Genomic DNA, 56,342 nt, shown 5'->3' with positions numbered 1-56,342 from the left:
CCTCGGTGATCTTGTCGCTCATGCGAACCTCGTCATCACGTGCTTGACGCGGGTGTACTCGGCGAAGGCGTATCCGGAGAGGTCCTTGCCGTGGCCGGAGTGGCCGAACCCGCCGTGCGGCATCTCGGCCACCAGCGGTCCGTGCGTGTTCACCCACACGCAGCCGAAGTCCAGCTCGGCCGACACCCGCGCGGCGACGCCGAGGTCGTTCGTCCAGACCGACGACGCCAGGCCGTACGGGACGCCGTTGGCCAGCTCGACGCCCGAAGCTTCGTCCGAAAAGGACTGGACGGTGATGACCGGGCCGAAGATCTCCTCCTGGACGATCTCGTCGTCCTGGTGGAGGCCGGAAACCACCGTGGGGGAGAAGTAGAAGCCCCGGGAACCGAACCGCGTCCCGCCGGTCTCGATCCGCGCGTGCGAAGGCAGCCGTGAGATCAAGCCCTCGACGCGCGAGAACTGCGCCGCGCTGTTAAGCGGCCCGTAGTCGACGCCCGGCGTCTGCGATGCGGCAGCCTTCGCCAGTGAAGCGACGAAGTCGTCGTGGATCGACTCGTGCACCAGCACCCGGCTGCCCGCCGTGCAGTCCTGCCCGGCGTTGTAGAACGCGGCGCCCACGATGCCTTCCACCGCCGACGCGACGTCGACGTCCGGGAACACCAGCAGCGGTGCGTTGCCGCCCAGCTCCAGGTGGGTGCGCTTGAGGTCGGCGGCCGCGACGGTCGCGACGTCGATGCCCGCCCGCGTCGACCCGGTGATCGACACCAGCTCGGTGATCGGGTGGCGCACCAGCGCCCGGCCGGTGTCGCGGTCGCCGGTCAGCACGGTGAACGCCCCCGCGGGCAGGAACTCCGCGGCCACGCGAGCCAGCAGCACGGCGGTCGACGGCGTCGTCTCGGCCGGCTTCAGCACCACGGTGTTGCCCGCGGCCAGCGCCGGCGCGATCTTCCAGACCGCCATCATCAGCGGGTAGTTCCACGGCGCGATCTGCGCGCAGACGCCCACCGGCTCGCGGCGGATCACCGACGTGTGGCCCGGCGTGTACTCCCCGGCGGCCGTGCCCTCCAGGTGCCGCGCGGCGCCGGCGAAGAACCGCAGCGCGCTCACGCACTCCGGGATCTCCTCCTCCAGCACGACCGACCGGATCTTGCCCGTCTCGCGCACCTCCAGGTCGGCGAATTCCGAAGCCCGCGCTTCGAGGGCGTCGGCGATCTTCAGCAGGGCCAGCTGCCGCTGCGCCGGAGTGCTGCGCCGCCAGACCGCAAACGCTTGCGCCGCGGCTTCGAGCGCCGTGTCCACATCGGACTGCGAGGCGATTGCGCTGGTGCCGAACACCTCACCCGTCGCCGGGTCGGTCAGGTCGAGCGTGCGGGCGTCGGTCATGCCTTCTCCAGGTGGGTCGGCGCGAACAGCTTCAGCAGGGCGGGGAGGACGACCACGGACGGCCCGGGCGTGCGCAGCGCTTCGGCGAGATCCGCGCCCACCGTGTCCAGAGTGGACAACGTCGCGGGCACGCCGAACGACGAAGCCAGGGCCACGAAGTCGGGCCGGGCCAGCTCGGTGGCCGTGGTGTGGCCGAACGCGTCGGTGAGGTACTCGCGCAGGACGCCGTAGCCGCCGTCGTCGACGACCAGCCACGTGACGTCGAGGCCGTGCTGGACCGCGGTGGCCAGCTCGGCGACGCCGTACATCGCGCCGCCGTCACCGGACACGGCGAGTGTGGGCCTCCCGGCGGCCGCGCCGCCGAGCGCGCCCGGCAGGCCGTAGCCCAGCCCGCCCGCGCCCTGCGCGGTGTGGATCGGCGCGCCCTCGGGGTTCCACGCCGACCAGGCCCAGTACGCGGCGATCGTCATGTCCCAGAACGTCTGCGTGCCCTCGGGCAGCGCCGCGCGGATGTCGTCGATCAGCTTGCGCTCGACGGCCAGGTCCTGATCGTCCAATCGCGACTCCACGGACGACACCAGCGAAGCGACGGCGGCTTCCGCCCGGCCGTCGGACGCCCGCATCGGCACCCACTCCAGCAGTGCCTGCAGCGTGAGCTTGACGTCGGCGTGGATGCCCAGGCCCGGGTAGTTCGACTCCAGCTTGCCGAGATCGGCCTCGACCTGGATCACCTGGCCGCGCGGGGCGAACTCGCGGTAGTTGCTGGACAGCTCGCCCAGCCCCGAGCCGAGCACCAGCAGGACGTCCGCGGACGCGAGGAACTCCGTCGTGTGCCAGTCCTCCATCCACGACCGCCCGGACAGCTCGTGGTCCCAGCCGAAGACGCCCTTGCCGCCGAAGGTCGAGATGACCGGGGCGCGCAGGGCCTCGGCCAGCGCCGTCAGCTCGGCGTGCGCGCCGGACCGCAGCGCGCCGCCGCCGGCGAGGATCACCGGGTTCGACGCCGCGGCCAGCAGATCGGCCGCCGCGGTGACCAGCTCGGGCAGCGGTTCCAGCGGCGGGGGAGCGGCCGCGACCGACGTGATCGGCGGGATCCCGGCCGGGCCGAGCAGCACGTCCTGCGGGATCTCGACCCACACCGGGCCGTACGGTGCCGTCGCGGCCGACGTCCACGCCTCCCGCAACGCCGACGGGATCTGGCTCGCGCGGCGCACGACGTGCACCGACTTCACGACGTCCCGGAAGCTCGCCTGCTGGTCGGGCAGCTCGTGCAGGTAACCGTGCCGCCCGCCGCCGAGCCCGGCGACCGGGACCTGGCTGGAGATGCCGAGCACCGGCACCGACGCCGCGCGGGACTCCTGCAGGGAGGCCAACGTCAGCAGCGCGCCCGGGCCGGTCGAGACGAGCAGGGGCGTCACCGGCACCGGGCCGTCGGGGTTCGCCGCGAGCCGGGCGCGGGCGTGCCCGTCGGCGGCGAAGGCGAGGTTGTTCTCGACGCGTCCGCTGATCACCCGCAGGTCGCCGGCTCGCCGCAGCGCCTCGAACAGGCCGAGCGCGTGCTGGCCCGGCAGGCCGAACACGGTGTCGGCGCCCAGCGCGCGGAGGGTTTCGACGACGACGTCGCCGCCGATGCGGTCGGTATCGGTCATGCGCTCTTTCCCAACGACAGCAGGCTCACCAGGTCGTAGGCGACGTGGGAGGCCGCGATGGCGGTGATCTCGGCGTGATCGTAGGCGGGGGCCAGCTCGACGACGTCGGCCCCGATCAGGTTGAGATCACGCAGCCCGCGCAGGATTTCGAGCAGCTCGCGGCTGGTCATGCCGCCCGCCTCGGGGGTGCCGGTGCCGGGGGCGTGGGCCGGGTCGAGCACGTCGATGTCGACCGAGATGTAGAGCGGCCGGTCGCCGATCCGCTGCCGCAGCGCGTCCACGGTTTCGGCGACGCCTCGGCGCAGGACGTCGCCGGAGGTGACGATGCCGAAGCCGAGCCGCCGGTCCTCTTCGAGGTCGCGCTTGCCGTACAGCGGCCCGCGCGTACCGACGTGCGACAGCGCGCTCGTGTCGAGGATGCCTTCCTCCGACGCCCGCCGGAACGGGGTGCCGTGGGTGTACGGCTCGCCGAAGTAGGTGTCCCAGGTGTCGAGGTGCGCGTCGAAGTGCAGCAGGGCGACGGGCCCGTGCTGCTTCGCCGCGGCCCGCAGCAGCGGCAGCGCGATGGTGTGGTCGCCGCCGACCGTCACCAGCCGCGTCCCGTTCGCCTGCAGCGCCTCGGCTTCCTGCTGCAGCGTCTCGATCGCCTCGCCGATGTTGAACGGGTTGACCGCGATGTCCCCGGCGTCGACGACCTGTTTCTCTTCGAACGGCGAGACGTCCAGCTCCGGGTGGTACGGCCGCAGCAGCCGGCTCGCCTCGCGCACCGCCGCCGGGCCGAACCGCGCGCCGGGCCGGTAGGAGACGCCGGAGTCGAAGGGCACCCCGACGACGGCGACGTCGGCGTGCTCGACCTGGTCGATCCGCGGCAGCCGCGCGAAGGTCGCGAAGCCGGCGAACCGGGGGACGCGCGACGAGTCGAGGGGTCCGATGTTAGGCACTGCTGGGCTCCTGTTCCCGGGTTTCGGTGGTGGTGTCTTCGCCGCTGAGGCGGCGGGTCCAGACGGCGAGGATCGAGTCGGCCGTGCGGGGCGTGGCGAAGCTGACGGCCAGGTAGACGACCAGGCTCGCGCCGAGGCCCCAGTAGATCGGGGTGTTGGCGTCGACGCCGTCGATGATCATGAAGGCGGCGACGGACACCGTGCCGGCGACCATCGACGCGTACGCGCCCTGCCGGGTGCCGCGCTTCCAGAACAACGCGCCGATGATCGCGACCAGCAGGCCGCCGACGAGGATGTCGTAGGCGATGGTGAGGGCGTTGACGACGTCGTCGACGATCATCGCGATGCCGATCGCGAGCAGCCCCAGCACGAGCGTGGCGATCCGGTTGCGGCTGACCTCGCCGCCCTTCTTGAGGCCGATCTTGGTGAGCAGGTCCGACGTCGTGGTGGTGGAGCAGGCGATCAGCGCGCCGCTCGCGGTCGACATCATCGCCGACAGCGCGGCGGCCAGCACTAGGCCGCGTACGCCGGTCGGCAGCAGGCGTTCGACGATCGTCGCGAAGGCGTCCTGCGCGCTGGCGAGGTCCGGGTAGAGCGTGTGCGCGGCGGTGCCGATCAGGGCGCCGGCGAGGCCGTAGACCAGGCAGTAGACGCCGGAGGTGATGCCGCCGGACGTCGCGATCGCCGGGGTGCGGGCGGTGAACACGCGCTGCCAGATGTCCTGGCCGATCAGCAGGCCGAAGGTGTAGATCACGAAGTACGTGATGATCGTGTCGGTGCCGATCGAGCTGAAGCTGAAGAAGCTCGCGTCGAGTTTTTCGCTCATGCCGGAGAAGCCGCCCGCGGAAGAGATCGCGACCGGCAGCAGGATCGCCAGGATGCCGATCGTCTTGATGACGAACTGGGCGATGTCGGTGAGCGTGATCGACCACATGCCGCCGAGCACCGAGTAGAGCACGACGATCGAGCCGCCGATCGCGATGCCGGCCCAGTTCGGCAGGTCGAAGAGGACCTTGAAGATGGTCGCGAAGGCCAGCGTCGAGGTGACCGTGAGCATCAGGGTGTAGCCCCACATGACGACGCCGGACACCGCGCTGGTGCGGCCGCCGTAGCGCAGGTCGAGCATCTCGCCGACGGTGTAGACCTTCAGCCGGACCAGCCGCCGCGCGAACAGCGCGTGCAGCACGAGGATGCCGACGCCGATGCTGACGACCAGCCACATGCCGGAGATGCCGTAGGTGTAGCCGAGCTTCACGCCGCCGACGGTGGACGCGCCGCCGAGCACGACGGCCGACATCGTGCCGGAGTACATGAACCAGCCGAGCCGGCGGCCGGCGACGAGGTAGTCGGACTTCGTCTTCGCGAGCCGGAGGCCGTACCAGCCGACCCCGAGCATGCCCGCGATGTACAGGGCGATGACCACGTAGTCCCCGGTCACGGCGTCCTCCTTGCCTCGGTGTTGTTCGGGTCACCGTAGGTACGGCCGGACCCTGTTCGGCATGGGATGATTCGTCCTCAAATCGACTTTCTGGAGACGGAATGACCCAGAACCTGGATCCGTTGTCTTCCGAAGTGAATGTCCCGTTACGGGCGGTGGTCGGCAACCGGGAGCTCGCGCTGCACGTCGTCCGCGAGACCCTGCGGCCGGGCGCGCTGGACGCGCCGGTGCGCTGGGCGCACGTCAGCGAGCTGCAGGACCCCGCGCCCTACCTGGTCGGCGGCGAGCTCATCCTCACCGCCGGGGTGAACCTGCCGGCGGAGGTCGACCGGTACGTGCGGGGCCTGCGCGACGCCGGCGTGACGGCGCTCGGCTTCGGACTCACCCCGAACGTGTTCGAGACGCTGCCCGAGCCGCTGCGCCGGGCCTGCGCGCGGTACGGGCTGCCGCTGCTGGTGGTGCCGACGCGGACGCCGTTCCTGGCGATCAACCAGGCGGTTTCGGTCGCGCTGACCGAGGCGGCGCAGCGGGAACAGCGGCGGATCACCGCCGCCCGCGAGACACTGACGCGCGCCGCGGGCGGCGGGCTCGGCGAGCTGACCTCGTCACTGGCGAAGCTGCTGGAGTCGTGGGTCGCGCTGGTCGGCGCCGGGGACGTCCTCGCCTCGGCGCACGACGCGCCCGCGCCGCTGCCGCCCGCGGTGCGGGAGCTGATGGCGACGGTGCGGGCGGGCAGCGGGATCCGCAGCGCGACCACCGAGCTGGACGGCGGGTTCGTCGTGGTCCAGCCGGTGTACCCGCAGGCCACCGCGTCGCACCTGGTCGTGCTCGGCCGCGCCGGGCGCTTCGACGGCGCCGACCGCGCGATCCTCGCCGTCGGCGCGGCCCTCCTCGGCCTGGTCGGGCGGGCCGGTTCGGACGCCGCCGAGCTGGGCGCGGCGGCGACCGGCCTGCTGCTCGGCCGGACGTCGGCCCGGGAGGTGGCGCGGGCGCTGGTGGGCTCCGAGGTCGTCCGGCTGATCGCCGGGGCGGCCTACCGGCGGGGCCCCGGCGAGGGGGCGCAGCGCCCGGACTGGCTGCGCGCGCGGCTGGACACACCGCTGGTTTCGGTACTGCCCGGCCCTGCTTTCGTGGCCATCGTGGGCACCGCGCCGTCGCTCGCGGTGCTGGAAGACCTCCGCTCCTTCGGCTGGCTGGCCGCGGCCGGGTCGCCGGCACCGGCCGACCGTCTCGAGGAGGCGGAGGTCGACCTGCTGCTGGCGCGGGCCCGCACGCTCGGCCGCCCGATCGTCGCCGGTTCGTCGGACTTCGACGCGCTGCTGGCCCCGGGCGCCGCGGCGGGCTTCGCCGCGAAGGCCCTCGAACCGCTCGTCGCACTGGACGCGGCGGGCGACCGCGAGCTGGTGCTGACGTTGCGGACGTGGCTGGCCCACCACGGCGGCTGGGAGCCGACGGCGGCCGAGCTGGGCGTGCACCGCAACAGCGTCCGGCACCGGATCGCGCAGGTGGAGAAGGCGCTGGGGGTGGATCTGGCGGACCCGGAGGTCCGGATGCGGCTGTGGTTCGCCCTGCGGTGGGCCTCACCGGACGCACATCGTCCTTAAAGGGCACTCTCAGGAAAATATGGAATTGTGGTCTCGTGCGAGTTTTGGTAGTCGAGGACGAAGAACCCCTGGCCGACGCGATCGCCCGCGGGCTGCGCCGTGAGGGAATGGCGGTGGACGTCGCGCTCACCGGGGACGACGGGCACGAAAAGGCCGCCGTCACGCGGTACGACGTCGTGTTGCTGGACCGGGACCTGCCCGGAATGTCCGGCGACGAGCTGTGCCGGGAGATCGTCGCGTCCGGGGAGCTGACCCGGGTGCTGATGCTGACCGCGAGCAGCTCGGTGTCGGATCGCGTCGACGGGCTGTCGCTCGGCGCCGACGACTACCTCGCGAAGCCGTTCGCCTTCCCCGAGCTGGTCGCCCGGGTGCGGGCGCTGGGCCGGCGCGCCACCCCGGCCGCGCCGCCGCTGCTCACCGCCGGCGACGTCGAGCTGGATCCGGCCAAGCGCACCGTGCGCCGCGCGAGCGGGCCGGTCGAGCTGACCCGCAAGGAGTTCGGCGTCCTCGAGGTGCTGCTGTCGGCCGCCGGGTCGGTGGTCAGCAGCGAGGAGCTGCTCGAGCGCGTGTGGGACGAGAACGCCGACCCGTTCACGACGACCGTCCGGGTCACCGTCATGACGCTGCGCAAGAAGCTCGGCGAGCCGGGGATCATCGAGACCGTCGTCGGCTCCGGGTACCGGGTGCCGGAGCCCGGCGCACCACGCGCGTGAACCTGCCGGGCACCCGCAGCCTCCGCGCCCGGATCACCCTGCTGGCGACCGTCCTGGTCGCCGCCGTCAGCCTGCTGCTGCTCTGGCTGGCCTGGACGCTGGTCCGGGACTCGCTCGACAACGTCCCGCAGATGCCACCGGGCAGCGTGGTCGTCGTCGACGGCGTCCAGGTCGACGCGTCGACGCTCGCCGAGCACCTGCGCGTGCACGCCCGCAACCGGATGCTGCTGTTCGGGTCGGTCGCGTTCCTGCTGGTGGTCGCGGCCGCGGCGATCCTCGCCTGGACGTTCACCTCGCGCGTGCTGCTGCCGCTGCGCGAGATCACCGGCACCGCGCGGCGGCTGTCGGTCGAGTCGCTGGGGGAGCGGATCGGCGAGGTGCGCTCGCGCGACGAGCTGGCCGAGCTGGCGGGCACGTTCGACGACATGCTCGACCGCCTCCAGTCCGCGTTCGACGCGCAGCGCCACTTCGTCGCGAACGCGAGCCACGAGCTGCGGACGCCGCTGGCGGTGATCCGCACGGAGCTCGACGTCACCCTTTCCGACGACGACGCGGACGAAGCCGAGCTGCGCCGGATGGGCGGGGTGGTCCGCGACGCGACCGAGCGAGCCGGGCAGCTGGTGAACTCGTTGCTGCTGCTGGCCCGCACGGACGGCGCCGGCCTCGGCGTCCGCGAGCCGGTCGACCTGGCGGCGGTCGTCGACCGGGCCTGGCGCGCGGCGCGCACGGAAGCCGACCAGCGCGGGATCCGGGCGACGTTCGCGGTGACGCCGGCACCGGCGTTCGGCGACCCGGCGCTGCTGGAGCGGATCGCGGGCAACCTGCTGGAGAACGCGGTCCGCCACAACGTCGAGGGCGGCTGGCTGGAGGTCGTGACGCAGCCGGGTCCGCAGTGGTCGATGCTGCGGGTGCGCTCATCGGGCGGGCTGCTCGACCCGGCGGCGGTACCGGAGCTGTTCGAGCCGTTCCGCCGGGCGGGGGTAGCCCGCACGGCCCGCCACGGAGCGGGCCTGGGCCTGTCGATCGTCCGCGCGGCGGTCGCGGCGCACGGCGGAAGCGTGACGGCAGAACCCATCGTGGGCGGCGGCCTGGGCGTGACGGTCCACCTCCCGGTCCGCTAGTCGTGCGTGAGAAACAGGGTTAGAACACTGTTTCTCACTCACGACCGCTCAGCGCGAGGCCGGCGCGGAGGACTCCCGCCGCGTGGACCATCGCCGCTCGGGCGTCCGGGTCGATGCCGACCCGGTTCGCGAAGCCGTGGAGCTGCCCCTCGTGCCGTCGGTGCACCAACGGGACCCCTGCCGACGCGAGGCGGAGCGCGTAGGCCTCGCCTTCGTCGCGGAGCAGGTCGAAGCCGCACGTTGCCACGTACGTCGGCGGGAGGCCGGCCAGCTGGTCGTCGTACAGCACCGATGCCCGCGGGTCCTTGTACAGCGCCGGGTCTCGCACGTATTGCGCGCGGTACCAGGCCCATTCGTCGCGGTCGAGACGGAAACCCGACCCGAACTGCCGGTGCGACTCCGACTCACCCAGCGCGTCCGTCGCCGGGGTCAGGAGCAGGCTGAACGCCGGCTTCGGCAGCTCGCCGCGGGCCGCCGCGTGGGCCACCACCGCCGCCAGGTTGCCGCCGCTGCTGTCGCCGCCCACCGCGAGCCGCGCCGGGTCGATGCCGAACTCCGGCGCGTGGGAAGAGACGTGGGCGAACGCTGCCACCGCGTCCGATGCCGCCGCCGGGAACGGGTGTTCCGGGGCCAGCCGGTAGCCGATCGACACTACCCGCACCCCGGCCTCCTCGGCCAGCAGGCGGCACGCGCCCTCGTGCGTGTCCAGGCTGCCGAGGACGAACCCGCCGCCGTGGAAGTACACCAGCGCCGGGCCGGGCGCCGGGACCCCGGACGGCTCGTACAGCCGCAGCGGCAGCGGGCCGCCCGGCCCGGGCCACGTCGAGTCGTGCGTCCGCACCCCGCGGCAGATCCCGGCGCCGGCCAGCGCACCCGCCAGGTTCAGCTCCGCCCGGGCCCGCGCGAGGCTGCCGTTCCGGTGCGGCGCGTCGAACGGCGCCAGCCGCGACACCCGCATCAGCACCCGGGCGCTCAGCACCGGCTGCCGCCCGTCGACCACCACGGGATGGCCGGCCAGCACGCGGAGCACTGGCGAAGGCAGCCGCAGCAGCCACCGCAGCCCGGTCATCACCGCTCGGACGAGCAGTGGTCTGGCGAGTCCGTTCAGCACACGTCCACGAAAATCGGGTTCGCGTACAACCACAAGTCCTCGAACGGGTTCGCCTGTCCGATAACGTCCGGTGTGGGCCCGGAATCCCCGTTCGTCCCGCGGACCCGCGCGTAGAACGGCGAACGCACGTTCCGGAAGGTGTGCCGGAACACGACCTGCCGCCCGGGCGCCCAGCGCGGCTCGAACGACTCGACGACCCGGGTACCCGGCGCGGCCATCGTGTCGGGGTCGGTGACCGGTCCGGTGACCGGTCCCGCGACGACGTCCAGGCGCGTCAGCCGCGGCACCGAGCCGCCGCCGTTCGGCCGCGACGCGAGCCGCGCCGACAGCACGAGCGTGACGTCCGAGCCTCGCCGCACCCGCAGCCGCCCGCCCAGCGTCGCCGAAGCGCCACCGCCGTACGCGCCGACCTGAAGGTCCTGGGCTAGCCCGCCGTGCGTCAGCCAGATCCGCCCGGCCCGCAGGCCCTCCAGGACGCCTTCGAGGCTTCGCCGCGTCACGCCGACGTACGTGCGGCTGAACTCTCCGGGGTAGAAGTCCGCGTACGGCGCGAGCAGCTGCGGGGAGCCGGTGTCGACCGGGTCCGGGAACTTCCCGTGCGTGTCGTACCAGTCGTCCGCGACCTGTGGCCGCACCAGCGTGTCGCCGCGGTTGTAGTGCGAGTCGGAGTTCGTGGTGATCCACCACGGCTTGCCCTCGGCGAGTAGCGAGTCCCAGAGCCCGCCGACCTTCGCCGTCGCCCAGTCCCAGCCGCCGAACGTCCGGTACGCCTCGGCCGGGAAGCCCGGCCACGAGTTCGGGCCGGGGCCGTTCGCGTAGCCGCCGCGGGCGCCGCCGTTGCCGAGCGGCTTCGGGAAGCCGTCGGCCTGCGCGCCGGGCGCGCCCTCCATGCCGATCACGATGCCGGGCGCCGCGTCGCGGTACGCGCGCAGCTCGTGCGGGGCGACGCGGCCGTTGCGCAGCGGGTGGTTGACCAGCACGACCGGTGCGTGGATCCGCTTCGCCTGTTCCTCCGAAGCGAGCCAGCGCAACGCCCGCAGCGCGAGGGCCTCGTTCGCCGGGCTCGACGCCTCCGAGCCCGTCAGCCGCCAGTCGAAGGTCCGCTCGAACTCGCGCAGCTTCGCCGCCTGCCGGTCCCCGGCCTGGAAGAACACCGTCGCGTGCTCGGCGCCCGGGACGTTCCACTCCATGCCGTGCCACAGCAGCAGGTCCGGGTACTTCCGCCGGGCGGCGAGGAAGTCCGCCTCGGTCGGCTCGACCGACGCCTTCTCGTGCTCGGCGTGGCCGTGGTCGGTGAAGACGATCCAGTCCGCGCCGTGCGCCCGCCCGCCGCGGGCGATCTGGTCGATCCGGTACATCGCGTCGTAGGAGTACTGGCTGTGCGTGTGGTGGTCGCCCACCAGCCACTGGTAGCGGCCGCACAGGCGGTCCAGCTCGGAGTTCCCGGAGGAGGGGAGGGGGATGCCCGCGGCGGCGGCCGCGAGCCCGGCGCCCTTGAGGAACCGGCGTCTGTCGGTGGTCACGCGCGGACGCTAAGCCGCCGGGGTGAACGGGCGGTGTCCCGGCGGCCAACGTGTGCTGTGATCTTGGGCGTGACGGAAAAGCCGCTGGTCCGCGTCGTGGTCCCGGTCTTCGCGCTGGCGCTGGCGGCCGGGGTGGGGCTGGCCTTCGGCGTCGCGGCCCTGAAGCGGCCGCCGGACCTGCCGGTGGACACGAACCCGGTCCCGCTCGCCGGGCACACCCTGTGCGCGGCGGTCGTCCTGGTCTTCCCGTCCGACGCCGAGATGCAGGGGGCCGCGCGGTCCTTCCACGACGACGCGAAGGCGCGGCGCGTGTTCGTCGACCCGCCTGCGGTCTCGCTGCTCGCCGTCCCGGGCACCGACCTGATGGCCTGGGCCCGGGAGCTGCACGCCCGCTTCCGGACCGCCGAGCGGGTGACGGTGATCGACTCCGACACGACGGCGGCGCAGCTGAAACTCACCGCGCCGCCGCCGAAGTGCCCTCGAGAGGGCGAGTACTAGTCAGCCGGGACCGACGCCACGCCCGGGGCGAGGAACGGCTTGCCGTTCACGCGCTCGGAGACGCCGGAGCGGTCCAGGTACGGCGTGATGCCGCCGTTCCAGAACGGCCAGCCGGCCCCGAGGATCAGGCACAGGTCGATGTCCTGCGCCTCCGCGACCACGCCCTCGTCGAGCATGATCCGGATCTCCTCGGCGATGGCCGACAGCGCCCGCTCGCGCACCTGCTCCGAAGTGGACGGAGAGTCTCCCTGCGTCCACAGCGCGACGACCTCGGGGTCGGGCGACTGGTTGCCCTTGTCGTCCCAGACCCAGACGCCCTTCTTGCCCGCCTTGACGAACTTGGCGAGGTTGTCGGACACGGTGAAGCGGTCCGGGAACGCCTCGTGCAGCGTCTCGCCGACGTGCAGCGCGATGGCCGGGCCGACGAGCTGCATCAGCGTCAGCGGCGACATCGGCAGGCCGAGCGGCTCGAGCGCGCCGTCGGCGACCTCGAACGGCGTGCCCTCGTCGACGGCCACCAGGACCTCGCCCAGGAAGCGCAGCAGAAGCCGGTTGACGACGAACGCCGACGCGTCCTTCACCAGCACGCTGGACTTCTTGAGCTGCTTGCCGACCGAGAACGCCGTCGCGAGCGACGCGTCGTCGGTCTGCTCGCCGCGAACGATCTCCAGCAGCGGCAGCACGGCGACCGGGTTGAAGAAGTGGAAGCCGACCACGCGCTCGGGGTGCTGCAGCTTCGACGCCATCGCGGTGATCGACAGCGACGACGTGTTCGTCGCCAGGATCGCCTCGGGCTTGACGTGCTGCTCCAGCTCGGCGAACACCTGCTGCTTGACGCCCAGCTCCTCGAACACCGCCTCGATGACGAAGTCGGCGTCGGAGAACGCGGCCTTGTCGAGCGAGCCGGAGACCAGCGCCTTGAGCCGGTTGGCGCCGTCCGGGGAGACGCGCTTCTTGGCCAGGAGCTTGTCGATCTCGTCGTGGACGTACCCGACGCCCTTGTCGACGCGCGCCTGGTCGACGTCGGTCAGCACGACCGGCACCTTGAGGCGGCGCACGAACAGCAGCGCGAGCTGGCTGGCCATCAGGCCGGCGCCGACGATGCCGACCTTGTTCACCTTGCGCGCCAGGTTCCGGTCCGGCGCGCCGGCCGGGCGCTTGGCGCGCTTGTTGACCAGGTTGAACGAGTACAGCCCGGCGCGCAGGACGTCGGACATGAGCAGCTCGGCGAGGCCGTCGGTTTCGGCCGCATAGCCGCGGTCCAGATCGTTTTCGCGAGCCAGGTCCAGCAGCTCGACGGCCTTGGTGGCACCCGGCGACGCACCGTGCGTGCGACCGTCCACAAGGGACTTGGCCCGGGCGATCGCGGCGTCCCACTCGGAGTCGCGGTTGATCTCGCGACGCTCCGGGGTGATCTCGCCGTTCACCACCTTCGCCAGCCACAGCAGCGACTGCTCGAGGTAGTCGGCGCTGCCGAAGACCGCGTCGACGATGCCGAGCTCGGCCGTCTTCTTGACGTTGAGCATCTTGTTCTGCGCCAGCGCGTTCTCGATGATCACCGTGACGGCGGCGTCCGGCCCGATGAGGTTCGGCAGCAGCTGCGTGCCGCCCCAGCCCGGGAACAGGCCGAGGAACACCTCGGGGAACGCGATCGCGGCGGTGTTCTCCGAGAGCGTCCGGTAGTGGCAGGACAGGGCGAGCTCGAGGCCGCCGCCCATGACCGCGCCGTTGATGAACCCGAAGGTCGGGATCTTCGTCTCGGTGAGGCGGCGGAAGACGTCGTGCCCGGTCTGGGCGATCTCGCGCGCCAGCTTCGGGTCGCTGACCGACTCGACGCCGGACAGGTCCGCGCCGACGGCGAAGATGAACGGCTTGCCGGTGACGGCGATCGCGGCCGGCTCGGCCTCGAACGCCTTGTCCAGCGCGGCGTTCAGGGAGACGAGCCCCTGCGGGCCGAAGGTGTTCGGCCGGGTGTGGTCGTGGCCGTTGTCGAGCGTGATCAGCGCGACGGGCTTCTCGAGCCCGGGCACCTTCACCAGCCGCGTGACGGCGTTGGTGACGACCTCGTCCGGGAACGCGGCCTTCGCCTCTTCTGCGGTGAAAGTCATTACTTCGCCCCCTGGAAGGCCGGGTTTTCCCAGATCACGGTGCCGCCCATGCCGATGCCGATGCACATCGTGGTCATGCCGTACTGGACGTCGGGCCGCTCGGCGAACTGGCGGGCCAGCTGCGTCATGAGCCGGACGCCGGACGACGCCAGCGGGTGGCCGCACGCGATCGCGCCGCCCCACTGGTTCACGCGCGGGTCTTCGTCGTCGATGCCGAAGTGGTCGAGGAAGGCCAGCACCTGCACGGCGAAGGCCTCGTTGATCTCGAACAGGCCGATGTCGTCGATGGAGAGACCGGTGCGCTTGAACAGCTTCTCGGTGGCCGGCACCGGGCCGATGCCCATGACCTCCGGCTCGACGCCGGCGAAGGAGTAGCCGACCAGCCGCATCGCGACCGGCAGGCCCAGCTCGCGGGCGGTTTCCTCGTCGGCGAGGATCGACGCGGTCGCGCCGTCGTTGAGGCCGGCCGCGTTGCCCGCGGTGATCCGGCCGTGCGGGCGGAACGGCGTCTTCAGGCCGGCGAGGGTCTCGAGCGTGGTGCCCGGGCGGGGCGGCTCGTCCTCGGTGGCGAGACCCCAGCCCAGCTCCTTCGAGCGCGTCGCGACGGGGACCAGCTCGGGGCCGATCTTGCCGGTCTTGACGGCCTCGGCGTAGCGCTCCTGGCTGCGCGCGGCGTAGGCGTCGGTGCGCTGCTTGGTGATCGCGGGGAAGCGGTCGTGCAGGTTCTCGGCGGTCTGGCCCATGACGAGCGCGGTCGGGTCGACGAGCTTGTCGGCGATGATCCGCGGGTTCGGGTCGACGCCCTCGCCCATCGGGTGGCGGCCCATGTGCTCGACGCCGCCGGCGATGGCGATGTCGTAGGCGCCGAAGCCGATGCCGGACGCGGCGGTCGTGACGGCGGTCATCGCGCCGGCGCACATGCGGTCGATGGCGAAGCCCGGCACGGACTTCGGCAGGCCGGCGAGCAGCGCGGCGGTGCGGCCGATGGTCAGGCCCTGGTCGCCGATCTGGGTGGTGGCGGCGATGGCCACCTCGTCGACGCGCTCGGGCGGCAGCTCCGGGTGCCGCCGCAGCAGCTCACGGATGGCGTTGACGACGAGGTCGTCGGCGCGGGTCCCGGCGTAGATGCCCTTGTCGCCGGCCTTGCCGAAGGGGGTCCGTACCCCCTCGACGAAGGCGACGGTGCGCACGCCCCGCGCGGTCGGCGCGAGCGGCGTTGCTGGTGCGGCCACTGATGCTCCATGGAGTAGAGGTCTTTGCCCGCACGATAGCCCTTGTTACCCGCCGGTAACCAGTGGTGTGGCCCGGTCGAGTGGGCTACGGCACACTCTTGGGCGTCAGCGTCTGCCCCTTCACGAGCCAGGCGACGCCGAACGCCCACACCGCGGCGCTCTCCAGCCACAACGCGGGGTGCCATTCCGGGACGAGACGCAGCCAGCTCGTCACCGCGATGAGCACGAGCGCGGCCAGGATCACCACCCCGCACACGCGGTAGACGACACCGGTCCCCGCCGGCTGCTCGCCGTCGTGCGGGAACAGGCGCAGGCAGAAGTACGCCAGCATCAGGAAGAACACGGCCGCGAACACCAGGTGCAGCACGCCGGACGTGCGGTCCCACGACGAGACGTCGCGGTCCGGGGTCGTCGGGAACAGCGCCAGCCCGATCGCGCCGAGACCGGCCACTGTGCTCGCCAGGTTGTCGATGAAGTCGTGGCCGTAGTAGGCGAGCAGGAACACGCCCACCGCGCACATCGCGCCGACGAAGACATTCCCGAGATCGCTGTAGTAGTAGCCGCTGAGCGACCCGATGAGATCGCCGCCCTGGACGACCTGCTTGCCTACGATCAGGACGATCGGCAGCGCCAGGCCGATGAGCCCGATCGCGCGCCGCAGGTACAGGTAGGAGTGGACGAGGGGGGTCTGGGTCGCGGTGGTCATGGGCCGCCTCCGGGGTCTCACCGAGGTCATCGGCGGTTTCCTGCCCCGGAACGAGCGTTGTTACCCGACGGCGGCCCAGATCCTCAGCTGATCGTTACGCAGTTCGGCGAACGCGCCGGTCGCGGGGTCGTGCGCGGCGGGGCGGAAGCCCTCGGCGAACCCGGTCCGGGCGCCTGTCGCCGGGTCCCAGATCTCGAAGCCGGCTTCGGCGGTGACGTACAGCAGGCCGCGGTGACCCCACATCGGTCCCTTCGGACCCGCGAACATCCCGGTCCGGCGGCCGGTTCCCGCGTCGTACAGCTCGACGCCGTCGAGCAGCTCCTGCCACGCGGCGCCCATGCGCTGGACGGCGACCGTGGTGTCGTCGAGCCACGCGATCGGCTGGTCCCAGTCGCTGCTGCGGCCGGGGGTGAGATGCCGGCCCGTTTCGGCCGCGTGGACGTCGCCGCTGAGCCACGCCGCGACGTCCACGACCAGCGGCGCGCCCACGGGCATCCAGACCCAGCCGTCCACGACCAATCGCCGTTCGGACGGGCTCACGTGGAGCGCGCCCTGGAAGTAGTCGAGGTAGTGCTCGGGTGGCTTTTCGCCGCGGTCCGGCGCCGCGGTTTCGCGGTCGGTCAGCAGCTCTCCGCCGGGCAGTGCGAACACGTCGAGCCGGTTCCAGTCCGTCCCCGCGACGACCCTGGCCGTCTCGCCTTCCCCGAGGAAGGCCAAGGGGAACCGGGTGAGCTCGTTGTCGTTCCAGTCCCGGTCGAGGTCGACGACGGTGAGCCACTCGCGCAGGTCGACGACGGTGGCGAACTGGCCGTAGTCCGAGACGACCGCCGCGTACCGGCCGTCCCGCGAGGTGTGCAGGCCGCGGCGGGGGCGGTCCGGGATGTCCCGGATGTCTTCGTAGGTCTCCGCGGGCAGCTCGACCGGCCCGAGGAGCCACTGGTCGTCTTCGTCGATCCGGACGAACCCCTCTTCGGTGAGCGCGAGCCAGCCGCCGGGCATCGGGGCCAGGCAGCCGTCGTTCACCGGCCGCACCGGGCAGGGGCGCGTCGACCAGCTTCCGCCGAGTTCCCCGTCCCGCAGCAGGATTTCGGGCTCGCCGTGCCAGCCCGCGGGAAAGCTCTCCTGGTCGGCCCGATCGGCGCAGCTCTCGCAGACGTCGACCAGCGCGGCCGGCGTGCAGAGCCCGCAGACCAGGTCGTAGCGCGTGCCCACGCCGGTCAGGTGACGCGTGGACGGGGGAGGTTCTTCGACAGCCAGGTGCGGGCAGAGGCGCAAGGTGCCGATGCGGCCCGGATGGCCGCAAGGCAGGGTGTTCACGTCCTCAGTGTGCGGGCCGCGTGATCGGTCCGCATCCGAATTACCCGAGGTGCGCCAGCCAGCCGCCCTTCGCCGAGATGTCTTCCGCACCCTCCGTCGCCGCCGGCTCGCACAGGAAGCCGGACACGCGCGAGCCGTCGGCCAGCTCCACCTTGCCGATCGCCAGCGGAGCGGGAATCCGCGAGACGAACTCGCCGAAGCCGCGTACCGGCAGGTCCCACACCTCCGCCTTGATCGCCACCCCGCCGGACGCGACGCGCACCAGCCCGGGCTTCGGCGGCACCGTGTCCAACGCGAACAGCCGGTACGACGCCGAAGTCGACACCTCGGAAACGAACCGCCCGCCGCGCGAAGTCAGCTCGTGGTTCAGCGGCTGCCCGCGCAGGTGCGCGCCGACCACGACGATCGGCACCCGCTCGCCGCGCAGCCCGGCGAGGGCGGCCAGTTTCAGGTCGTCGTGCGGGGCGCCGACCAGCATCACGCCGAACGGGCGCCCGGCCACCGTGCCCGCCGGGACCGCGAGCGCCGACAATCCGAACAGGTTGGTGGAGTTGGTGAACCGGCCCAGGCGGGCGTTGACCGCGACCGGATCCGCGGCCACCGCGGCGATCGTGGGGTGCTCGGTCGTCGTCGGCATGAGGAGCGCGTCGACGCCGGCCAGCACCGCGAGGGCTTCGGTGCGCAGCCCGGCCAGGGTTCGCTGGTCGGCGAACAGCCGGTGCGCCGGAATGTCCCTGGCGCCGGTGATGATGCCGTGCACCACCGGGTCCACGGCGTCCGGATGCGCGTCCAGGAACTCGCCGACCGCGGTGTAGCGCTCGGCGACGAACGCGCCGCCGTACAACAGGTCCGCCGCTTCCAGGAATGTCGATATGTCCACTGTGGTCACTTCGGCGCCCGCCGCCGCGTACTCCGCGACGGTGGCCTCGAACGCCTCCGCCCAGCCCGCTTCAAGCGGTCCCAGCCGGTCCGGCACGCCGAGCCGGAACCGTCCCGGGTGGACTCGCGCGGGTTCGGCCAGGCAGGTCAGGGCGAACGCCGCCTCCTCGACCGTCCGCGCGAACAGCGACACGCAGTCGATGCTCGCGCAGGCGGGGACGATGCCTTCGGTCGGCAGCAGCCCGGGCGTCGGCTTGAGCCCGACGATCCCGTTGAACGCTGCCGGCACCCGCCCGGAGCCCGCGGTGTCCGTGCCCAGGGCCAGGTCCGCGATGCCGAGCGCGACGGCCACCGCCGACCCCGAGCTGGACCCGCCCGACACGTACGCCGGGTCGACGGCGTTGCGGACCGCGCCGTACGGGCTGCGCGTGCCGACCAGCCCGGTCGCGAACTGGTCGAGGTTGGTCGCGCCGAGCACCAGCGCCCCGGCCGCCCGCAGCCGCGCGACGACCGGCGCGTCGGTCTCCGGCTTGTACGCGTAGGCCGGACAACCCGCCGTCGTCGGCAGCCCGGCGACGTCGATGTTCCCCTTGACCGCGACGAGCTTGCCGTACAGCGGCAGCCCGCGCTGGACCAACGCTTCGGCCTCGGCCAGTACCTCGGCCTCCGGCCGCAGGTCGATCCAGATCTCGGGCCGGTCGACCTGCTCGATCCGCCGGTACGCGGCGTGCACTCGTTCCCGGAGGCTCATCCGAGCACCACCAACGGCGTTCCGGGGGCGACCTGGTCACCGGGGGACACGAGCACCTCGACCACCTCACCGCGGGCCGGCGCGGGGATCCGCGCCTCCGTCTTCATCGCTTCCAGCGTCACCAGCGACTGCGCGTCCTCGACGCGCTCGCCCGCCGCGACGTCGACGCGCCACACCGTCGCGGCGAACGGCGCTTCGACGACGTGGCCGCCCGGCGGTGCCTCGACCCGCTTCGGCGGCAGCGTCACCGGTTCCGGCTTCGGGTCGAACTCGCCCGCCGCGGCCCAGGCCCGCCGTTCCGCCTCGAACGCCGCCGACTGCGTCGCCCGGAACGCGGCGATGCCGTCCGCGTTGTCGGCGAGGAACTGCTGGTACTCGGCCAGCTTGAAGGTGCCGTCGGTGGTGTCCAGCGCCAGCTGCCCGGACGAGCTCTGCGCGCGCAGCTCCAGGAGCTCGTCCGCGGACACGGGGTACCAGGAGATCCGGTCGAAGAACCGCAGGTTCCACGGCCGGTCCCCGCCGTGCCAGCTGTTCCACACCTGCACGGTCCGGCCGACGAACTGGTAGCCGCCCGGCCCCTCCATGCCGTAGATGCAGAGGTACGCGCCGCCGATGCCGACCGAGTTCTCCGCGGTCCACGTCCGCGCCGGGTTGTACTTCGTCGTCACCAGGCGGTGACGCGGGTCCAGCGGCGTCGCGACCGGCGCGCCGAGGTAGACGTCACCGAGGCCGAGCACCAGGTACTCCGCGTCGAACACCGTCCGGTAGACGTCGTCCACACTGGACAGTCCGTTCACCCGGCGGATGAACTCGATGTTCCACGGGCACCACGGCGCGTCGTCGCGCACGCCGGTCATGTACCGCTCGATCGCTTCGCGCGTCGCCGGATCGTCCCACGACAGCGGCAGCCGGACGCTGCGGCTCGGCACCTCGAGGTCGGCGGTCGGCGGCAGGTCGCGTTCCAGCTCGCGCACCAGCCCGAGCGCCTTTTCGACGGGCAGCGCGTCCGGGTCGACATGCACCTGCAGCGACCGGATGCCCGGCGTCAGGTCGACGATCCCCGGCACGCCCTCGGCCGCGAGCCGTTCGCCGAGCGCGTGCACCCGCATCCGCAGGGCGAGGTCGAGCTTCATCTCGCCGTACTCGACGAGCAGGTTGTCGTCCCCGCTGCGCCGGTAGGTGACGGACGGCTCGTCGCCCTCGGACGCTTGCCGTCCCAGGACCCCGCCGTCGTGGCGGGCCGTCCTGGTGGACGTCACCGCGGTGGCCGGCCGCTGCCGCAGCACCGCCGCGTGGTCGGCGTCGATCGGGACGAACCGCACGGTGTCGCCCGGGCGCAGCTGCCCGAGCTTCCACCGCTCGCCGGTGGCGACCGTCGCCGGGCAGACGAACCCGCCCAGGCTGGGCCCGTCCGGGCCGAGCAGGATCGGCAGGTCGCCGGTGTAGTCGACGGCGCCGATCGCGTACGGCGTGTCGTGGATGTTCGACGGGTGCAGGCCGGCCTCGCCGCCGTCCGCGCGAGTCCACTTCGGCCGCGGCCCGACGAGCCGGACGCCGGTGCGGGCGGAGTTGAAGTGCACCTGCCAGTCCGTGGCGTAGAACGTGTCGACGTCTTCGGGGGTGAAGAACTCCGGCGCCGCGTGGGGTCCTTCGAGCGCGCCGATCGTCCAGTGCGAGGCGAACTCCGGGCGGTCGGCGACCGGGCCCACGACGGGGTCCGCGGGCTCGGGCCCGGTCCGCAGGACGTCGCCCGCGGCCAGTGCGCGGCCACCGTGCCCGCCGAACTTGCCCAGGGTGAACGTCGCCGTGCTGCCGAGGAACGCCGGGACGTCGATGCCGCCGCGGACGAGCACGTAGCTACGCAGCCCCGCCGTGCACGCCCGGAGGTCGAGCGTGCCTCCGGCGGGTACTTCGATGGGTGTCCACAACGGAACTTCTGTGCCGTCGACGAGCACGGTGGTCGGGGCGCCGGTGACACAAACCTGGGTGGCGTGCGAGAACCGCAGCGTCACGCCGTCCACAGTGCACTCCAGGCCGGACGCGCCTTCGGGGTTGCCGAGGGCGAGGTTGCCGCGCCGCAGGGAGCGGTCGTCCATCGGCCCGCTCGGCGGGACCCCGACGTGCCAGAAGCCGGTGCGGCCGGGCCAGTCCTGCACGGTCGTCATGGTCCCGCCGCGCACGACGTCGACGCGAGGTTCGCCGTCTTCGATTCCGTCCAAAGTGGACGTGTCGTGGGCGGCCGCGCCGAACGCCGCGTCGGCGGCCGCCGCGCGCAGCTGCCCGAGGTTGGTGCGCACCCCGTCGACCTGGGTCACGGCGAGCGCTTCCCGCAGGTGCGCGATGGCGTCGGTGCGGGTGGTGCCGGTGCAGATCACCTTGGCCAGCAACGGGTCGTAGTGGGTGGTGACGGTCGTGCCCGGTTCGACCCAGGTGTCCACGCGGGCACCCGGGGGCAGCGCGACGCGCGTGACGAGCCCCGCGCTCGGCCGGTGCCCGGCACCCGGGTCCTCGGCGTACACGCGCGCCTCGACGGCGTGCCCGCGCGCGACCGGCGCCGCGCGGAACATCGCGCGGTCACCCTGCGCGAGCCGCAGCATCCAGGCGACCAGGTCGACGCCGTAGACCGCCTCGGTGACCGGGTGCTCGACCTGCAGCCGCGTGTTGACCTCGAGGAACGCGGCCTCTTCGCGGTCGGGGTCGTAGACGTACTCGACCGTGCCGGCCGAGCGGTACCGCACCGACGAGCACAGTGCGACGGCCGAGTCGACGAGCTGCTTCCGGACGGCGTCGGGAAGGTCCGGTGCCGGGCACTCCTCGACGACCTTCTGGTTGCGCCGCTGCAACGAGCAGTCACGGGTGCCCAGCGCCAGGACCTCGCCGAAGCCGTCGCCGAACACCTGGACCTCGACGTGCCGCGCGCGGCGCACCAGGCGTTCCAGGAACACCCCGGAGTTCGCGAAGCTCTTGGCCGCGACGCTCCGCACGGTCTCCCAGGCGTCGCGCAGCTCGTCGGGCGACGCGCACGCGCGCATGCCGATCCCGCCGCCGCCCCCGGTCGCCTTGAGCATCACCGGGTAGCCGATCTCCGCGGCGCGGGCCACCGCTTCGTCCACATCGGACAGCAAGCCGGTGCCGGCGAGCAGCGGCACACCCGCGGCGACGGCGGCCTCGCGGGCGGTGTGCTTGCTGCCGAACACTTCCAGGTGTGCGGGCGACGGCCCGGCGAACGCGAGCCCGGCCTCCTCGCAGGCCCGCGCGAACGCGGCGTCCTCGGACAGGAAACCGTAACCGGGATGGACGGCGTCGCAGCTGGTTTCGAGTGCGGCCTCGACGATCGCGCCCGCCCGCAGGTAGCTTTCCGCGGCGGGCGCCGGACCGAGCCGCACGGCCCGGTCGGCGAGCCGGACGTGCGGGGCGAGGCGGTCGGCGTCGGAGTACACCGCGACGGTCTCGAGGCCCAGCTCTCCGGCGGTGCGCAGGATCCGGACGGCGATTTCGCCGCGGTTGGCGACGAGCAGCCTCACTCGCCGCCTCCGGGGGACGTCACGACCAGGCGCACCGGCGTCGGGTCGAACCCGTTGCAGGGGTTGTTGATCTGCGGGCAGTTCGACACGAGCACGAGGACGTCGGTCTCGGCGCGCAGCCGGACTTCCAGGCCGGGCGCGGAGATCCCGTCGACGATGCCGAGCGTGCCGTCCTCTTCGACCGGCACGTTCATGTACCAGTTGACGTTGCTGACCAGGTCGCGCTTGCCCAGCCCCCACTTCGCGCCTTCACTGAGGAAGTTCTCGACGCAGGCGTGCTGGAAGCGGGTGTGCTGGCCGTAGCGGAGGCTGTTGGACTCCTTGCTGCACGCGCCGCCGAGCGTGTCGTGACGCCCGCAGGTGTCGGCGACGACGGTCAGCAGCGGTGCGCCTTCCTGGGTGCGCAGCACGCTGCCGGTGGTCAGGAAGATGTTGCGCTGGGCCGCGATCGTCGCCGCCGCGCTGTAGCGCTTGCTCGTGTCGTTCGCGTCGTAGCAGAGGAAGTCGACGGCCTGGTTGCCGCCGAGGTCGATGATCGCCAGCTCGCTGCCGCGCTTCAGCACGGTCGAGAACGGGGCGCGCGCGGCGACGTCGAACGTCAGCTCCAGCGTGGAACGGTAGGCCGTGCTCATGCGATCCCCCGGGCGGTCAGGTAGTCGGCGGTGTTCTCGAAGGCCCGCTGCGCCTCCGGTGAGTGCGTCCACTCCGGACTGTCCGGAGTGGACGGCCGGTCGCGCCAGGCGAGGACTTCGAGGTTGGTCACGGTGTAGTCCGGCCGCGGGTCGACCGGGTGCGCGACGTTGGCGATCAGCACGATCACCGGCATTTCGATCCGGAGCTCGACGGACCCGCCCGCGCCCGCGGACCCGGTGAAGTCCAGGCCGCCTTCCGGCTGGACCCGCACGCCCTGGAAGAACGACAGGCTCGGCGGCAGGTCGCGCGGCCCGAGGCCGTTCTTGGCCGCCGCCAACGTGAACAGGGGGAGCCCGGCGGGGGAGGGGCCCTGCGGGGCGCCGTCGCCGTAGCGCTCACGGTTTCCGTCCACAGTGGACGTCCCGCACAGCGCGTCGTGCCGCCCGCTCGAGTCCGAGACGATCGTCGCGAGCACCCGCGCCTGGTCGGACAGCAGTGCCACTTTCGGGCCCAGGTAGGCGTTCCACTGCACCTTCACCGTGTCCGCGACGTTCAGCCGCTCCCACGGCTGATCCGCGTTGAACAGCAGCAGGTGCGCGCAGGCGTCGCCGTCGACGTCGGTGAGCCGCAGCCGGGTGCCCCGCGCGAGCACCTTGTGCGTGTACCCGCCGCCGGCGACCGTCTCGGCCCAGGTCAGCGCCTCGGGCGCGACTTGGGGAACCTCGGCCGGCCACGTGCTCGCCGGGATCGACGGCATCGTTTCGACCACGGTGCCGGCCTGGGCGCGGGCGTGGTCGCGGGCGCCGTAGGGGGTGGCGGTGGTGCTCATGGACGTCCTCTCTCAGAGCGCGGGTTCGAGGGCGGGGGCGGGACGCAGCCGCAGCCAGCAGAGCCGGCCGATCACCAGTGCGCCGCCGACGAACTCTATCGGGAACAGGAGCATCCAGGGGGCGCCCGAACCGGTCACGTCGTAGATCTCCGGGCGTGGCCAGGCGATGTTCACGATCATGGCGATGCCGTAGAGAACGGCTGCTCCGTTCACCGGAACGCCCCAGCGGCCGAGGGAGAACAGCCCCGGCTCCGGCGGGAAGCGACCGCGCAGCCGGTTCACCAGCAGGGGCCCGGTGACCAGGAGGTACGCCAGGTAGACGACCACGACCGACGTCCCGGTGATCGTGCTGAACAGCGTGGGGTTGCCGACGTTGAGCAGCAGCAGCCCGATCGCGAGGCCGCCCGACACGAGAGCGGGCGCGATCGGCGTGCCCGTGCGCGAACTCACCGACGAAAGTCGGGTGGACGCGGGGAGCGCGCGGTCGCGGGCCATCGCGTAGATCAGGCGGATGGTGCCGGTCTGGATGGTGAGGGTGCAGACGACGACGGCGATCGCGACGTCGGCGAGGAAGACCCGGCCGAGGGTGTCGCCGAAGACGGCGGTGATCACGTACGGCAGGCCGTGCCCGGCGAGCTGCCCGTCGGTGAGGCTCGGCGCGGCCATCAGCGCGGTGATCACCACGGCCAGCCCGCCGATCCCGGACACGAGCACCGCCCGCAGCACCGCGCGCGGAGCCGCCCTTCGCGCGTTCTTCGTCTCTTCCGCGACCGACGCGGCGGTGTCGAAGCCGTAGAGGACGTACGCCGCCATGAGCGCCGAAGCGAGCACGCCGCCGATCCCGGCGCTCGTGCCGGGCGCGTCGTGCAGCACCACCTGCGGCCCGCGGACCGCGAACAGGGCGAGGCCGGCGATGAGGACGACGACGCCGAGCAGTTCGGCCGCGACGCCGAAGTCGTTGATCCGCGCGATGAGCCGTACGCCGCCGGCGTTGACCGCGGTGGTGAAGAGGAGCAGGAGCGTGCCGAGCAGGACGGCGTTGGCCGCGCCGCTCGGCGACGTGACCGCGGGGTCGCCGCCGACGAACTGGAAGCCGTCCCACACCGAGGGCAGCACGATCTGCAGCGCGATCGCCGCGGCGGCGAGCGCGACGACGCAGCCGAGCAGCATCATCCAGCCGGCGAGCCAGCCGAGGAAGCCCCGGGTGAGCTGTTTCGCCCACTGGTACACGGATCCGGCGAGCGGGAAGCGTGCGGCGAGCTCGGCGAAGGTCAGCGCCACGAGCAGCTGGCCGGCGAGCACCACCGGCCACGTCCAGAAGAAGAGCGGGCCGCCGAAGGAGTAGCCGAAGCCGAAGAGCTGGAAGACGGTCGTGAGGATCGAGACGAACGAGAAGCCGGCGGCGAAGGCGGAAAACCCGCCCAGCGACCGGCGAAGCTCTTGGCGGTAACCGAAGGCGGTGAGTTCGTCGGACATTGCAGACTCCTTGTTTCGATCGCTTGACAGAAATTAAGGTCCGGGCGCGACTTCCCGATCTCCGGCGCGTTAGGGGCTCGTTAACGGCGGAGCCGACCGCGCGTCAACGGCGACATGTGGGTGTAACCGGGCGTCCGTGCGGGTGTCCGGGCCGCGAACCTGGCAAGATCACCGCCGTGGTCAAAGGGGTAGGGGTCGGCAGGCCCCGGGCGAGCGGCGCGGCGGCGAACCGCCCGGACGCGCGCCAGGCCGTGCTCGACGCGGCGGGCGAGCTGTTCACCGGAGCCGGCTACGCGGCGACGACGACACGCGCGATCGCCGAGCGCGCGGGCTTGCGTCAGGCGTCGCTGTACTACCACTTCCCGGCGAAGGAAGACATCCTCGCGGCCCTGCTGGCCGAGACGGTCCGGCCATCACTCGATTTGGCGGCGCGGCTGGTAGCGGACACATCCCCGGCGGCGGTCCGGCTGTGGGCGCTGGCGTACGCGGACATCCGCTTGTTGGGGGGCGCCCGCCACAACCTGGGCGCGCTGTACCTGCTGCCGGAGGTGGGGTCGCCCAACCTGGCCCGCTTCCGCGCCGAGCGCGCCGACCTGAAGGCGGCGTATGGGCGGTTGGTGGCGGCGTCCGGGATCGCGTCCTCGGCGGTGGCCATCCGGACGGACCTGGTGTTCGGGTTGGTGGAGAGCATCGCGGTGATCCGCCGGGACGATCCTGAGTTGGATGTCGAGGCTCACGTCCGCGAGGGGGCGGACGGGGTGGTCCGCTTGGCGGGGCTGCCGGAGCCGACGGAGGAACTGCGCGCGGAGGGTCACACGCTGCTGGCTGCTTTGGCCGGCTGAGGAGGCGCGTCCGGCCGGCGATCCACATGCGGGCCGTGATGTGGACAAGCCGGCTTGAGCGGAGGCTTGGCCCGGCTTTTCGTCGGCTGGCCCCGATACGCTGGACAAGGGCACGCCCCCCAAGGGAGGGCGGGTCCCGTTCCCGGCGTCAGGAAGCGGTCGTCTGCAGGGCCTTGCTCAACGCCACCGCCGTCAAGTCCACCTGCCACGGCCGCGCCCCACCCGCGCGCAACACCGACGCCACCGACTCCTCGTCCGTCTCCGCCGGGGGACGCCAGCACGTCCGGCGCACCAGGTCCGGCAGCAGCAGGTTCTCCACCGGCAGCCGCCGATCTTCCGCGATCGCCGTCAATGCCGCTCGGGCCGCCGACAGCCGAGCTGCCGCGTCCGGGTCCTTGTCCGCCCAGCGGTTGACCGGGGGCGGGCCGTCCGTCGGCTGGGACGGTGACGGCAGCTCCGATGCCGGGAGCGCGCGGGCCGCCTGGAGGTGACGGAGCCAGTTCGCCGTGTACTTGCGCTGGACGCGGCCGCTGAACACCGGCAGTGCCTGGAGCTCCTCGACCGTCTTGGGGTCGGCCGTCACCGCGTTGATGATCGCGCTGTCCGGGAGGATCCGGCTCGGGGCTCGGTCGCGTTTGCGGGCCAGCTCGTCGCGGGCCTGCCACAGCTCGCGGACCGCCGCCAACCCGCGGGGGTTGCGGATCTTGTGTACGCCGGACGTCCGGCGCCACGGCTCGGCCCGCGGGGCCGGCGGCGGCGCCAGGCGCACGTTTTCGAACTCCTGCTGCGCCCACTCCAGCTTGCCCTGGGCGCCCAGCTCCGCCTCCAGCTTTTCGCGCAGCTGGATGAGCAGCTCGACGTCGAGGGCCGCGTAGTTGAGCCAGTCGACCGGCAACGGCCGCTTCGACCAGTCGGCCGCGCTGTGCCCCTTCTCGAGGGTGTAGCCCAGCAGCAGCTCGACGAGGGTCCCCAGCGCGACGCGCTCGTAGCCCGCCAGCCGGCCGGCCAGTTCGGTGTCGAAGAGCCCCGCCGGGTGCAGGTCCAGCTCGGCGAGGCAGGGGAGGTCCTGGGAGGCCGCGTGCAGCACCCACTCCAGGGAGTTGAGGACGTTCCGCAACGGCGTGAGGTCGTCCAGCTCGGTCGGGTCGATCAGGACCGTGCCGGACCCTTCGCGCCGCAGCTGGACGAGGTAGGCCTTGGGCCAGTACCGGTAGCCGGACGCGCGTTCGGTGTCGACGGCGACCGCGCCGGTGCCCGCGGCCAGCCGCGCGCAGGCTTCAGCCAGCGCGGACTGGTCCGTGACCACCGGAGGAGTGCCCTCGGTGGGCTCGCGTAGCAGCACAGGGCCGCCCGTGGACTCGATTTCCATCCCGGAGGCCTCTGCACTTCCCATAACCGACGACCCTACGGGACGGGCGTACCGCGCCTGGTCCGCCCGCCCCGCAGGGAGGTTCGTCTGCGTCAGCGGATGACGCCGGCTCGCATGGCCAGCGCAACCATCTGAGCCCGGTCGCCCGTGCCGAGCTTGCGCCCGATCCGGGACAGGTGGGACTTGACGGTGAGAGCGGAGAGCGAAAGCTCCTCGCCGATCTCCTTGTTGGACTGTCCGTCGGCGACCAGCTGGAGCACCTCCACCTCACGAGCGGACAGCTCGCGCGGGGTGTTGTCGGTGCCCGCGACGCGGGTCCCGGTGGCCAGCACCGGAGCCACGCTCGGGTCGGCGTAAACGCCGCCCTCGAGCACACGCCGCACGCCATCGGTCACTACGACCGGCGACGCGGACTTCAGCAGGTACGCCTGGGCCCCGGCCTGGAAGGCCGAGCGGACCGCGTACGGGTCGTCCGAGGATGCGAGTACCACCACGCGCGGCCAGCCGTGGCTACGGAGTTCCGTAACCAGCTCGATACCGCTGCCGTCCGGCAGTCCGAGATCAAGGATCGCCAGGTCACAAGGCCCAGTGGCCTGTGCTCGCGCCCTCGCTTCGGCCACCGTGGCGGCTTCGTGGACGGTCCCCGCACCCATCTGTGCGAGTCTTGCTGCGATTGCCTCCCTCAACAGCGGGTGGTCATCGACCACCAACACGGAAAAAAGCTCTTCCCGCGGGTGCGGAACCATGCTCGCCGGCAATGCACCGGCTGGCGTGGATCGGACGGCCTGAGAAATGCCGACGGTAGCCACGTCACTACCTCCCTGGAGTCGGTCGTGCCCCCCGACCGGCACCGGGACCTTCGGCCGTTCAGCCGCGCCAGCTTTAGACCGAAAGTGGTGTCGTCGAAGGCACTGTAGCCGCCCTGGGGCCGTCGCGGGGGGATCGAATGGGTATCTATCTCAAACGAACAGTCACTCAGTGGGTTCGGAGTAACACGATCGGGCTAGTACACGGCCGGTTGCTAACGGATAGCCCAGCGAACACGATGCAAAGAAGTTACCGGCGTCCAAATGGCCGTGCAGATGGGGTGTGCAGCTGCCGGTGCGCGTAGTGACGAGGGGCCGGATGGGGGTCCCGGAGGGCCGGAATGTGCCTCCGGCCGGGGCATGATCAACTTCGCGAACCGGCTTCCGAGGGCTCTCCGGACGGCCGGAACGGTGACTGTCCGTGGCCTTCGGGGGCGATCTTCGGCCGGTGTGGCGCAAGTTGATCTTGTTGCGGTGTGTGACTGCCGAGCGTCACGAACGGGGGCATCGGCGAAGACGTGAAACGGCCTCGGAAACGTCGAGCCGGCCGGCCGGGGGTGCGGCAGTTGCCAGGGCGGTTACACCCGTCGGTGACGGGCTGAGGGGGCCGACCGGGGGTTCCCGTTGGTTTGGACGGCGTTCAGCGGATGTGAAATTTGCTCACATCCGTACAAGGCTCCGGTGCGGGGACGGCCGGGGAAGATCAGCCGGCGCCGGACCGCGGCGATGATCGCCCGGATGGCCGAGTCCGGCTGGCGCGGCCCGGCGTAGCCGACGAGACCCCGGTCAGGAGCTCTGGCGCTGCCCGAAGAGCGTCACGCCGACCGGCGGCAAGCCCACGACACTGGCCATGACCTGGCAGAACGCCTGCCCGTGCGGCAGCAGCCCGGCGTCCGTCGGCGTCCACGACGCCCGCAGCTCCAGGTCGTCCGTGCGCGCCGGGCCGGAGATGTCGCCGAAGCGGGCCGAGGACGTCTCCGTCACCGTGCCGCCCAGCGCCGTCCAGCTCGCGCCCGACACCTCCAGCGCGTCCGTCAGCCACGACCAGCCGACCGCCGGCAGGAACGGGTCCGTCGCCAGCTCCCGGTCCAGCTCCGCGCGCACGTACATGACCAGGCGCAGCACGCCGTCCCAGCCCTCTTGCCCCTCGGGGTCGTGCAGCAGGACCAGCCGGCCCGAGGCCAGCACGTCCGCGGGCCCGGAAACCTCGCAGCTGACCGCGTACGACCACGGCGCGAGCCGCTGCGGCGCCCGCATCGGCTCCAGCAGCACCTCCCGGCGGGGCCGGACGGACTGCAGCGCCACAACTGCTTCACGGAAGAGTTCGGGCACTGGCGTCATCGCGGTCACGCTTCGACTTTAGGGCGGGCACGCCCCGTTGCGGGCGCAGGCGCGCCGAGAGAAACGCCCCGCCGGGCTCGTGGCACGATTGACCGTGATGTCTCCGACCACGCCCCTGCCGCAGCGAGCCGCCCAGTCCGGCCGCCGCGAGCTGCCCGAAGCCCCGTTCCTGGCCGCCGCGCGCGGCGAACGCCCGGCGCGCACGCCCGTCTGGTTCATGCGCCAGGCCGGCCGCTCGCTGCCCGAGTACCGCGCGCTGCGCGAGGGCGTGCCGATGCTCGACGCCTGTTTCGACCCCGAGATGCTCGCGGAGATCACGCTGCAGCCGGTCCGCCGGCACGACGTCGACGCGGCCATCCTCTTCAGCGACATCGTCGTGCCGCTCAAGGCCGCGGGGGTCGACATCGACATCGTCCCCGGCACCGGCCCGGTGGTCGCGGCGCCGATCCGCGACCTCGCCGCCGTGAAGGCGCTGCCGGAGCTGGCCCCCGACCAGGTCGGGAAGGTCGCCGACGGCGTCAAGCTGCTGGTCGAGCGGCTCGGCGGGACGCCGCTGATCGGCTTCGCCGGCGCGCCGTTCACCCTCGCCAGCTACCTCATCGAGGGCGGCCCGAGCCGCAACCACGAGCACACCAAGGCGCTGATGCACTCGGAGCCGGCGCTGTGGCACGAGCTGGCCGGCCGCCTGGCCGACATCGCGCTGACGTTCCTGCGCGCGCAGCTCGACGCCGGCGTCGACGCGATCCAGCTGTTCGACTCCTGGGCGGGCGCGCTGTCCGAGCGGGACTACCGCGAGTTCGTGCTGCCGCACTCGGCGAAGGTCCTCGACGGCGTCGCCGCGTACGGCGTGCCGCGGATCCACTTCGGCGTCGGCACCGGTGAGCTCCTCGGCGCCATGCGCGACGCGGGCGCGGACGTCGTCGGCGTCGACTGGCGCATCCCCCTGGACGAGGCCGTCCGGCGCCTCGGCGGCCAGGCCGTCGTGCAGGGCAACCTCGACCCGGCCCTGCTGCACGCGTCCTGGCCGGTCCTCGAAGCCGAGGTCCGCCGGATCGTCGAAGAGGGCAAGGCGGCCGACGGCCACATCTTCAACCTCGGCCACGGCGTGCTGCCGGGCGTCGACCCCGACGTGCTGACCCGCGTGGTCGGGCTGGTGCACGAGCTGTGAAGCGCGTCGCGGTCGTCGGCGGGGGCGTTTCCGGACTGACCGCGGCGTACCGGCTGCGGCGCCTGCTCGGCGACAGCGCCGAGATCGTCGTGTTCGAGAAGACGAAGACGCCGGGCGGGAAGCTGCGCACGACCGAGCTGGCCGGCGTCCCCTACGACGTCGGTGCGGAGGCGTTCCTGGTCCGCCGTCCCGAGATGCTCGCGCTGGCCCGCGAGCTCGGGCTCGACGTCGTCCACCCGACGAAGGCGCGCGCGAAGATCCACGCCGGCGGTACCGTGACCGGCCTGCCGCCGGGCACCGTCATGGGCGTCCCGGCGTCGGCCGAATCGGTGGCCGGCGTGCTGTCCGAGGCGGGACGGCGGGCCGTCGAGGCCGAGCCGTCGCTGCCCGAGCTGCGGCTGCCGGGCGGCGACCTGCCGCTCGGGCCGCTGCTGCGCGAGCGGTTCGGCGACGAGCTGGTCGACCGGCTCGTCGACCCGCTGCTCGGCGGCGTCTACGCGGGGGGTGCCGACGGCCTCGGCCTGCGCGCGACCATGCCCGGCCTGGCCGCGGCGGTGGCCGCGGGCGCCGGTTCGCTGACCGCGGCGGCCAAGGCGCAGCTGCCCGCTTCGCCGAGTACGGCGCCGGTGTTCGGGACGGTCCCCGGTGGCTTGGGCACGCTGGTCGACCGGCTCACCGAGCTGTCCGGCGCCGAGCTGCGGACCGGGCTGCCGGTCTGCGACATCGAGCGGCACGGCCCCGGCTGGCGGCTGCGGATCGGCGCGAACCCCACCGCGCACGCGCCCGCGGACAACACGGTCGAGGCCGACGCGGTCGTGCTCGCCGTGCCCGCACCCTCGGCCCGGCGGCTGCTCGCCGACCTCGTGCCCGCGGCTTCGGCCGCGTTCGGCGAGGTCGAGCTGGCGTCGATGGCCGTGGTGGCGCTGGCGTTGCCGCCCGGCACGCGGCTGCCCGACGCCTCGGGGATCCTCATCGGCGCCGGCGAGGGCGACGCCTCGGGCAAGCCCTATGCGGCGAAGGCGTTCACGTTCTCGTCGCGGAAGTGGGCGCACTTCGGCACCGGCCCGGTGCTGGTCCGCGGCTCGGTCGGGCGCTTCGGCGACCTGGGCGCGTTGCAGGCCGACGACGTCGAGCTGGTCCGCGTGGTCCGCGACGACCTCGCGCGGCTGACGGGCGTGACGGCGGCGCCGGTCGAGACGCTGGTGACGCGCTGGGGCGGCGGCCTGCCGCAGTACGGCACGGGCCACCTCGAGCGCGTGGAGCGGATCGAGAAGGCGATCGCCGGCGTGCCGGGGCTCGCGGTGGCGGGGGCGACGCTGCACGGCGTCGGGCTGCCCGCGTGCGTGGCGACGGCCGAGGCGGCGGCGCAGCGGATCGCGGCCCACCTCTCTTCGTGAGTGCTCTCACCTGACCCGTGGCAGCGGCCGCGTCGCCGCGGTGACAGGATGGAACCATGGCGCGGGTCAACTACAACGAGCTCAACGACACCATCCGCTACACCACCTGGTCGGTCTTCCGGATCGAGCCCGGCAGGCTGGGCGAGGACCGCGGGACGGCCGGGCGCGAGACGACCGAGTACCTCGACGGCCTCGAGGCCAAGGGCGTCGTCGTCCGGGGTGTCTACGACCTCTCGGGCCTGCGCGCCGACGCCGACTACATGATCTGGTGGCACGCCGAGGAGATCGAGCAGGTCCAGGCGGCCTACTCCGGCTTCCGCCGGACCCCGCTCGGCCGCGCGTCGACGCCGGTCTGGAGCCAGACCGCGCTGCACCGGCCCGCCGAGTTCAACAAGAGCCACATCCCGGCCTTCCTCGCCGGCGAAGAGGCGCGCAAGTTCATCTGCGTCTACCCGTTCGTCCGGTCCTACGAGTGGTACCTGCTGCCGGACGCCGACCGCCGCAAGATGCTCGCCGACCACGGCAAGGAAGCCCGCGACTACCCGGACGTCCGCGCCAACACCGTCGCGTCGTTCGCGCTGGGCGACTACGAGTGGATCCTGGCCTTCGAGGCCGACGAGCTGCACCGGATCGTCGACCTGATGCGCCACCTGCGCGGCACCGAGGCCCGGCTGCACGTGCGCGAGGAGATCCCGTTCTACACCGGCACCCGCGTGCCGCCCGCCGAGCTCGTCGCGGCCCTCCCGTAGTGCCGGAGATCCTGGACGGCGTCTGGCGCACCCTCACCGGGGAAGCGCCGGGACCGGTCGAGCTGACCGGCGCCGAAGACGTGCTGCCCGGCCCGTACCGGGTGGCGGCCGCCGCGACCGCGACGGTTGCCGCCGCGACCCTGGCGGCCGGCGAAATGCTGAAGCTGCGCGAGATCGAGCCCGGCGTCGTCACAGCGGACACGCGCCACGCGGCGGCGGCCTTCGCGAGCGAAGGGTTCTCGCGCGTCGAGGGCGCTTCGCCGGAGCCGGTGTGGGCGCCGCTGTCGGGCAACTACCGCACGGCCGACGGCTGGGTGCGCCTGCACTGCAACTACCCGCGTCACGAAGCGGCGGTGTGCTGGGGACTCGGCGTCCCCGGGACCCGGGAAGCGGTGACGAAGGCCGTCGCCGGCCGCGGCGCGCGCGAGGTCGAGCACGCGGTCGTCTCGGCCGGGGGAGCGGCGGCTCAGCTGCGCTCGCCCGAGGACTGGGCCGCGCACCCGCAGGGGTCGGCGGTGGCATCACTGCCGTTGGTGGACCTGGCGCCGATGGGCGAAGCGCCGAAGCGGACGTTGTTCTATTCGGACCGTCCACTGGGCGGCATCCGGATCCTGGAGTTGACGCACGTCCTCGCCGGCCCGGTGGCGGGGCGGGTACTGGCGGCCCACGGCGCGGACGTGCTGCACGTCGGCGCGGCGCACCTCCCGCGCGTCGAGACGCTGGTACGCGACACGGGTCAGGGCAAGCGATCGGCGTTCGTGGCACTGGACACGGAGGGCGGCCGCGCGCGACTGAAGAAGCTGATCAGCCGGGCGGACGTGCTGGTGCAGTCGTTCCGCCCGGGGGCGCTTGCCCGCATCGGCTTCGGGCCTGCGGAGCTGGCAGAGCTGCGTCCGGGTCTCGTGATCGCGGACTTGAGCGCGTACGGCTGGGAGGGCCCGTGGGCCCGGCGGCGCGGGTTCGACAGCCTGGTGCAGATGTCGAACGGAATGGCTTTCGGTCCCGACCCTTCGCCGCTCCCGGTCCAGGCACTGGACCACGGAACGGGCTGGCTCGCGGCGGCGGCGGTGATGACGGCGTTGCGCCGCCAGGTAACCGACGGCGGCACGTGGCGGGTCCGGCTGTCTCTGGCGGGGACGGGCCGTTGGCTGGATTCGTTGGGGCGCAAGGATCCTGCGGGTGCTGAGGTGGATTTCGCGGACCTGACGGAGGAAGTGGACAGCGGCTACGGCCGGCTGACGCGAGTCCGGATGGCGGGCGGGTTGCCGGGAGCGGAGCCCCGGTGGGACTTCGGGACACGGTTGCCGGGTGTCGACAAGCCGACTTGGACACCCTGACGCGGACTACCGCCGCCGGAGCCGGGAAACCAAGCCCCGCTTCGGCTTCGGCACATGCCCACCCTCGATCAACCACGTCACAAACGCATCCGCATACGCCCCCGACCGCTCAGTATCCCGCTTCGGCCGCGCAGCATTGAACTCCGCGAACAGCGGCCCGAACCGGTCCCCGAGCTGCTCCGCCAGCTCCGGCCGCTGATACGCCAGCACCCGCCCGTGCTTCCGGCGCAGGACCTGAGCCTCCACGCGAAGCCGCGAAGCGTCGAAACCCTCCGGCGCCGGCCCGTCGGCCAACAACGCCCGCAGCAACGACGCCTGCTGAGCCGCCAGCTCCGCCCGGCTCACCCCGCCACCGCCGCCCGCAACGCCGCCAGCTCCGCCGCGAGCTCGTCGTCGGTCGGGTAGTCGTCGTCGCGTTCCAGCAGCACCCCCGGCGGATCCGTGCGGCGGCGGAGCTCCGCGAGCAGCGAAAGCACCTCCGGCAGCACCGGGTGGGCGTGGGTGTCGTGGTACACGCCGTCGCGCTCGGTTCCGCCCGCCATGTGCACGTACGCCAGCCGCTCCCAGGGGATGCCGTCGAGGAACCGCTCCGGGTCGGTGCCGATGTTGCGGGCGTTGGCGTACAGGTTCGCCACGTCGATGATCAGCCGGCAGTCCGTCCGCTCGGTCAGCTCGGTGAGGAACTGCTCCTCGGTCAGCTCGGCGTCCGGCCAGTCCAGCACCGCCGCGATGTTCTCGAGCGCGAACGGGACGTCCACGATGGACTGGGCGAGCCGGACGTTGGCCACCAGCACGTCCAGGGCCTCGCGGGTGCGGGGGAGCGGCATCAGGTGGCCCGAGTCGAGCCCGCCCGCGCGCACGAAGCACACGTGGTCGCTCACCAGCGGCGCGTCCAGCGCCCGCGCGATCTCCGCGAGGTGCTGGACGCGTCCGGTGTCCAAGGGCTCGGCCCCGCCCAGCGACAGGGACACCGCGTGCGGCAGCACCGGCATCCGCTTCCGCAGCGCGACGAGCGTCTCCGGGAGGTGGTCGGCGTGCAGGTTCTCGGCGACCACCTCCACCCAGTCGACGCCGGGCAGCCGCGCGATGGACAGGTCCAGCTCGTGCCGCCAGCCGATGCCGATGCCCAGCTCACCCACCGCAGCCACCTCCGCCGCACGACGAGCCGCCGCCGCAGGAAGACCCGCTGCTGCACGACGACCCGCTGCTGCACGACGAGCTGGAGCACGACGACCCGCCCGACGACCCGCCGCCGCCGAAGGAGCCCGCGGGCGGCATCAGCGCCGCGCTCAGCTCCTCGTCCGGGTACATCGCCCAGCCGCCGAGGGCGACCGCGGCCACGGCGCCGCCGAGCAGCACGCCGCCCGCCAGCATCCCGGCCGGCACCGGGCCGCTCGCCGCGGACCGCGCCTGGCCGAGCAGGCGCTGCCCGGCGGCCGACGGCTGCCGGGGCCCGGTCTTCGACCGCCGGACCGCGGCCACGATCGTCAGCACCGCCGCGATCAGCACCAGGAACACCAGGACCCCGACCGGCCGGCCGAGCGAGATGCCGTTGACCAGCCGCAGGACGCCGACCACCAGTACGGCCAGCTGCAGCACGAGCCCGAACGTCCGGGACTGCCGCTTGGCGGCCGCCGACGCCAGCAGACCCCGCTGGTCGAGACCCTCCTCCAGCGCCCGCATCGCGGCCGACCGGCGGCCGTAGGCGCGCAGCGTCGCCGTCGTCTTCAGCTGCGCCGCGTCGAAGACCGCCTGCTCCAGCGGCTCGGACGGCCGCGCGCCGGCCTGGCTGACCTGCTTGTAGCTGTTGACGCGCAGCTGGCCGCGCTCCACCAGCGCCGCGATCGCCGCGTCGACGGCCCGGTCGGGCCCGCCCGCGAGGAACGCGAGCTGGTAGACGGTCGGCGGCGGTCCCGGCTGGACGTTGTCGGCCCGCAACGCGCGGGCGGCGACGACCCCGGACACGATGAGCCGGAGCAGCAGCGCCGCGCCGAGCAGTGCGATGTAGAGGACCACGAAATCCGGTCCGGAGATGCCCCACGGGTCGTTCATCGCCCGTCTCCCCTCACTGAGTTGCGGTTACCGTAGCTGTGAGACGCGGGTGGTCGCGTCGGCGTTTCAACCGCCGCAACCCCCGCCGCCACCGCCGCCGCAGGAGCTGCCGCCCCCACCACCGCCGCCGCAGGAGCTGCCGCCGCCTCCGCTGCACGAGCTGCCGCCGTAGTAGCCGACGAACCCGCCGCCGCTACTGGCCGCCGCCCACCGGCCGCCGCGGCTGTGGGCCCGGGACGTCGACACCACCGTGGCGCGGCTGACGGCCAGCCGGACGTCCTTGTCGGGGTGTCTGCCGAACCCGCCGGCGGCGACCGCGCCCGCCGGGCCGGACGTCAGCGAGCCGGCGCGCTCGGCCTCGCCGGCCGCGGCCCGCCCGGCGGCGGTGGCTTTGACCTCGGGCGCGTTCGCGGCCCGGGTCGTGACGAAGATGGCCGTGACCAGGCCGAGCAGCAGCAGGCCCAGCAGGAAGCCGACGGGGTGCCCGGTCGAGCTGCCGGCGATCAGCCGGACCACGCCGAAGACGACGAGCGCCCAGTACGCGACGGCGGTGAACACCCAGGTCCGGCGGATCTTCCGGGCGTCGACGAGCAGGCCGCGCGCGATCAGGCCGTTCTCCAGGTCGGCCAGCGCCGGGTGGTGCAGCACTTCACGGCTCACCGAGGCGACGGTCGTGCCGGTCTTGCTGATCCGGACCAGCGCGGCCCGGCCCAGGTCGTCCGGCGCGCTGCCCCGGACGCGGTGCACGCGGCCGGTGCCGTCCATCCGGATGACCTTGCCGTCCAGCAGCCGCGCGACGACGAACTCGCCGGCGCGCGTGCGTCCCCCGGTCAGCAGCGCGAGTTCTTCGGCCCGTTCCGGCGCGCCACCCGCGCGGCCGCGCCGCAGCAGCGCGACGCGCACCGCGGCGTAGGCCGCGGGTACGAGCAGCAGGCCCAGGTAGAGGCCCGTGAACAGCGGTCCGGGAATGCCCCAGGTGTCGGTCATGACGCCGCCCTCCCTCGTCCGTGTGCGGAGACTACGTTCGAGGAAGGGCGGCGGTTGTCGGCTTGAGGAGGATTTAGGCTGGCGGTGCTACGACTGGGGCACCAGCTTCAGCGAAATCGAGTTGATGCAGTAGCGCTGGTCGGTCGGGGTCGCGTAGCCCTCGCCCTCGAAGACGTGCCCGAGGTGGCTGTGGCAGGAGCCGCAGAGCACCTCGATCCGCTTCATCCCCATCGCGCGGTCCTCGCGCAGCAGGACGGCGTCGGAGTCCGCCGGGTCGAAGAACGACGGCCACCCGCAGTGGCTTTCGAACTTGGTGTCGCTGCGGAAGAGCTCGGCACCGCAAGCCCGGCACTCGTAGACGCCGGTGGTCTTCGTGTCGGTGTACTCACCGGTGAACGGCCGTTCGGTGTCGGCCTGGCGGAGCACGGCGTACTCTTCCGGGCCCAGCTGCTCCCGCCATTCCTGCTCGGACTTCACGACGCGGGGGGTGGCGCCGACAACGGGTTTCATACCTTTCACCCGCTCCACGTTACGCCGCGAGCCACGCCAGGGCGTGCACGACGATGTCCCATGCGGCCACGATCACGCCGAGCACGATGAGCACGACGATGAAGGCCGACACCCAGTAGCGCAGGCCGCCGAGGCGGTTGCTGGAATCGGCGAAGTCGGACACACCGTCGAGCGCGGCTTCGATGGTGTAGTTGGGACCGGATCGCTCGATCCGGTCGAGGTGCTCGGCGAACGCGAGCGCCTCCGGGTCGTACGGATCCAGGCCGACCAGGTCCTCGTGGAAGCGAGGATTCTGGCCCGGCAGCGAAGCTCCGTTGTCGGCCATGCTTCCACGGTAGGCCATCCGCGCCCGTCAGCCCACCAGCGGCGTGTTAAGTCTCTACAGGCCGGTGTCGGGGTTCGCGTCGAGCTTGGTGTTGCTGTCGATCAGCAGCTGCCCGCCGATGAGCACGATGTGGTACGCCCGGCGGGTGCCGTTCAGCTCCATCGTCAACTTCAGGGAGCCGTCGGTCTGGTTGCCCTCGGCCACGGCCTTCTTGTACCCGGTGACCTTCTGGCCGGCCCAGTAGGCCGTGTAGGCGTCCTGCGAGCCGTAGACCGCTTGCGCGGCCGGCGTCAGATAGCCCCAGCCGGCGCCGGGGTTCGGGTAGTAGCTGTCGACGAGGAGCCGGCCCGCTTGGCCGTAGTCCGTGATCTTGCCTTCGGAGGGCGTCTTCCCCAGCTCGGCGGACGCGGGGGCGTCGTCGGAGTTCGTGGTCTTCGGGTTCGACTGCCCGGCGGTCGGCTGGCTCGGCGACTGGGCGTTCGTGTTGCCGCCGGTGCCGCCGCCCCCACCCGAGTTGACGACCAGGAAGATGATGACCGCGACCACCACGACCGCGGCGCCGCCCCCGGCGAAGATCGCGTACTTGCGCTTGTTGTCCGGCTTCGAGGGGCTCGACGAGTACTGCGGTGCCCTCGCCGTCGGCGCGGCGGCGGGCATCGGTCTCGGTGGGGTGTTCGGCGGCGCGGCCGGGGACCGCATCGGCATGAACGCCGCGGTCGGGCGCGGCGGGTTCGACGGCGCCTTGGCGACGGGCGCCGGCGTGCCGACCGGCGGCGACGACGGCGCGGGCTGGTCGGTGCGCTGCCACGGCGGGCGGTCTCCGCTCTCGGCGGGGCCGGCGGGCTTGCGGCCCGAGTTGCCCGAGAGCAACGGCGGTGACGCCAGCATGCCGCCGGGTTCGGTGCGGGCCAGCGCGGCCAGCCGCTCCCGGGCCTCGGCCATGCTCGGCCGCTCGCCCGGCTCGCTGCGCAGCAGGCTCATCAGCAGCGCGGTGGCCGCGCCCGCCTGCACCGGCGGGTTGATCTGGCCGTTCGCCGCCGCGTAGAGCAGCGCGAGCTGGTTGGTGGTGTTGCCGTACGGCGTGGTGCCCTCGATCGCCTGGTAGAGGGTCGCGCCGAGGGCGAAGACGTCGGAGCTGGGCACCGGGTCGGCGCCGCGGGCCAGCTCGGGCGCCAGGTAGGCGGGGGTGCCGCCGATCAGGCCGGTGGCCGTCAGCGTCATGTCGCCGGCCGCGCGCGAGATGCCGAAGTCGGTGATCTTCGCGGTGCCGGTCTCGTCGATGAGGATGTTGCCGGGCTTGACGTCGCGGTGGACGATCCCGGCCCGGTGCGCGGCCACCAGCGCGGACGCGACCTGCTCGCCGATCCGGGCGATCCGGCCGAGGGGCAGCGTGCCGTCCTGGGAGAGGATCGTGGAGAGGCTGGGCCCGTTCAGGTACTCCATCACCAGGCACGGGTCGCCGTTGTGCTCGGCGATGTCGAACACCACGATCGCGTTCGGGTGCTGGAACCGGGCCGCGTTCTTCGCCTCGCGCATCGCGCGCTGGCGCATGTTGTCGCGCTCGGTCTCGGAGACGCCCGGCTGGGGGAGGATCTGCTTGATCGCGACGTCGCGCTCGAGGCGCACGTCGGTCGCGCGCCACACGACTCCCATGGCACCGCTACCAATGTGCTCGACGAGGCGGTAGTGCCCCGCGATCAGCTGACCGGTGTCGATGGCGACTGCTCCTGACGAAATTCCCGGTGATGGTGGCCCTGCTCAGCGCGTTTCCGCTTCGCGCACCCGATCGAGTGTAGCGGTCGGCCCCGTGCTGTTCGCGTCAGCCAGCCGGTCCGGCGGGCTCCGGTTCGGCCGGGGCCCGTTTCTTGAACACCCTGACCAGTCCGAGCGCCCCGGCCAGCGCGAACGCGCCGTAGCAGACGAGCAGCGCGGGCGGCGTGTCGCCGGTCAGGGCATCGCCGAGGACGACCACGGCGACGGTGCCGGGCACGCTGCCGAGGAGCGTACCGGCCAGGTACGGGACCGGCCGCACGGCCGACACACCGCAGAGGTAGCTGAACGGCGCGAACGGCACCACCGGGATCAGCCGCAGCGAGGTGATCGCGAGGACGCCGCCGCCGGAGAGCCGGTCGTTGACCGTCCGGACGGCGGACCGGTGCAGGTGCCGGGTGACCAGGTCGCGGCCGAGCAGCCGGGCCAGGCCGAAGGACAGGCCCGCCGCGATGGTGGTGGCGACCAGGCCGATGGCGATCCCGGCCGCGGTGCCGACCAGCAGGCCGGCGGCCAGGTTGAACACGGTGCGTGGGATCGGCGCGACGGTGAGCAGCGAATACGCGACGAACAGCACCAGCGGCGTGGCGGGCCCGGTGGCGGCGGCCCAGGCGCGGAGCTCGGCGGGCCCGGGGATCGGCAGCAGCACCGCGGCCGCCGCGAAGAGCGCGAGCACGGCGAGCGCGACGATCAGCTTGGTGCGGCCGGACACCCGCTCCAGCCTACCGGCGGGCCTGCGCGGGCCTCGCCGGCCTCCGGGGCACGTTCGGCGTTCGGCGTTCGGCGCAGCGCCCCGGTGAGCCCGATCACCGCTAGCGTGGCCGCATGCCCAAGCACGGTGACCCGGTCGAGTACGAGGTGGGCGGCCGCACCGTCCGCGTCTCGAGCCCGGACAAGGTGTACTTCCCCCAGCGCGGCATCACCAAGCGGCAGGTCGTCGAGCACTACATCACCGTCGGCGGGCCGCTGCTGCGCGCGATCGGCGAGCGGCCGACCACGCTGAAGCGCTACGTCGACGGCGTCGAGGGCGAGTGGTTCTACGCCAAGCGCGTGCCCAAGGGGGCGCCGGACTGGCTCGAGACCGCCGAGATCACCTTCCCGTCGGGCCGCAAGGCCGCCGAGGTGTGCCCGACCGAGCCGGCGGTGTTCGCCTGGGCGGCCAACCTGGGCACGTTCGACTTCCACCCGTGGCCGGTCCGCCGCCCCGACGTGGACCACCCGGACGAGCTGCGCATCGACGTCGACCCGCCCGACCGGGCCGGGTTCGCCGACGCGGTCGAGGTCGCTTCGGTGGTGCGTGACGTGCTCGCCGACGCGGGGCTGACGGGCTACCCGAAGACCTCCGGCGGCCGCGGGGTGCACGTGCTGGTCCGGATCCGGCCGGAGTGGGACTTCGTCGAGGTCCGCCACGCGGTGATCGCGCTGGGCCGCGAGGTCGAGCGCCGGATCCCGGAGAAGGCGACGATCGCGTGGTGGAAGGAGGAGCGCGGCGGCCGCGTGTTCCTGGACTACAACCAGGCGGCGCGCGACCGCACGGTGGCGTCGAGCTGGTCGGTCCGCGGCACCCCGCGCGCCACGGTGTCGACGCCCCTGACGTGGGATCTGCTGGGCGAGGTCGACGCGGACGACTTCGACGTGCTGACGATCCCGGCGTTCCTCTCCGAGCACGGCGACCTGCACGAGGCGATGGACGCGGAGGCGTTCGGGCTGGAGAAGGCCCTGGAGTGGTGCGAGCGCGACCTGCGCGACCACGGGCTGGGGGACATGCCGTACCCGCCGGACTACCCCAAGATGCCGGGGGAGCCCAAGCGGGTCCAGCCCAGCAAGGCGCGACCGGAGGACTGACCTCACGGCTTGCGGCAGCCGACCGCCGTCACGCTCGCCTTGGGCGTGACCTTGGTGTTCTTGGTACTCATGACGGTGCGATCGACGCGATAGGACGAGCCGCCCTGCGCGTAGGCCGTCTCGTGCTCGCGCCCGAGGAAAGTCAGCTTCGGTTCGACAACGACGGTGCACCCCGCGGAGCCGAAGCACTGCTTCGAGACGACCGCCAGATCGACCGAGTAGTCCTTCGCGTGGGCTCGGGCAGGGCGGGCTCGGTGGTGGCCGGCGCGACGAGGGCCGGAATAGAGGGACTGGTGGCGTCGCGAGGCTGGATCCCACCGTCTGCGGAGCCCCGGTCATGCCGGGGCCGACGCAGGGGCTGCCTGGGTCTTGTCCAGGCGCGGGCTCGAAGACGCCTTGCCGGCGGCAATCGCCGTCGCGACGCCCGCCAAGAGGGCGGGGACAACGAGCTCCGCGCCGACGATCCACGGCTATTTCCGGCGCTTCGGCCGAGCGGGCACCCGCGAGACGGGCGGAAGCGCAGCGGACAGGGCTCGCCTCCGTGGACTCTGATGCCCGGGACAGACGCCGCGGCCGGGACCGGTGTTACTCAGCGGCACCGGAGTACCCCCGATCGATACCGCGTGTAATCGAGGCCACAAGGGTGCCGCGCGCCACTTTCGCGGGTCCGAAACCGTCAAAGCCTTAATCGAAATCTCACCGCGGGAAACGCGGAGTGAGCAGTTCGCTGCCCACTGTCGCCTTTCGGGTCACAAATGGCGTACGGCCGCCTCGGTGGTCTCGACCATCGGCTCGAACGGCGTAACGTGCGGTCCCGGATCGACGACTCCCCGGGGACATGTCCCCGGGGCGAGTTCGAGGGAGGCCCTCAGTGGACGACCTGATCGCTTTCCTCGCCGCGCGCGTGGGTGCGCGGCAGGCGATGATCATGCAGGCCGTCAACAAGGCGAAAGCCGGCGACGCGATGAACCGCGGCGAGACGAAAGTCGCCGTGGAGCAGAAGATCCGCGGGCTGACCGACCTGGACCTGGACGCGGTCAACCAGATGATCAACGAGATCGAGGCGGCCCGGCGGATCCTGCTCGCGCACCGCACCACGGTGTCGGAGAAGGTGCCCGGCTTTCCGCTCTACGGCAGCGAATACTGGTGTGAGACCTGCCACGTGCCCGCCGACGAGGCCGGCTCCAACTGGTGCCTCACGCTGCGCCTGCTGGCCCTGCCCTACACCGACCACCCGGACTACAGCGAGCGCTGGCGCCCCTGACGGGAATCCCGGCCCGCGCCGGGCGTTGCACCCGGGGTGAGGATCTCCGTGCTCGACCGTTCCCCGGTGCGGCGTGACGGCGGGACCGCGCGGGCGCTGAGGGACACCGTCGCGTTCGCTTCCGGCGTGGAACGGCTGGGCTACCACCGGTTCTGGGTCTCCGAGCACCACGGCGTGCCCGGGGTCGCCGGCTCCGCGCCGGTCGTGCTGGCCGCCGCCGTCGCGGCCGCGACCAGCCGGATCCGGGTCGGGACCGGGGGTGTCATGCTGCCGAACCACCGGCCGCTGGTCGTCGCGGAGCAGTTCGGCGTCCTGGAAGCGCTCTACCCCGGCCGGATCGACATGGGACTGGGGCGCTCGGTCGGCTTCACCGCCGGCGTCCGCGAGGCGCTCGGCCAGGGCAAGGAAGCCGCCGACGACTTCGGCGCGCAGGTCCGGGAGCTGCTCGGGTTCTTCGCCGGTTCGCACACGGGTGTCCACGCCTACCCCGCCGAGGGCCTGCGCGTGCCGCCGTTCCTGCTGGCCACCGGGTCCGGCGCCGACCTCGCCGCGGACCTCGGGCTGCCGCTGGTGATCGCGCCCGTCCGCGGCGAACGCGCCCTGGTCGAGGCCGTGACGCGCTACCGCGACGGCTTCCGGCCGTCCGAGTGGGCGCGGGAGCCCTACGTCGTGGTGTCGTCCGCGATCGCCGTCGCGGACTCGGCGGCCGACGCGCGCCGCCTGCTCGTGTCGGAGGCCTGGGCGACGGTGTATTCGCGCTCCCACGGCGTCTTCCCGCCGCTGTCACCGCCCGCGGAGGTCCTGGCCCTGCCCATGACCGACCGCGAGCGCAGGCGCCTCGACGAGACCCTGGACGGCCAGATCTCGGGCACCCCGGCCGAAGTCGAGGACCGCCTCGGCGCGCTCGTCGCGGCCGTGGGCGCCGACGAAGTCCTCGCCACGACGGCCGCCTACGACCAATCCGCGCGGCTCGATTCTTTCGCCGCGCTGGCCGGAGTCGCCGGCCTTCGCGTCCCCATTTCGTGAGGGGATATCGAATTGCAGCAGTACCGCGTCGGAATATTACGGTGCCGTTTTCGCGGTATGGTTTTCGCGTGACTGCCGGGTCGGCCTCGAGCCGTGAGCAGACGGGGTACCCGGCTGTGCCGTGACCTCCGGGCGGGCCCGTGGCCCGCCGCCTCCCGCACGTCTTCCGTCATCGGAACGTGCACGGGAAGGAGGTGAATCGCATGTCCCAGTGGCAAGAGTTCGTCGCGGCCCACGCCGGCGGCGAGGTGCTCGACGGCGTCGTGGCGCGGGTGGTCCCGTTCGGCGCGTTCGTCGAGGTCGCGCCCGGTGTCCACGGCCTGTGGGTGACCGATACGGCCCCCGAGACCGGGAGCCGGGTGAGCGTCCGCATCGACCGCGTCGACGAGGAACGCCGCCGGTTCAGCCTGGTGCGGGCCTAGTCCGACGAAGCTTCGGGGCCGGGCGCCCGGCCCCGAAGCCGAGGCGGTCAGTCCGTGGCCTGGTACGACTCGATGGTGCGGCTCGCGAGGTTCGGGACCAGCTGCTCGAGGACCAGCTCCTTGAAGTGCGGCGTCCGCCGGTGCTCCTCGAAGGCCTCCGGCGAGGTGTACCGCTCGAGGAGGACGACGCTGTGCTCGTCGTCCAGGTCCCGGTAGACCTCGAACGCGAGGTTGCCCGGTTCGCCGCGGCTGGCTTCGGCGAGCTTCCGGTACAGCGGCAGCAGCTCGGCCGTCCTGCCGGCGGGGAGGGTGTGCCGGGCGATGACTTGCAGTTCGGGCATCGGGGGAGCCTTCCTGGCGGGCGGGTTCCTCCACCGTAGGCCGCCGGGGTTGCGGCCTTCGCCGAAGGATCAGCCGAGCACGAACGGCAGCCGCGCGGCCAGGTCGCCGAGAGCCTCGCGCTCGGCGACCGTGGCGGAGCGGCGACCCGTCGCCACCAGCAGCACGTCCTCGTCGGAGAACGACGGCGGGAACGTCGTTCCGGCGATCTTCTCCAGCATCTCGCGTGTCCGCGCCACGCCCTCGGCGGGCGGCCCGGCCGCGGACGGCACGTGCGCCACCAGGTCCAGGTGGTGCAGCGTCCACTCCAGCACGTACGCCGACAGGTAGTCGCCCGCGGTGAGGACCATGTCCTGCGTCGACACCCGCGTCGCCGGGTCCGCCAGATCGGCCGCCCGGCCCGCCGCCGCGCCCACGTCGTCGAGGTGGAACTTCAGCAGCGCCGGGTCCTCGTACGCCGCCGCCAGGCGGACGATCAGCGCGTCCAGCGGGTCGTCGCCCGAAGGCGGCGCGTCCGTCACCGCCCAGTACGTCACGGCGTCGTGCGTCACCGCCGACGATGCCGGCGTCACCAGCGTGATCAGGACGTCCTGCGCGTCGATCACCAGGTGGCAGACCAGGTCCCGGACCAGCCACCCCCGGCACCCCGACGGCTTCGCGAAGTCGTCGTCCGGAAGAGCGGCGACCGCGGCGCGCAACGCCGCCCACGTGCGCGAGAAGAGATCCACGCCGGCGAAGCTAGCAGGGTCAGAGCCTCAGCTGCAGCTGAGTGAGGATGCGCTGAGCGGGGTCGGCGAAGTCCACTCCGGACACTTCGCCGGCGCGCCGGACGCGGTAGCGGACCGTGTTGGGGTGGATGTTCAGGACCCGGGCCGCCGCCCGGACGTCGCCGAACGCGTCGAGCCACGCCAGGACCGCCGGGACCAGGATGCCGCCGTGCTCGGCGTCGTGCTCCACCAGCGACGTCAGCCGCGGGTCGCGGATCCGGGGCTGCCCGCCGAGGAACGCCAGCACCTCCGACAGCAGCACCTCGGCGCGGACGTCGGCCAGCGAGGCGACGTCGGCCTCCCAGTGCCCGCGCGCCATCGCCGCCAGGACGCGGTCCGCGTCGCCCCGGGACGCCGCCGCGTCCGACAGCCGGGGCACCACGCCGCCGAGCGCCGCCCGCACGGGGACGTCCAGGTGCCGCCGCGCGGTGCCGGCGATCTCCTTCGCCAGTGCCAGGACCGCCGCGTCCGAGTGCTCGGGCAGGTCGGGTAGCAGCGCGTAGACGCGGCCGCCGATCACGCTCACCAGTGCGCTGCGCCGGTAAGCGGCCGTGTGGACGGCGATGAGGTGCACCAGCTCGGCCCGCCGCAGCTGCCGGTTGCCCGATCGCTCCAAGGAGAACGCCAGGACCTGCGCCGGCCGGGCCGGGTCCGCGCCGATGTCGTCCGCGACGGACTCCGCGTCCAGCCGCCCTTCGAGCAGGCTCGCGAGGAGGTCCTCCCGCAGCCGCAGCTCCGGGCTGGGCAGCGTCCGGGCGCGGATCAGCTGCGGCGCGAGGGTGCGGCTCGCGCCGAGCAAAGCCGTCTCGGCGCGTTCGGTGAGCGGCTGCGCGCCCTCCTGGACCCAGATCGTGCCGAGCGGCTGCTTGCCCGCGTGGATGCCCGCCGCGATGCGCCGGCGGATGCCCAGCTCGGGTCGCTCGTCGATCCGGACGATCCCCTCACCGGCGCGAAGCCGCTGGTAGACCCCCCATTCGCGCAGCATCGCGAGGTAGCGTTCCGGGCCTTCGCGGCCGAGGATCGACAGCCGCCGCAGCTCGTCGACCTCGTCGCCGGCCCGGGAGTAGGCGAGCACGCGGTTCGCTGTGTCCTCGATGCTGACCAGGCCACCGGTGAGCGTCGCGATCGTTTGCGCCAGCGCGAACAGGTCGCCGAGCACCTCGCCGCTGGCCGCTTCGCCGCCCGCGCGCGCCGCCTCGACGACCCCGCGGGCCAGCGACTCGACCTGCTCCCAGCGCGCTTCCGCGCCGACCGTGAGGAGCGCGATGCCCGCGTCGGCGGCGACGTCGGCGCCCGTCGCGCCCTTGACCGCCACCGCGGCCGCCCCGCCGCGCCCGGCCGCGCGGATCGCGGGCGCCGCGGCCCGGCCGCGCGCGCCGATCACCAGCACCAGGTCGCCCGGCCCGGCTTCCAGGGGGTCTTCGGGGTCGAGGATCACGACGTCGGTGACCGGGACGCCCAGGCCGTGCGGCGCCACGACGACCTCGACGAGCGGTTCCCCGAGGGTCGCCAGCACGTGCCGCAACGACGTTATCGGATCGGCCAAAGTCACCCGATTGATTTTAGCCGGTTGAACAAGCCGCCGAAGCGTGTCCGGAGTTACCGTTCGGGGCATCCAGACGTACAGGAAAGGCAGAGGAGCCGCCGTGGACGCCGTGACCCAGACCCCCGCCCCGAAGAACGAGCCGGTGCTGACGTATGCGCCGGGCAGCGCTGAGCGCGCGGAACTCGAGGGTGCGCTCAAGCGGCTGGGCCAGGCGGAACCCGTCGACCTCACGGTCACCGTCGGCGGCGAGCAGCGCCCCGGCGGCGGCGAGAAGATCGACGTCGTCCAGCCGCACAACCACCAGCACGTGCTCGGCACCATCCACAGCGCGACGCAGCAGGACACCACCGACGCCATCGCCGCGGCCGCGCAGGCCGCGCCGGAGTGGCGCGGGCTGTCCTACGACGACCGCGCCGCGATCCTGCTGCGCGCCGCCGACCTGCTGACCGGCCCGTGGCGCGCCACGATCAACGCCGCCACCATGCTCGGCCAGTCCAAGACCGCGACCCAGGCCGAGATCGACTCGGCCTGCGAGCTCGCCGACTTCTGGCGCTTCAACGTCGAGTTCGGCCGCCGCGTGCTCACCGAGCAGCCGATCAGCTCGCCCGGCGTGTGGAACCGGCTGGAGCACCGACCGCTGGAAGGCTTCGTCTACGCGATCACGCCGTTCAACTTCACCGCGATCGCCGGCAACCTGCCGACCGCGCCCGCGCTGATGGGCAACACCGTGCTGTGGAAGCCGTCGCCGACGCAGTCGTTCGCCGCGCACCTGACCATGCGGCTGCTCGAAGAGGCCGGGATGCCGCCGGGCGTCATCAACCTGCTGCCGGGCGACGGCAAGGCCGTCTCCGAGGTCGCCCTGACCCACCGCGACCTGGCCGGGATCCACTTCACCGGCTCGACCGCGACGTTCCAGCACCTGTGGGGCACGGTCGGCGCGAACATCGCGGGCTACCGCTCGTACCCGCGCCTGGTCGGCGAGACCGGCGGCAAGGACTTCATCGTCGCGCACCCGTCGGCCGACGTCGACGTCCTGCGCACCGCGATGGTCCGCGGCGCGTTCGAGTACCAGGGCCAGAAGTGCTCCGCCGCTTCGCGCGCGTACGTCCCGCGCAGCGTGTGGAACCGCGTGAAGGACGGTCTCGTCTCCGAGACCGAGGCGCTGTCCTACGGCGACGTCACCGACCTGTCGCACTTCGGCGGCGCGGTCATCGACGCGCGCGCGTTCGCCAAGCACAAGGCCCTGTTCGAGCGCGTCGCCGCCGACGACTCGGTGGAGGTCCTCACCGGCGGCACCGCCGACGACAGCGTCGGGTACTTCGTCCAGCCGACGATCCTCGTGTCGGACAACCCGAAGCACGAGATCTTCTCGACCGAGTACTTCGGGCCGATCCTGGCGGTGCACGTCTATGAGGACGGTGACTTCGACGCCGTGCTGAAGCTCGTCGACGAGACGGCGGCGTACGCGCTGACCGGCGCGATCATCGCCAACGACCGCACGGCCGTGGCGAAGGCGTCCGAGGCGCTGCGGTTCGCCGCGGGCAACTTCTACGTCAACGACAAGCCGACCGGTGCCGTCGTCGGCCAGCAGCCGTTCGGCGGCGCGCGGGCCTCGGGCACCAACGACAAGGCGGGCTCGATCTTCAACCTGCAGCGCTGGACGAGCCCGCGCTCGATCAAGGAGACGTTCGTCCCGCCGACCAGCGTCCGTTACCCGCACCAGGGCTGAGAGGGAGACCGTCATGTTGCGTGCCCCGCTGCTCGCCGCCGCCCGCTCGAAGGGCATCCGGCGGCTCGTCGAAGCCGTGCCCGCCACGCGATCCGTGGTGCGCCGGTTCGTGGCCGGGTCCGAGACCGCCGACGCCGTCCGCGTCGCCAGGGAACTGGCGGCGGACGGCCGGCGGATCACCCTCGACCACCTGGGCGAGGACACCACCGACGCCGCGCAGGCGGCGTCGACGGTCGCGGCCTACGAGGCCGTGCTGACCGCGCTCGCCGCGGAAGGCCTGGCCGAGGGTGCCGACGTCTCGGTGAAGCTGTCGGCGGTGGGGCAGTTCCTGCCGTCGAACGGCGAGGACGTCGCCTTGGAGAACGCGCGGAAGATCTGCGCGGCGGCCGAGGCGGTCGGCGCCACCGTGACGCTCGACATGGAGGACCACACCACCACGGACTCGACGCTCGGCATCCTGCGCGAGCTGCGCGGCGAGTACCCGTGGGTCGGCGCGGTGCTGCAGGCCTACCTGCGGCGGACCGAGCAGGACTGCCGGGAGCTGTCCGGGCCGGGGTCGCGCGTGCGGCTGTGCAAGGGCGCGTACGCCGAGCCGGAGCCGGCCGCGTTCCAGGAGAAGTCCGAAGTGGACAAGTCCTACGTCCGCTGCCTGCGCGTCCTGATGGCGGGCTCCGGGTACCCGATGGTGGCCTCGCACGACCCGCGGATGATCGAGATCGCCGCGGCGCTGGCGATCGAGAACGATCGCAAGGACGACGACCACGAGTTCCAGATGCTCTACGGCATCCGGCCGGAGGAGCAGGCGCGGATCGCGGCCGGCGGGTCGCGGATGCGCGTCTACGTGCCCTACGGCGACGAGTGGTACGGCTACTTCATGCGCCGGCTGGCCGAGCGCCCGGCGAACCTGGCGTTCTTCCTGCGCGGGCTCGCGACGCGTTCCTGAACATGACTGAGGCCGCCTCGCGGGGCGGCCTCAGTCATGTGGTGGTGGTCAGGCCTGTTCGGCCTCGGCTTCGGCGGCCTTGCGCTTGACCTCGTCCATGTCGACCTCGCGAGCCTGCTTGATGAGCTCTTCGAGGGCGGGCTCGGGCAGCGCGCCGGGCTGGGCGTAGATCAGCGTCTTGTCGCGGATGATGGCCAGCGTCGGGATGGAGCGGACGTCGAAGGCGGCGGCGAGCTGCTGCTGCGCTTCGGTGTCGACGCTCGCGAACACGAGGTCGTCGTGCTTCTCGGAGGCCTTTTCGTAGACCGGCGCGAACTGGCGGCACGGCCCGCACCAGCTCGCCCAGAAGTCGATCAGGACGAACTCGTTGTCGTTTACCGTCTGGTCGAAGTTCTCGGCGGTCAGTTCAACGGTGCTCATGCCCTGGTCAACGAAGCGGACGCGGCGGGAATTCCCGGGACCGGGGTAGCGTCTCCCCCTAGCGCAACCCCGGTAAGAGGAGGAACACGATGGCCGACGGCGAGATCCTGGGCCGGATCGACGAACTGATCGCGGAGGAGCACGAGCTCCGGTCGCGTTCGGTCGGCGTGGGGCTGAGCGGCGGCGACAAGGATCGCCTCACCACGGTCGAGCAGCAGCTCGACCAGTGCTGGGACCTGCTCCGGCAGCGGCGCGCGAAAACGGAGTTCCACGAGAACCCGGACGAAGCCGCGGCCCGCCCGATCTCCGAGGTGGAGTCCTACCGCCAGTAACCGCCGTGTCGTCCATCCACGTACGCGTGTCGTCCGCCTGAGTACGCGTGTCGTCCGTGGGTGTCCGCGGGTCGGGCCGGCGGCCGTACCTGGATGGACGACACGCGTACCCCGATGGACGACACGCGTACCTGGGTGGACGACACGGGGTCAGGCGGGGCAGAGGGTGCCGTCGGTGGGGATCTTGCCGTCGATCAGGAAGGCGCGGGCCGCGTCGGTGACGCAGGGGGACGTGCCCAGCGCGCCGTGACCCGCGCCCTGCCACGTGATCGTCACCGCGGACGGCATCCGGTCGGCCGCGCGGGTGCTGCCCAGCTGGGGCGTCACCGGGTCGGCCGCGGTGGCCGCGACCAGGATCGGCGGGGCACCCGGCGCGCCCGCCGGCGGCAGCGGCTCGGTCCGCACCGGCCACGGCCCGCACCAGGCCAGCTGCTGGGCGACGGCCGCACCGAACTGCGGGTACTTCCCCCGCATCCCGGCGACGACCTGGTCGAGCTGGTCGGCCGAGAGCCGGGTCTGGCTGTCGTTGCAGCGGGTCGCGATCGTGACGTCGAGCCGCGACGGCTGCGCGCGCGAATCGTGCAGCACCGGCGTGACGAACGCCGCCAGCGGCCGGATGTTCCCCGACCGCGCCGCCACGATCGCGTCGGCCAGCTCCGGCCACCGCGTGCGCTGCGCCAAACCCGAGTAGACCGCGTACATCGCGACGCCGGGGCCGAACGCGACGCCGTCGTCGGTCAGCGGCGCGATGCTGTCCCGCAGCTGCCCGGTGAGTGCGGTCAGCGCCGCCTTCGGGTCGCCGAGGGCGCACTTGCGCGCGGCGCAGTCCGCGGCGAAGGCGTCCAACGTGGACTGGGCGCCGGCGGCGACCGCGTCGAGCACGGCCGCGGTGTCCGGGCCCGGGTCGGGGACGCCGTCGAACACCATCCGGCCGACCTGGCCGGGGAAGCGCCCCGCGTACTCCGAGAGGACCTTCGAGCCGTCGCCGCGGCCGATGGCGTCCAGCCGGTCCATGCCCAGCTGCTTGCGCAGCTCGTCGAGGTCGCCGGCCCCGCGCCAGCTGTCCAGCGCGGTCTGGGAGTCGTCCAGCTCGATCGCGCACTGCTGCCCGGCCTTGCGCGCGGCGTCCAGGACGTCCTGCAGGTCGCCCCGCGCCGGGTCCGCGTCGATCAGGTCGTGGCGGATGTCGTCGGGGACGCACTGGGCGGCACCCGAGAGCCCGGTGCCGCGCCGGTCGAGGCCGATCAGCGAGAACTTCTCCAGGAACGCCGGCGGCAGCGTCGCGGCCAGCCGCGCGGCGTACACCGTGCCCGGGTCGCCGTCGACGTCGTTGACCACGACCAGCGGCACCGGCCCGGAGCCGACCTTCAGCGCCAGCAGCCGCACCACCGACCGCCGGGCCTCGCCGGGCGCGTCGAGCGGCGCGGTGACCCGGGCGCACGTGAAGTGCAGCGTGTCCGGGACGGCGGGGGTGCCGATCCGCTGCCGGGTGTCGTCGTCGCAGTCGGCCCACCGCAGCGACGGCGACTGCGGTTCGCCCAGCGGCGGCAGCGGCACCGCGGGCGTGCCCGACGGCGAGGCGGCCGTCGTCTTCCCGTCGTTCTCGACCAGCGCCGGCCGGACCGACGGCCCGGCGGCGCACCCCGCGGCGGAGGCCACGGCGAGCAGCGCGACCAGGACACGAGTACGGCGGCGGTGCACGGGCGAGGTCCTCACGTCGATCAAAGACAGGTACCGCCGAGCTTCGCACGGCAGGTGTGGGACGCGGGTTAGCGGGTCCGCACCACCTGGCCGCGGAACACGGCGTCGAGGTCGTAGCGGGCCGGCTCGTCCAGCTGGCCGTAGTCGCACGACGCGGGCTCGCGGTCCGGCCGCCACCGCACGAACCGCGCGTTGTGCCGGAACCGCGACGGCATCCCGCCTTCGGTGTTCTCGTAGGCGACCTCGACGACGCGCTCGGGCCGCAGCGGCACCCATTCGTGCTCGGTGGCGCGCCAGCGGCTGATGCCGCCGGGGATCCGCTGGCCCTCGCCTTCCGCGCGCCCGCCCCACGGGTGGTCCTCCCCGTCGGTGACCAGCGGCGCGAGCTCTTCGGCGAGCTCGCGACGGCGTTCCTTGGGGAACGACCCGACGGTGCCGACGTGGTGCAGCACGCCGTTCTCGTCGTGCAGGCCGAGCAGGAACGACCCGACGAGCTCGCCGGGCCCGCCGTCGACGTGCCAGCGCAGCCCGGCCAGCACGCAGTCCGCGGTGCGCAGGTGCTTGTACTTGTGCAGGACGCGCTTGCCCGGCGTGTACGGCTCGTCCAGGGGCTTGCCGATGACGCCGTCGAGGCCCGCGCCCTCGAAGAGCTCGAACCAGTGCCGCGCGGTGGCGGGGTCGGTCGTGGCCGGGGTGAGCCCGAACCGGTCGCCGGCCAGCTCGACGAGCCGTTCGCGGCGGGCCGACGTCGGCTCGTCCAGCAGGGACTCGTCGCCGAGGGCGAGCAGGTCGAAGGCGACGAACTCGGCGGGCTGCTCGTCGGCCAGCAGCGTGATGCGGCTTTCGGCGGGGTGGATCCGCTGGGTGAGCGCGTCGAAGTCCAGCCGGCCGCCGCGCGCGACGACGAGCTCGCCGTCCAGCACGACCCGCGGCGGCAGCGTCTCGAGCAGCCGGGAGACGGCTTCCGGGAAGTACCGGTTGAGCGGCTTCTCCGCGCGGGACTGCAGGTACAGCTCGTCGCCGTCCTTGAAGACGATGCAGCGGAAGCCGTCCCACTTCGGCTCGAACAGCAGGCCCCCGGAGTCCGGGATGGCCTTCGCGGGCTTGGCGAGCATCGGCTTCAGCGGCGGCTGCAGCGGTAGGGGCATGCGGGCATTCTGCGGAAAGACGCCGCTCAGCGCACGCGTTTCGCCGCGCTCGTGTCGAGCTCCAGGCGGACGGCGGTGGGCAGGACGTCGAGGCCGAGCGACTCCCGCGCCCTGGTCAGGACGCGGGCGTCCAGGTCTTCCCAGACGCTCTTGAGGTCGGTGCCCTCGTGCAGCCACAGGGTGATGCGCAACGCGGGAGACGTCCGCGACCCGACCGCGCGGACCCGGGCGCGGCTCACGCCGTCGAGCTGCTCGGCGTCGGTCTGGACCGCGCCGGAGATCGCGGCGGCGGTGACGACGAGCTCCGCGCCCTCGGTGCGGTCGAGGTCTACGTCGGGCCGCGGCTCCGGGCGCAGCGAACGCAGCGTCCCGCGCAGGCCGAACACGAACAGCAGGACGCCGAGCACGATCGCGACGATCCGGGCGGGCGTGGCGTGGCCGCCGAGCCAGTCGAGGGCCATCGGGTCGAGCAGCGGACGGCGGCCGCGGAACTCGCCGAGCCAGCCGAGGCCGACGACCAGGGCGAGCGCGCCGCCGGCCAGCGCCAGCAGCCCGACGAGGAACGTCCAGGTGCGTTCGCCCGTGTACGACCGGGAAAGCGCCTTCGCGGCGACTGACTTGCTCATGCGCGCACCTCGCTGACGCTCGGTGCCTGCTGAGCACAAAGCGCTGTGCTGGATGATTCACTCGCAAGCTCGCTCATCGGCGGTCCTTGGTGGAGTCGACGACGACCGAGACCTTGGGCCGTCGCACGAGCGGAACGTCGTCGAGCAGCGCGGACACCGTCTCCAGCAGGCGTGGCCGCAGCTCGCCTTCGGTTTCGAGGGTGCTCTTCGCGCGGACCCGGACGCGGCGGGCGCTCGCGGTGACCGTCGCGCCGGCGACGTTGTCCTGCGCGCGCACGGTGAGCCCGACCAGCCGGGCCAGCGAGCGCGGCGACGTCGAGACGCTCACCTCGTCGGCCGGGTCGGTGAGCCGGATCGCGCGGCTCTTGGCGGCCACCGCGCACAGCAGCAGGACCAGGCCCGCGGCGGCGAGCACACCGGCGCCGACGCGCACCGCGTAGGCGTCCCAGCCCAGCGACGCGAGTTCGGCCTGCCAGCGCGGCCACGGCACCACCAGCGGGCCGGAACCGGGCCGCCACCAGTGCCAGCCGACTTCGAGCGCGAGCAGCGCGCCGGCGGCCGCGAAGGCGAGGCCGAGCAGAGTGGACAGGAGGCGGACGAGCGGGCGCACGGCTACCGCACCCTCGGCGGCACGTCCGGCCGGAGCGCGGACACCGTCACGGCCAGGGTGCGGACGCGGTAGCCGGTGAGCAGCTCGACCTCCTCGGTGACCTTCTCCCGCACGACGCCGACGACGGTCCGCACCGGCGCCGGGTACTGCAGGGCCAGGTCGAGCGCGAGGTCGACGTCGTTGTCGAGGCCGCCGACCTTCGCCTTGGCGCCCTTGCCGTCGCGTGAGGTGCCGGGGACCTGGTCGGCGGCGTGCTGGGCGACCTTGCGCACGACGGCGTGCCCGACGGTGAGGGTGCCGCGCTCGGCCGGTTCGGCGAGCTCGCGTGGCACGTCGAGGACGCGGCTCACTTGTCGCGGCCCTTGCCGAAGAGCTCGCCGAGGTCGAGCTCGCCGTCGAGGACCCGGCCGGCGACGAGGCCGATGATCCCGACGGCCAGCGTCACCAGGAACGCGGTGAACCCCTGGGTCGCGGCGAGGCCGAGGATCAGCCCGGCGAGGAGCCCGGTCTGCGTTGCGTTCACATGTCCTCCTTGGACGGTCCTTCGAATGGAAGGTGCGGGTCACAGCACTCGGGGCGGACGGCGACGGCGGCGGAACCGGGCCAGGACGGCCGCGATCCCGCGGCGGTTCACGACGAAGGTCACGGGAGCGTCGTAGCGAGAGTCCACTTCGGACTCGGCGGCGGATGAGGCGGCGCGGGATGAGGTGGCGGCCGACCCGGCGGCGGACCTCCCGGCGCGGAACGACGTGCCGCCAGCCCGATCCGCGCGCAACGGCGCCGACCCGCCCGGACCGCCTGCCGCCCCCGCCGCGCGGAAGCGGGCCAGCCCGGCCGCGAACTCCGCCGGGTCGCCGCCCACGTCCGGGTGGTGGGCGCGCACGAACGCGCGGAAGGCCGTCCGGCCTTCCGCGTCGCCCCTGTCGCCCGGATCGCCCCCGGTCATTCCACCCGCGTCGATTCGGGTTCTTCCTCGCCGGGCAGGTGGATGTCGTTGACGGCGATGTTCACCTCGATCACCTCGAGGCCGGTGATCTGCTCGACCGCGGTGATCACGTTGCGCCGCACCGCGCGGGCGACGTCGGTGATGCGCGCGCCGTACTCGACGACGACGTCGAGGTCGATGGCCGTCTGCTTCTCGCCGACCTCCACCGCGACGCCGGCGGTCGTGACCGTGCCGGAGCCGGGGATGCGTTCGCGCAGGGCGCCGAGCGCGCGCGACACCCCGCCGCCGCCCAGGGCGTGCACCCCAGGGACTTCGCGGGTGGCCAGGCCGGCCACCTTCTGCACGACCACCGACGAGATCGTGGTGCGGCCGGCGGCGCCCTCCTCGTTGAGCGGGGTCACCGTGCCGGGGCTTTCGGTCCGTTCCGGGTGCATGCGTGCGGGCTCCTCTCGCGGCGGTCTCTCGCCCGTACGATGCCCCGCGGCGGGCAAACCTCACGCAAGATCCCCCGATCGGGGGAACGGTCAGCCGGGGTGGACGTCCACGACGTGCACGTTCACCGTCGTGGCGACGCCGAGCTGGCGGGACA

At 72.8% G+C, this 56,342-nt stretch carries 56 protein-coding genes (2 of these 56 only partly in view); 16 read left to right on the top strand and 40 right to left on the bottom strand.

The window, feature by feature from the left end:
• The 5 genes in view from ACZ7PG_RS08890 to ACZ7PG_RS08870 are tightly spaced (each overlapping or abutting the next) and all read right to left on the bottom strand, a layout consistent with a single transcriptional unit that may run on beyond the window.
• A protein-coding gene (locus tag ACZ7PG_RS08890) for a purine-cytosine permease family protein (protein ID WP_470238499.1) crosses the window boundary here: on the bottom strand, positions 1–22 show its 5' portion. 1,280 nt of this gene lie to the left of the window's left edge; the window shows 22 of its 1,302 coding nt (coding positions 1–22); its start codon is at positions 20–22; its stop codon lies beyond the left edge, outside the window.
• Positions 19–1,383, bottom strand: a complete 1,365-nt coding sequence (locus tag ACZ7PG_RS08885; RefSeq protein WP_470238498.1) for an aminobutyraldehyde dehydrogenase — start codon at positions 1,381–1,383, stop codon at positions 19–21. Before ACZ7PG_RS08885 ends, ACZ7PG_RS08890 begins: the two co-directional genes overlap by 4 nt.
• On the bottom strand, positions 1,380–3,032 hold the full coding sequence (locus tag ACZ7PG_RS08880) for a thiamine pyrophosphate-binding protein (protein WP_470238497.1): 1,653 nt from the start codon (positions 3,030–3,032) through the stop codon (positions 1,380–1,382). The genes ACZ7PG_RS08885 and ACZ7PG_RS08880 overlap by 4 nt, the downstream gene beginning before the upstream one ends.
• Positions 3,029–3,973, bottom strand: coding sequence for an agmatinase (gene speB, locus ACZ7PG_RS08875; RefSeq protein ID WP_470238496.1), 945 nt, complete (start codon positions 3,971–3,973; stop codon positions 3,029–3,031). Before speB ends, ACZ7PG_RS08880 begins: the two co-directional genes overlap by 4 nt.
• Positions 3,966–5,411, bottom strand: a complete 1,446-nt coding sequence (locus ACZ7PG_RS08870) for a sodium:solute symporter family protein (protein WP_470238495.1) — start codon at positions 5,409–5,411, stop codon at positions 3,966–3,968. Before ACZ7PG_RS08870 ends, speB begins: the two co-directional genes overlap by 8 nt.
• 101 nt (positions 5,412–5,512) lie before the next feature.
• Between ACZ7PG_RS08870 and ACZ7PG_RS08865 the strand changes: the two genes are divergently transcribed.
• From ACZ7PG_RS08865 to ACZ7PG_RS08855, 3 genes are read left to right on the top strand one after another with little or no spacing between them, the layout of a single operon-like run.
• Positions 5,513–7,015: a PucR family transcriptional regulator ligand-binding domain-containing protein gene (locus ACZ7PG_RS08865; RefSeq protein ID WP_470238494.1), complete on the top strand. Its 1,503-nt coding sequence runs from the start codon at positions 5,513–5,515 to the stop codon at positions 7,013–7,015.
• A gap of 35 nt (positions 7,016–7,050) precedes the next feature.
• Positions 7,051–7,728, top strand: a complete 678-nt coding sequence (locus ACZ7PG_RS08860; RefSeq protein WP_169734892.1) for a response regulator transcription factor — start codon at positions 7,051–7,053, stop codon at positions 7,726–7,728.
• A complete protein-coding gene (locus ACZ7PG_RS08855; protein WP_470238493.1) occupies positions 7,725–8,849 on the top strand; it encodes a sensor histidine kinase in 1,125 nt (374 codons plus the stop codon). Before ACZ7PG_RS08860 ends, ACZ7PG_RS08855 begins: the two co-directional genes overlap by 4 nt.
• Before the next feature lie 34 nt (positions 8,850–8,883).
• On the opposite strand, the gene ACZ7PG_RS08850 is transcribed toward ACZ7PG_RS08855, so the two are convergent.
• A complete protein-coding gene (locus tag ACZ7PG_RS08850) occupies positions 8,884–9,960 on the bottom strand; it encodes an alpha/beta hydrolase (RefSeq protein WP_470238492.1) in 1,077 nt (358 codons plus the stop codon).
• Positions 9,954–11,483: a twin-arginine translocation signal domain-containing protein gene (locus tag ACZ7PG_RS08845; protein WP_470238491.1), complete on the bottom strand. Its 1,530-nt coding sequence runs from the start codon at positions 11,481–11,483 to the stop codon at positions 9,954–9,956. Before ACZ7PG_RS08845 ends, ACZ7PG_RS08850 begins: the two co-directional genes overlap by 7 nt.
• Positions 11,484–11,552: 69 nt before the next feature.
• On the opposite strand from ACZ7PG_RS08845, the gene ACZ7PG_RS08840 reads away from it, so the two are divergent.
• Positions 11,553–11,981 (top strand): hypothetical protein, encoded by a 429-nt coding sequence (locus ACZ7PG_RS08840; RefSeq protein ID WP_470238490.1) that lies wholly within the window; start codon positions 11,553–11,555, stop codon positions 11,979–11,981.
• Here the strand turns inward: ACZ7PG_RS08840 and ACZ7PG_RS08835 are convergent.
• From ACZ7PG_RS08835 to ACZ7PG_RS08795, 9 genes are all read right to left on the bottom strand, one after another.
• Entirely contained in the window at positions 11,978–14,089 is a 2,112-nt protein-coding gene (locus tag ACZ7PG_RS08835) for a 3-hydroxyacyl-CoA dehydrogenase NAD-binding domain-containing protein (RefSeq protein WP_470238489.1), read from the bottom strand. The two genes, ACZ7PG_RS08840 and ACZ7PG_RS08835, sit on opposite strands and share 4 nt — an antisense overlap.
• Entirely contained in the window at positions 14,089–15,279 is a 1,191-nt protein-coding gene (locus tag ACZ7PG_RS08830) for a thiolase family protein (protein ID WP_470239021.1), read from the bottom strand. The genes ACZ7PG_RS08835 and ACZ7PG_RS08830 overlap by 1 nt, the downstream gene beginning before the upstream one ends.
• A 127-nt stretch (positions 15,280–15,406) precedes the next feature.
• Entirely contained in the window at positions 15,407–16,027 is a 621-nt protein-coding gene (locus ACZ7PG_RS08825; RefSeq protein ID WP_470238488.1) for a DUF998 domain-containing protein, read from the bottom strand.
• A 60-nt stretch (positions 16,028–16,087) separates the two neighbouring features.
• Positions 16,088–17,344: a hypothetical protein gene (locus tag ACZ7PG_RS08820; RefSeq protein WP_470238487.1), complete on the bottom strand. Its 1,257-nt coding sequence runs from the start codon at positions 17,342–17,344 to the stop codon at positions 16,088–16,090.
• A 40-nt stretch (positions 17,345–17,384) separates the two neighbouring features.
• Entirely contained in the window at positions 17,385–18,974 is a 1,590-nt protein-coding gene (locus tag ACZ7PG_RS08815) for an allophanate hydrolase (RefSeq protein WP_470238486.1), read from the bottom strand.
• On the bottom strand, positions 18,971–22,498 hold the full coding sequence (gene uca, locus ACZ7PG_RS08810) for an urea carboxylase (RefSeq protein ID WP_470238485.1): 3,528 nt from the start codon (positions 22,496–22,498) through the stop codon (positions 18,971–18,973). The genes ACZ7PG_RS08815 and uca overlap by 4 nt, the downstream gene beginning before the upstream one ends.
• Positions 22,495–23,130, bottom strand: coding sequence for an urea amidolyase associated protein UAAP2 (locus tag ACZ7PG_RS08805; RefSeq protein ID WP_470238484.1), 636 nt, complete (start codon positions 23,128–23,130; stop codon positions 22,495–22,497). The genes uca and ACZ7PG_RS08805 overlap by 4 nt, the downstream gene beginning before the upstream one ends.
• Entirely contained in the window at positions 23,127–23,960 is an 834-nt protein-coding gene (locus ACZ7PG_RS08800; protein WP_470238483.1) for an urea amidolyase associated protein UAAP1, read from the bottom strand. The genes ACZ7PG_RS08805 and ACZ7PG_RS08800 overlap by 4 nt, the downstream gene beginning before the upstream one ends.
• Before the next feature lie 12 nt (positions 23,961–23,972).
• On the bottom strand, positions 23,973–25,436 hold the full coding sequence (locus ACZ7PG_RS08795; protein ID WP_470238482.1) for an amino acid permease: 1,464 nt from the start codon (positions 25,434–25,436) through the stop codon (positions 23,973–23,975).
• 176 nt (positions 25,437–25,612) lie between these two features.
• On the opposite strand from ACZ7PG_RS08795, the gene ACZ7PG_RS08790 reads away from it, so the two are divergent.
• Positions 25,613–26,278, top strand: coding sequence for a TetR/AcrR family transcriptional regulator (locus tag ACZ7PG_RS08790; RefSeq protein WP_470238481.1), 666 nt, complete (start codon positions 25,613–25,615; stop codon positions 26,276–26,278).
• A gap of 148 nt (positions 26,279–26,426) precedes the next feature.
• Here ACZ7PG_RS08790 and ACZ7PG_RS08785 read toward each other — a convergent pair whose 3' ends face one another.
• From ACZ7PG_RS08785 to ACZ7PG_RS08775, 3 genes are all read right to left on the bottom strand, one after another.
• Positions 26,427–27,647: an HRDC domain-containing protein gene (locus ACZ7PG_RS08785; RefSeq protein ID WP_470239020.1), complete on the bottom strand. Its 1,221-nt coding sequence runs from the start codon at positions 27,645–27,647 to the stop codon at positions 26,427–26,429.
• Between the two features lie 92 nt (positions 27,648–27,739).
• The gene (locus tag ACZ7PG_RS08780) at positions 27,740–28,456 is read right to left on the bottom strand and encodes a response regulator (protein WP_033261886.1); all 717 of its coding nucleotides are present in this window, start codon (positions 28,454–28,456) and stop codon (positions 27,740–27,742) included.
• Positions 28,457–29,239: 783 nt separating this feature from the next.
• Positions 29,240–29,803 (bottom strand): DUF3000 domain-containing protein, encoded by a 564-nt coding sequence (locus ACZ7PG_RS08775; RefSeq protein WP_470238480.1) that lies wholly within the window; start codon positions 29,801–29,803, stop codon positions 29,240–29,242.
• Between the two features lie 88 nt (positions 29,804–29,891).
• Between ACZ7PG_RS08775 and hemE the strand changes: the two genes are divergently transcribed.
• The 4 genes from hemE to ACZ7PG_RS08755 are packed head-to-tail and all read left to right on the top strand — an operon-like array spanning position 29,892 to position 34,445.
• On the top strand, positions 29,892–30,962 hold the full coding sequence (gene hemE / locus ACZ7PG_RS08770; RefSeq protein WP_470238479.1) for a uroporphyrinogen decarboxylase: 1,071 nt from the start codon (positions 29,892–29,894) through the stop codon (positions 30,960–30,962).
• Positions 30,959–32,359, top strand: a complete 1,401-nt coding sequence (gene hemG, locus ACZ7PG_RS08765; RefSeq protein ID WP_470238478.1) for a protoporphyrinogen oxidase — start codon at positions 30,959–30,961, stop codon at positions 32,357–32,359. The genes hemE and hemG overlap by 4 nt, the downstream gene beginning before the upstream one ends.
• Before the next feature lie 56 nt (positions 32,360–32,415).
• Positions 32,416–33,108, top strand: coding sequence for a hydrogen peroxide-dependent heme synthase (gene hemQ, locus ACZ7PG_RS08760; RefSeq protein ID WP_155544358.1), 693 nt, complete (start codon positions 32,416–32,418; stop codon positions 33,106–33,108).
• Positions 33,108–34,445, top strand: coding sequence for a CoA transferase (locus ACZ7PG_RS08755; RefSeq protein ID WP_470238477.1), 1,338 nt, complete (start codon positions 33,108–33,110; stop codon positions 34,443–34,445). Before hemQ ends, ACZ7PG_RS08755 begins: the two co-directional genes overlap by 1 nt.
• A gap of 6 nt (positions 34,446–34,451) precedes the next feature.
• Here ACZ7PG_RS08755 and ACZ7PG_RS08750 read toward each other — a convergent pair whose 3' ends face one another.
• The 8 genes from ACZ7PG_RS08750 to ACZ7PG_RS08715 form a co-directional block, all read right to left on the bottom strand.
• On the bottom strand, positions 34,452–34,790 hold the full coding sequence (locus tag ACZ7PG_RS08750) for an SCO6045 C-terminal-like domain-containing protein (RefSeq protein WP_470238476.1): 339 nt from the start codon (positions 34,788–34,790) through the stop codon (positions 34,452–34,454).
• Positions 34,787–35,584 (bottom strand): MbnB/TglH/ChrH family RiPP precursor modification enzyme, encoded by a 798-nt coding sequence (locus ACZ7PG_RS08745; protein WP_470238475.1) that lies wholly within the window; start codon positions 35,582–35,584, stop codon positions 34,787–34,789. The genes ACZ7PG_RS08750 and ACZ7PG_RS08745 overlap by 4 nt, the downstream gene beginning before the upstream one ends.
• Complete coding sequence (locus ACZ7PG_RS08740; protein ID WP_470238474.1) at positions 35,577–36,497, bottom strand: TIGR04222 domain-containing membrane protein; 921 nt, start codon at positions 36,495–36,497, stop codon at positions 35,577–35,579. The genes ACZ7PG_RS08745 and ACZ7PG_RS08740 overlap by 8 nt, the downstream gene beginning before the upstream one ends.
• A gap of 66 nt (positions 36,498–36,563) precedes the next feature.
• Positions 36,564–37,484 carry a TIGR04222 domain-containing membrane protein gene (locus ACZ7PG_RS08735; protein WP_470238473.1) on the bottom strand — a complete coding sequence of 307 codons (921 nt, stop codon included), beginning with the start codon at positions 37,482–37,484 and terminating at the stop codon, positions 36,564–36,566.
• An 87-nt stretch (positions 37,485–37,571) separates the two neighbouring features.
• The gene (gene msrB / locus ACZ7PG_RS08730; protein ID WP_470238472.1) at positions 37,572–37,994 is read right to left on the bottom strand and encodes a peptide-methionine (R)-S-oxide reductase MsrB; all 423 of its coding nucleotides are present in this window, start codon (positions 37,992–37,994) and stop codon (positions 37,572–37,574) included.
• Between the two features lie 19 nt (positions 37,995–38,013).
• Entirely contained in the window at positions 38,014–38,319 is a 306-nt protein-coding gene (locus tag ACZ7PG_RS08725) for an aminotransferase class IV (RefSeq protein WP_470238471.1), read from the bottom strand.
• A 54-nt stretch (positions 38,320–38,373) separates the two neighbouring features.
• A complete protein-coding gene (locus ACZ7PG_RS08720; protein WP_470239019.1) occupies positions 38,374–40,020 on the bottom strand; it encodes a serine/threonine-protein kinase in 1,647 nt (548 codons plus the stop codon).
• Positions 40,021–40,138: 118 nt separating this feature from the next.
• Positions 40,139–40,801: a TVP38/TMEM64 family protein gene (locus ACZ7PG_RS08715; RefSeq protein ID WP_470238470.1), complete on the bottom strand. Its 663-nt coding sequence runs from the start codon at positions 40,799–40,801 to the stop codon at positions 40,139–40,141.
• A gap of 113 nt (positions 40,802–40,914) precedes the next feature.
• Between ACZ7PG_RS08715 and ACZ7PG_RS08710 the strand changes: the two genes are divergently transcribed.
• The 4 genes from ACZ7PG_RS08710 to ACZ7PG_RS08695 all read left to right on the top strand — a co-directional run bounded on the left by ACZ7PG_RS08710 (position 40,915) and on the right by ACZ7PG_RS08695 (position 44,646).
• Positions 40,915–41,934, top strand: coding sequence for a DNA polymerase domain-containing protein (locus ACZ7PG_RS08710; protein ID WP_470238469.1), 1,020 nt, complete (start codon positions 40,915–40,917; stop codon positions 41,932–41,934).
• A gap of 871 nt (positions 41,935–42,805) precedes the next feature.
• The gene (locus ACZ7PG_RS08705; protein WP_470238468.1) at positions 42,806–43,198 is read left to right on the top strand and encodes a DUF6221 family protein; all 393 of its coding nucleotides are present in this window, start codon (positions 42,806–42,808) and stop codon (positions 43,196–43,198) included.
• 48 nt (positions 43,199–43,246) lie between these two features.
• Positions 43,247–44,224, top strand: coding sequence for an LLM class flavin-dependent oxidoreductase (locus tag ACZ7PG_RS08700; protein ID WP_470238467.1), 978 nt, complete (start codon positions 43,247–43,249; stop codon positions 44,222–44,224).
• Between the two features lie 203 nt (positions 44,225–44,427).
• Positions 44,428–44,646, top strand: coding sequence for a S1 RNA-binding domain-containing protein (locus tag ACZ7PG_RS08695; RefSeq protein WP_470238466.1), 219 nt, complete (start codon positions 44,428–44,430; stop codon positions 44,644–44,646).
• Between the two features lie 47 nt (positions 44,647–44,693).
• Here the strand turns inward: ACZ7PG_RS08695 and ACZ7PG_RS08690 are convergent, their stop codons facing one another.
• The 3 genes from ACZ7PG_RS08690 to ACZ7PG_RS08680 all read right to left on the bottom strand — a co-directional run bounded on the left by ACZ7PG_RS08690 (position 44,694) and on the right by ACZ7PG_RS08680 (position 47,286).
• The gene (locus tag ACZ7PG_RS08690; protein ID WP_470238465.1) at positions 44,694–44,987 is read right to left on the bottom strand and encodes a putative quinol monooxygenase; all 294 of its coding nucleotides are present in this window, start codon (positions 44,985–44,987) and stop codon (positions 44,694–44,696) included.
• Positions 44,988–45,056: 69 nt separating this feature from the next.
• Positions 45,057–45,713: a maleylpyruvate isomerase N-terminal domain-containing protein gene (locus ACZ7PG_RS08685; RefSeq protein WP_470238464.1), complete on the bottom strand. Its 657-nt coding sequence runs from the start codon at positions 45,711–45,713 to the stop codon at positions 45,057–45,059.
• Between the two features lie 19 nt (positions 45,714–45,732).
• Positions 45,733–47,286, bottom strand: a complete 1,554-nt coding sequence (locus tag ACZ7PG_RS08680; RefSeq protein WP_470239018.1) for a PucR family transcriptional regulator — start codon at positions 47,284–47,286, stop codon at positions 45,733–45,735.
• A 112-nt stretch (positions 47,287–47,398) separates the two neighbouring features.
• Here ACZ7PG_RS08680 and pruA point away from each other — a divergent pair, with 112 nt between their 5' ends.
• Together pruA and ACZ7PG_RS08670 are read left to right on the top strand one after the other, a co-directional pair.
• Positions 47,399–49,027, top strand: a complete 1,629-nt coding sequence (gene pruA, locus ACZ7PG_RS08675) for an L-glutamate gamma-semialdehyde dehydrogenase (protein WP_470238463.1) — start codon at positions 47,399–47,401, stop codon at positions 49,025–49,027.
• Positions 49,028–49,040: 13 nt separating this feature from the next.
• On the top strand, positions 49,041–49,970 hold the full coding sequence (locus ACZ7PG_RS08670) for a proline dehydrogenase family protein (protein ID WP_470238462.1): 930 nt from the start codon (positions 49,041–49,043) through the stop codon (positions 49,968–49,970).
• A 48-nt stretch (positions 49,971–50,018) separates the two neighbouring features.
• Here ACZ7PG_RS08670 and ACZ7PG_RS08665 read toward each other — a convergent pair whose 3' ends face one another.
• Entirely contained in the window at positions 50,019–50,390 is a 372-nt protein-coding gene (locus ACZ7PG_RS08665) for a thioredoxin family protein (protein WP_093951826.1), read from the bottom strand.
• Positions 50,391–50,479: 89 nt separating this feature from the next.
• On the opposite strand from ACZ7PG_RS08665, the gene ACZ7PG_RS08660 reads away from it, so the two are divergent.
• Positions 50,480–50,722: a DUF2630 family protein gene (locus ACZ7PG_RS08660; RefSeq protein ID WP_470238461.1), complete on the top strand. Its 243-nt coding sequence runs from the start codon at positions 50,480–50,482 to the stop codon at positions 50,720–50,722.
• Positions 50,723–50,872: 150 nt separating this feature from the next.
• Here the strand turns inward: ACZ7PG_RS08660 and ACZ7PG_RS08655 are convergent, their stop codons facing one another.
• From ACZ7PG_RS08655 to ACZ7PG_RS08615, 9 genes are all read right to left on the bottom strand, one after another.
• A complete protein-coding gene (locus ACZ7PG_RS08655; RefSeq protein ID WP_470239017.1) occupies positions 50,873–52,423 on the bottom strand; it encodes an alpha/beta hydrolase in 1,551 nt (516 codons plus the stop codon).
• A gap of 68 nt (positions 52,424–52,491) precedes the next feature.
• Positions 52,492–53,571 carry an ATP-dependent DNA ligase gene (locus ACZ7PG_RS08650; RefSeq protein WP_470238460.1) on the bottom strand — a complete coding sequence of 360 codons (1,080 nt, stop codon included), beginning with the start codon at positions 53,569–53,571 and terminating at the stop codon, positions 52,492–52,494.
• A gap of 26 nt (positions 53,572–53,597) precedes the next feature.
• On the bottom strand, positions 53,598–54,197 hold the full coding sequence (amaP, locus tag ACZ7PG_RS08645; RefSeq protein WP_470238459.1) for an alkaline shock response membrane anchor protein AmaP: 600 nt from the start codon (positions 54,195–54,197) through the stop codon (positions 53,598–53,600).
• 73 nt (positions 54,198–54,270) lie between these two features.
• A complete protein-coding gene (locus ACZ7PG_RS08640) occupies positions 54,271–54,807 on the bottom strand; it encodes a DUF6286 domain-containing protein (RefSeq protein ID WP_470238458.1) in 537 nt (178 codons plus the stop codon).
• Between the two features lie 2 nt (positions 54,808–54,809).
• Complete coding sequence (locus ACZ7PG_RS08635) at positions 54,810–55,157, bottom strand: Asp23/Gls24 family envelope stress response protein (protein ID WP_470238457.1); 348 nt, start codon at positions 55,155–55,157, stop codon at positions 54,810–54,812.
• Positions 55,154–55,330: a hypothetical protein gene (locus ACZ7PG_RS08630; protein ID WP_013224542.1), complete on the bottom strand. Its 177-nt coding sequence runs from the start codon at positions 55,328–55,330 to the stop codon at positions 55,154–55,156. Before ACZ7PG_RS08630 ends, ACZ7PG_RS08635 begins: the two co-directional genes overlap by 4 nt.
• A gap of 39 nt (positions 55,331–55,369) precedes the next feature.
• On the bottom strand, positions 55,370–55,753 hold the full coding sequence (locus ACZ7PG_RS08625) for a hypothetical protein (protein WP_470238456.1): 384 nt from the start codon (positions 55,751–55,753) through the stop codon (positions 55,370–55,372).
• The gene (locus ACZ7PG_RS08620) at positions 55,750–56,187 is read right to left on the bottom strand and encodes an Asp23/Gls24 family envelope stress response protein (protein WP_470238455.1); all 438 of its coding nucleotides are present in this window, start codon (positions 56,185–56,187) and stop codon (positions 55,750–55,752) included. Before ACZ7PG_RS08620 ends, ACZ7PG_RS08625 begins: the two co-directional genes overlap by 4 nt.
• Before the next feature lie 90 nt (positions 56,188–56,277).
• Positions 56,278–56,342, bottom strand: partial view of an Asp23/Gls24 family envelope stress response protein gene (locus tag ACZ7PG_RS08615; RefSeq protein ID WP_470238454.1) — the end only. Its footprint extends 349 nt past the window's final position; the window shows 65 of its 414 coding nt (coding positions 350–414); the start codon falls outside the window, past its right edge; its stop codon occupies positions 56,278–56,280.

This window comes from Amycolatopsis sp. NPDC114504, from assembly GCF_055633595.1.
This window is presented reverse-complemented; position numbering and strand designations above follow the sequence as displayed.

Bases quoted from the DNA above. Each gene is read 5' to 3' on its own strand.
- ACZ7PG_RS08670 (WP_470238462.1), top strand. From the start codon at position 49,041: ATGTTGCGTGCCCCGCTGCTCGCCGCCGCCCGCTCGAAGGGCATCCGG.
- hemQ (WP_155544358.1), top strand. From the start codon at position 32,416: ATGGCGCGGGTCAACTACAACGAGCTCAACGACACCATCCGCTACACC.
- ACZ7PG_RS08740 (WP_470238474.1), bottom strand. From the start codon at position 36,497: ATGAACGACCCGTGGGGCATCTCCGGACCGGATTTCGTGGTCCTCTAC.
- ACZ7PG_RS08795 (WP_470238482.1), bottom strand. From the start codon at position 25,436: ATGTCCGACGAACTCACCGCCTTCGGTTACCGCCAAGAGCTTCGCCGG.
- hemE (WP_470238479.1), top strand. From the start codon at position 29,892: ATGTCTCCGACCACGCCCCTGCCGCAGCGAGCCGCCCAGTCCGGCCGC.
- ACZ7PG_RS08835 (WP_470238489.1), bottom strand. From the start codon at position 14,089: ATGACTTTCACCGCAGAAGAGGCGAAGGCCGCGTTCCCGGACGAGGTC.
- ACZ7PG_RS08650 (WP_470238460.1), bottom strand. From the start codon at position 53,571: ATGCCCCTACCGCTGCAGCCGCCGCTGAAGCCGATGCTCGCCAAGCCC.
- ACZ7PG_RS08625 (WP_470238456.1), bottom strand. From the start codon at position 55,753: ATGACCGGGGGCGATCCGGGCGACAGGGGCGACGCGGAAGGCCGGACG.
- ACZ7PG_RS08805 (WP_470238484.1), bottom strand. From the start codon at position 23,130: ATGAGCACGGCCTACCGTTCCACGCTGGAGCTGACGTTCGACGTCGCC.
- ACZ7PG_RS08690 (WP_470238465.1), bottom strand. From the start codon at position 44,987: ATGCCCGAACTGCAAGTCATCGCCCGGCACACCCTCCCCGCCGGCAGG.
- ACZ7PG_RS08665 (WP_093951826.1), bottom strand. From the start codon at position 50,390: ATGAGCACCGTTGAACTGACCGCCGAGAACTTCGACCAGACGGTAAAC.
- ACZ7PG_RS08785 (WP_470239020.1), bottom strand. From the start codon at position 27,647: ATGGAAATCGAGTCCACGGGCGGCCCTGTGCTGCTACGCGAGCCCACC.
- amaP (WP_470238459.1), bottom strand. From the start codon at position 54,197: ATGAGCAAGTCAGTCGCCGCGAAGGCGCTTTCCCGGTCGTACACGGGC.
- ACZ7PG_RS08620 (WP_470238455.1), bottom strand. From the start codon at position 56,187: ATGCACCCGGAACGGACCGAAAGCCCCGGCACGGTGACCCCGCTCAAC.
- ACZ7PG_RS08725 (WP_470238471.1), bottom strand. From the start codon at position 38,319: ATGGCCGACAACGGAGCTTCGCTGCCGGGCCAGAATCCTCGCTTCCAC.
- ACZ7PG_RS08825 (WP_470238488.1), bottom strand. From the start codon at position 16,027: ATGACCACCGCGACCCAGACCCCCCTCGTCCACTCCTACCTGTACCTG.
- ACZ7PG_RS08695 (WP_470238466.1), top strand. From the start codon at position 44,428: ATGTCCCAGTGGCAAGAGTTCGTCGCGGCCCACGCCGGCGGCGAGGTG.
- ACZ7PG_RS08815 (WP_470238486.1), bottom strand. From the start codon at position 18,974: ATGAGCCTCCGGGAACGAGTGCACGCCGCGTACCGGCGGATCGAGCAG.
- msrB (WP_470238472.1), bottom strand. From the start codon at position 37,994: ATGAAACCCGTTGTCGGCGCCACCCCCCGCGTCGTGAAGTCCGAGCAG.
- ACZ7PG_RS08710 (WP_470238469.1), top strand. From the start codon at position 40,915: ATGCCCAAGCACGGTGACCCGGTCGAGTACGAGGTGGGCGGCCGCACC.
- ACZ7PG_RS08885 (WP_470238498.1), bottom strand. From the start codon at position 1,383: ATGACCGACGCCCGCACGCTCGACCTGACCGACCCGGCGACGGGTGAG.
- ACZ7PG_RS08660 (WP_470238461.1), top strand. From the start codon at position 50,480: ATGGCCGACGGCGAGATCCTGGGCCGGATCGACGAACTGATCGCGGAG.
- ACZ7PG_RS08865 (WP_470238494.1), top strand. From the start codon at position 5,513: ATGACCCAGAACCTGGATCCGTTGTCTTCCGAAGTGAATGTCCCGTTA.
- ACZ7PG_RS08880 (WP_470238497.1), bottom strand. From the start codon at position 3,032: ATGACCGATACCGACCGCATCGGCGGCGACGTCGTCGTCGAAACCCTC.
- ACZ7PG_RS08800 (WP_470238483.1), bottom strand. From the start codon at position 23,960: ATGAGCACCACCGCCACCCCCTACGGCGCCCGCGACCACGCCCGCGCC.
- ACZ7PG_RS08735 (WP_470238473.1), bottom strand. From the start codon at position 37,484: ATGACCGACACCTGGGGCATTCCCGGACCGCTGTTCACGGGCCTCTAC.